The sequence below is a fragment of the Streptomyces sp. NPDC057438 genome, from assembly GCF_042802995.1.
GTDB lineage: Bacteria > Actinomycetota > Actinomycetes > Streptomycetales > Streptomycetaceae > Streptomyces.
Genome location: NZ_JBHVDD010000002.1, coordinates 240,922 through 285,122 on the forward strand (window position 1 = coordinate 240,922; position 44,201 = coordinate 285,122).

Here is a 44,201-nt window from a genome sequence, read left to right on the forward strand (position 1 = left end):
GGCGGATGTTGTCCAGTCTCTCGGGGGAGCAGTCCTTGCCACAGGCCAGAGAGGCGTAGTCGGAGGGCGCGGCGACGAAGAGGAAGAACGTGGCGGCGCCGATGAGGAACAAGGTGACGACGGCACCGGCCGTGCGCCGGAGGATGAACTGAAGCATGGCGGGGAGGCTGCTCTCTGCGGAGACGGTGGAGGGGTTTCACGGAACCGCGGGAGTGCGCTCCGCCTGGTGCGCACTCCCGCGTCAGCCGTAGAGAGTTACGACTTCAGGAACAGTCGGGTGACGTCGATGTAGCTGGACTCGGTGCTGTAGCGGGCACCGCCGATGTTCGAACCGTAGAGCTGGAACTGCTTCGTGTACCACAGCGGCGCGGAGGGGTTGACCTTCTCCAGGATGTAGTGGTGCGCCTCTTCCCAGGTCTTGGCGGCCTCGGTCGGCTCCTGGGTCAGAGCCTTGGCGATCAGCTCCTGGACCTTGGGGTCGTTGATGTGCGAGTAGTTCGGCGCACCGTCGGCGACCTGCTCACCGTCGTAGATCGGCGTGACGACCGTACCGGCGGACGGCCAGTCCTGGCCCCAGCCCGTGATGTACATGTCGTACGGGTTCTTGACCTTGCCGATCTGCTCGTAGTAGCTCGCGGCGTCGACCTCCTTGGAGACGACGTCGATGCCGACCTTGCCCAGGGCGTCCTCGATGGCGACCTTGCGCTTCTGGCCCTGCTCGGTGTTGCCGTAGGCGAAGACGAGCTTCTTCTCGGCGGCCGGGACGTCCTTCAGGAGCTCCTTGGCCTTCTCGATGTTGCCGGACGGCATCTTCAGACGGCCGTACGGGTCGTACTTGGCCTCGTAGCCCGGCAGGGTCGGGGCGAACAGGTTGGGGGCGACGTCACCACCGTACGCACCACCCTCACCGGCGATGAGCGACTTGGAGTTCACCGCGTAGGTGACCGCGTCACGGACCGCCTTGTTCTTCACCCGGTCCAGGTTGAAGGTCAGCGTCATGACGTAGGGCTGGTAGCCCTTGATCGTCCGCTTGTTGACGGCCGGGTCGCTGATGACGTCCTGGATCTGGGTGGACTCGACGCTGCCGGTGAACTGGATCGCGTTCTTCGAGGCGCCCTGGTCGGCGATCAGACGCTTGGTCTGCGTCGACTCGGTGACACCGAAGTCGAAGTTCCAGCCGTCCACGTACTGGTGGCGCACGGAGTCGGTCTTCGGGTCCCACTGGTCGTTCTTGACCAGCTTGAGGGTCTTGCCGACCTTGTACTCGGAGATCTTGTACGGGCCCAGGGAGACCGGAGCCTTGTCGTACTTCTCCTTCGTGTCCGTCTCCTCGGGAACGATGGAGTAGCCCGGCATCGCGAGCGTCTGCGGCAGGTCCGGACGCGGCTTGTCGAAGTGGAAGACGATGGTCTTGTCGTCCGGGGTCTCCAGGACCGAGTCCGGCAGGTGCTTCTTGCCGAAGCCGCCGTCCGGCAGGGCCTTACGGTACTTCGGACCGCTCAGCCAGGTCTGGAGGTAGTTCGGGCCGTCGAAGATGAACTCGGCGTACATGCGCTCGACGGTGTGGCGGACGTCGGCCGAGGTGATCTCGTTGCCGTTCTGGTCCTTGACGCCGTCCTTCAGCGTGTACGTCCAGGTCTTGCCGCCGTCGGAGGACTTGCCCGAGTCGGTGGCGATGTCGCCGACGACGGAGACGCCGCCCTTGCCGTCCTCGGAGAAGTTCGTCAGACCGCGGTAGATCAGGTTGGAGACCTGGCCACCGTCGGAGACGTAGATCTGACCCGAGTCCAGGTGGGAGAGGCCGGCCTCCTGGAAAACCTGGATCGTGCCGCCGCTCTTGGCGCCGGGCACCTCCTTGGCAGGGCCGGCGGAGGCGGTGGCGTCCGCGTAGGTCACGGCCGAGGACTGCTGGGCCGCTTCCTTCTGGTCCTTCTTGGAGTCCTTGCCCGAGTTACCGCCCTTGTTCTCCGAGCAGCCGGTGAGCGCGAGGGAGCCGGCCGCGATGGCGACCACTATGGCACGCGCTCTGCGCGAGGTGAGCGACTTCATGACGGTGTATGCACCTACCTGTCGGTTGTTATCCATGAGTACTGCCTGACGCGGCTGGTAGGCCGACGCGGGGGCGGCAGTCACCCCCCACCAATGGACGATTCAGCGCCCGGACTTGGGGTCGAACGCATCCCGTACGGAGTCTCCGAGGAGGTTGAAGCACAGGATGAAGATCACCAGCGCCGTTCCGGGGAAGAACATGAACGCCGGGTCCTGCTCGGCGTAGTCGGCGCCGGCGGCGAACAGCCGTCCCCAGTCCGGGGTGGGCTCGACGAACCCGACACCGGCGAAGGAGAGGAAGGCGATGGTGAGGATCGTGCTGGGCAGCTGATACGTGAACTGCACCAGGATCGGCGAGACCACGTTCGGCAGGATCTCCTTGCGGACGATCCGCCAGGGCGAGGCCCCGGAGACCTTGGCGGCCTCCACGAACTCCCGCTCCCGCAGTGACAGCACGGTGGAGCGGACCAGACGCGCCATACCCATCCAGCCCAGCACCCACAGCACGACGAGGATGGCCACGGCTCGCAGATAGGTCGGCGTCGCCTCCCGCGGGTCCACGAAGAACGCGGTCACCACGGGCATGAAGGCGATGAAGAACAACTGCGACGGGAAGGAGAGGAAGAAGTCGGTGACCCGACCGATCCAGTAGTCGGTCCTGCCGCCGAAGTAGCCACCGACGAGACCGATGACGACACCGGTGATCATCACCAGCACGGTCACGCCCACGGCCATGAACAGCGAGGTGCGCATCCCGTACACCAGCATGGCGAACAGGTCTCGACCGTACTGCGGTTCGACGCCGAACCAATGGTCTCCCGACACACCGCCGAACCAGCCGAGCGGCAGACCGAAGTCGTCCAGCACGGGGTTGACGTCGGCGTACTCGGGGTCCTGTCCGTACAGCGTGTACGGGTTCGTCCCGCTGATCGCGGTGAGCAGCGGCGCGGCCAGTGCGATGACGAAGAAGAAAATCACTACCCCGGCGCAGATCATGCCGGTACGGTCGCGCCGGAAGCGCTGCCACATCAGCTGGCCGGGGGAACGGCCTTCGAGCTTCTTGGGCTCGACCTTCTCGCTGGTCGATGCCAGCTCGGGGTCCAAGGCGACCGCGGACCCCGAGCCCTCGGCCTTGGTTGGACTGGTCATGTCTGTTCTTCCCCCGGGGGGTTGGAGAGTTGAGCGCAGCACAGATACCGGCAGGTTCTGTGGTTTGGGGGAACTTTCGCCAAACGGGTCAACGCGCGTCAAGGGCGGAAGGCATAGGGATCTCCCTACCGTCCATATTTTGAGCAAAAATTGCAAAGATTGACACCTGGTCGCGCTTGACAAGCGGTAAGAGAAACCGGCGAAGCGGACATTCGGGGTACGATTTTTGTTTACATGTCCGAAACTTGATCGCTGCAACACCGATATCCGAACAGCGGTTCACAGCTCTCAGACAGCTGATCGGACAGCGGGCGACACGTGGCCGGCCTCCCCCACGGGCCCCTCACGCGCTTCCCGGAAGCCCCGGTATCCCACGACACCTCCCCGCCGTGCGGGCAGGCCGGAAGCCCGGTTCTCCGGAAGGCGGAGAACCGGGGCTTCACAGACGGAAACTGACGGAACGTCAGCCGTGCTTGGCGCGGCTCGCGGCGCGGGCGCGCTCGCGGGCGTCCAGGTTGACCTTGCGGATGCGCACGGCCTCCGGGGTCACCTCGACGCACTCGTCGTCGCGGCAGAACTCCAGGGACTGCTCCAGGGAGAGCTTGCGCGGCGGCACGATGGCCTCGAACGAGTCGGCCGAGGAGGACCGCATGTTCGTGAGCTTCTTCTCCTTGGTGATGTTCACGTCCATGTCGTCGGAGCGCGAGTTCTCACCGACGATCATGCCCTCGTAGACCTCGGTGCCGGGGTCGGTGAAGAGCACACCGCGCTCCTGGAGGTTCGTCATCGCGAACGCGGTGACGGCACCGGCGCGGTCGGCGACCAGCGAGCCGTTGTTACGGGTCTGGAGCGCGCCGAACCAGGGCTCGTGGCCCTCGTGGATGGAGTGCCCGATGCCCGTGCCGCGCGTCTGCGTCAGGAACTCGGTCCGGAAGCCGATGAGGCCGCGGGACGGCACGACGAACTCCATGCGCACCCAGCCGGAGCCGTGGTTCGACATGTTGTCCATCCGGCCCTTGCGGACACCCATGAGCTGCGTGACCGCGCCCATGTGCTCCTCGGGCACGTCGATCGTCATGCGCTCGACGGGCTCGTAGACCTTGCCGTCGACCTCCTTGGTGACGACCTGGGGCTTGCCGATGGTCAGCTCGAAGCCCTCGCGGCGCATCTGCTCGACCAGGATGGCGAGCGCCAGCTCACCACGGCCCTGGACCTCCCAGGCGTCCGGGCGCTCGGTGTCGAGGACGCGCAGGGAGACGTTACCGACCAGCTCGCGGTCCAGGCGGTCCTTGACCTGGCGGGCGGTCACCTTGCGGTCCTTGACCGCGGCCTTGTTGTCGGCACCCTTGCCGGTGCCGCCGCGGCCGACCAGCGGCGAGGTGTTCGTGCCGATCGTCATGGAGATCGCCGGCTCGTCGACCGTGATCAGCGGCAGCGGGATCGGGTTCTCGGGGTCGGCGAGGGTCTCGCCGATCATGATGTCCGAGATACCGGCGACGGCACAGATGTCACCCGGGCCGGCCACCTCGGCCGGCTTGCGGGTGAGCGCCTCGGTCATCAGCAGCTCGGTGATGCGCACGTTGGACATGGAGCCGTCGCGCTTGATCCACGTGACGGTCTGGCCCTTGCGCAGCTCGCCCTGCTCGACGCGGAGCAGCGCGATACGGCCGAGGAAGTTGTCGGCGTCCAGGTTGGTGACGTGCGCCTGGAGCGGGGCCTCCTCGTCGTACGACGGGGCCGGGACGTGCGACAGGATCGTGGAGAAGAACGGCTCCAGGCTGTTGCTGTCGGCCGGGACGGTGCCGTCCTCCGGCTTGGTCAGCGAGGCGACACCGTCACGCGCACACGCGTAGACGATGGGGAACTCGATCTGGTCCTCGTCGGCGTCGAGGTCGAGGAAGAGGTCGTAGGTCTCGTTGACGACCTCGTCGATGCGCGAGTCCGCGCGGTCCGTCTTGTTGATGCACAGGATGACGGGCAGGCGCTGCTGGAGCGCCTTGCGGAGCACGAAGCGCGTCTGCGGCAGCGGGCCCTCGGAGGCGTCGACGAGCAGGACCACCGCGTCGACCATCGACAGACCGCGCTCGACCTCGCCGCCGAAGTCGGCGTGGCCGGGGGTGTCGATGATGTTGATGGTGATGACGTCGCCGCCATCCTTCGGGTGGTACTTCACCGCCGTGTTCTTGGCGAGGATCGTGATGCCCTTCTCACGCTCCAGGTCGTTCGAGTCCATCATGCGGTCGTCGAGCGACTCGGCGGCGTGCGCGGCGAAGGCACCGGCCTGCTTGAGCATGGCGTCGACCAGAGTGGTCTTGCCGTGGTCGACGTGGGCGACGATGGCGACGTTGCGGATGTCGTGGCGCGTGGCCATAGTGAGGCGCTTCTCCCGGAGTGTGAGGACGGCCTGCGCTGACATCTGTGTCGCGCGGACCCTGCCGGGCTGGACACGCCACGGCCTCACCCCATGGTACGGGGCCGCGGGCACCGAGGCTCCCCGGGCCGCTCCGGCCCAGCTCAGACCGACTCCGCCCCAGCTCAGGGGCGCTGCGCCGGCGCCCAAGCCGCCTTCGCCGCCCGCGAACCCGCCGGGCACGCCTCCTTGGCGGCGGCCCGCCCGGCCGCCCCGTCCGGCGGGGTGTCGCAGGACAGGAATCCCGAGCCGACCGTCTCCCAGGTGTGGACGTGGCCCCGGGCCGGATCGGCGTCACCGCAGGTGTAGGTGAAGCGGGCGTCGACGAACCCGATCTGCTTCCAGAGGTAGTACGGGCCGTCGAGCCGCCCGGCGTGCCGGCCGAAGGCCGTCTCCTCGGGCGGCTCCTCCTCGGACGGGTCCGCGAGCGGCTCCTCCGCCTTCAGATGCGCGCCCAGTGCCTAGGAGTCCGTCCCCTTGGCGAAGGTGACCGGCTCACCGAGTGCCGTCAGCTCCGTGCGGTGTCGTACGCCGGACCAGGTGTACGTGCCGTCCGTGCAGGTCACGGCGTGCGCCCGGCCTCGCCGCGGGCGGCCCCGTGATCCGGGTCACCCGTGCAGTCCGCCGCCCCCACCGTGAGGATCGCCACAACGGCCAGGACCGCGCGGGCGGTCCCGACGGCAGGGCTGTGCCGTACCTCGTCGCGCATCGCCCTCCCCCTCCCCGTGCCCGTACCCCGGCCGCCGCCCGCGTCCGTACGGGGGCGGCGGCCGGGGTCCGCGGAGCGATGATCTCCTACGAGGCCGTGGGCCGCGCCGGGCCCTTCGCCCCCTTCTTCAGGAAGCCCATGTCCTCGTAGACGGGGGTCTGGAAGCCGAAGGCGCCCGCGTTCGCGAGGGTGGTGCGGGCGGCGACGAGCTGGGGGCGCTGGTAGAGGGGGATGGACCCGGCGGCGGCCCAGATGCGGGCGTCCGCCTTGCGGATCAGCGAGCGGGTTTTGGACTCGTCGAGCGTGGACACGGCCTGATCGAACAACTGGTCGACCCGGTCCGTGCCGACGCGGGTGTAGTTCTGCTCGACGTTCAGCGAACCGTCGGCCGCCGGCACCGGCTTGGCGTAGATCGGCCGGGCGTCGGTGGCGGGGTACGCGGAGGTCGGCCAGGAGTACAGCGCGAGGTCGTACTGTCCGTTCGCGATGTGGTCCTTGAAGTAGCTCTCGTCGGCGACCTTCGTGATCTCCGTGCGGATCCCGACGCGCTCCAGCATCACCGCGATCCGCTCACCCACGGTCCGCAGCGACTCCGTCCCCGGTCCGGACGGCAGCACGAAGCGCAGCGTCAGCAGCTTGCCGTTCTTGGCGAGCGGCCCGCGCGCGGCCGTGGCGGGCGCCCGCGTCCCCTGGGGGGCGTACGCGCCGGGCGCGCCGCCCGGCTTGAACTGCTTGCCGTCCTGGGCGAGGGTCTCGTCGGCGTCGTACGGCTTGTCGTCCCCGCCGACGATGTACGTGCTCTCGTCCTCGGCGGAGCCGGACTTCCCGGAATCCTTCTTGCCGGAATCCTTCTTGCCGGAATCCCTCTCGTCGGAATCCTTCTCGTCCGATTCCTGGCCGGGCTCGTCGGGGCGGGAGCCCGGCTTGTCGGAGCCGGAGGCGTCCTTCGTGCCGGTCTTCTCCCCCTCCGCGCCGGCCGCCTTCTTGCTCTCCTGAAGGGGCTCGCGGGGTTCGAGGGGGCCGCCCTGTTCCCAGCCGGCGTCGGCGAGGAGGGCCCGTGCCTCGTCGGCGTCCTGGCCGCCGAGGGCGCCGCTGTTGTCGGCGTAGGCGGCCTGGCCGGCGAGGGCGAGGTGGCTGCCGACGGGTTCGGCGGGCAGACCGAGCGGTTCCAGGACGAGGGCGGCGAGCTTCTCGCGGTCGATCGCGCGGGCCACGGCGCGCCGGACGCGCTCGTCGGCGAGGGGGCCGTCGGAGCCGTTCAGCGCGAGCTGGGTGAAGGCGGGTTCCAGGGACCGGCGGACGGCGAAGCCGCGCAGGGCGGACTGCTGGGCGGTGTACTCGGCGAGCGCCGCGCGCCGCTTCTTCCGGGCGCTGATCTCGTCGTCCGCGGCCTTCTCGTCCGAGCCGTGCGCGACGGCCCAGGACCGCAGCGACCTCGCGGGGGTCAGGCCGGACTCGGGGCCGTGAGCGCTCTGTCGGCCGAGGGCGCCGCTCTGCGAGAGCGGCGGACCGGCACCCTGCGCCGTCTTCTTCCGGTCCCGGGAGGCGAGCATGATCCGCTCGGCCTGCGCGGAGTCGATCTCGGCGATGTCGACCTTGTCCTCGGCCAGCGCCTCGGCCCGTTCGGCGCGCGGTACGGCGCGCAGGACCAGCTCGGAGAGTTTGGCGGTCCGTCCCCACCAGCGGGGGTTGCGGACGAGCGTGACCTCGCCGCCCTTGCGGTCGACCTCCTTCAGCGCGAACGGCCCGGCGGTGACCTTGAGCTTCTTGCGGGCGCCGTCGTTGAAGGAGTCGGGGGTGCCCATCACCTGCTTCGGGTACAGCGGCGAGAACAGGGACTTCCAGTCGGCGTACGGGCGGGCGAAGGTGACGCGGACCTCCAGGTCGTTGTCCCCGCGTTCGATCTTCTCGATCCGCTCGTAGCCGGCGTTCCTGGCGGTCCAGTAGGCGGCGTCCTTGCCGGACAGGGCCCGCCACTGGGCGGCGAAGTCGGCGGCGCCGATCTCCCGGCCGTCGCTCCACACCGCCTCCTGGTGGAGCTTGTAGAGGACGACCTGCCGTGGTTCGCGTTCGACGATCCTCGCGGACTCCAGGTAGTCGGTGTTGAGCTGGGGGCGGCCGCTGGCGTCGAGTCGGTACATCGACGGCAGGACGGCGCCGGCGACGCGAGCCGTGGTCGGGTCGGCGTCCGACTGGAAGGTGTTCAGGGTCTCCGGCACGGCGTCCACGGCCCAGCGCAGGGTGCCGCCGTCGGCGACGAGGTCACGTGCGGCGGGCGCGATGTCCTGTCCGGCGACGGGTCTGCCCGCCGGGTCCTCCTCGCTGCAGCCGCTCAAGCCGGGCACCGTGAGCACGCCCGCGGCCAGGAACGCCAGGGTGCGGCGCCGGGCGCGCGGTCGAACGCGGTCGTGGGGAATCGGCATCACTGCGACCTCCTCGCTCCGCGGTGGGAGAACGGGGACGGGGGCGGCTCTGATCACGTTCGGCGGTATATGGAGCTGATCAGACGGATGCGGCCCACTGAAGAGGACGGGGTTCTCGCGGGGGTGGCGACACGACGAGGGGCGCCGCGTAACCCACCCGTTTGGGCGCCATGAAGTCGGTTCGGGCGCGTCGCGGGGAGGGGGTTCTGTTGTTCGGAGGGGCGGGTGAGTGGGGCCGGCCGCGCCCCTGAAGAACATGGGCTGAGCCCCTGCCTTTCAGGCCCGGCACCGGCCGCCTTGCAAGGCCGCGGGGTCCTGGGCTGTCAGGGGCGCGGGGAACTGCGCGAGAAGCCCCGCCGGGCCGCACCCTCCGGACAACCGCACCCTCCGAACTCTCCCGCCGCAAAAGAACACCGCACACGGCTTCCCACCACACCGTGTGACGCGCGACACTCGCAGGCGCATGAACATTGCCGCCTTGGGGTCACCACCCCCTGAAAGCGAGGGCAAGTCATGTCCGTGCAAGACGACTTGACGGCAGTACGGCGCTGCCTGGACGAACTGACCAGGTCCGTACGCCGCCTGGAACAGCAACTCGGCGGCAGCGGCCTGGAGATACGCCGCGTCCGGACCGACGCCGACCACCTGCGCGAGAGCGTCGCGCTGCTCGGCGAGACAGCCCCGGCCCTGGCGAAGCCGCGCCGCCCCGACCTGCTCTCCATCCCCGACACCCCGTACGACAGCTCGCTGTGGACGGACTCGGACGACGAGGGCCTGGGCGCCCGCGACCGCCGCGCCCCCTGACCGCCGTGACCGACCACCCCTGAATCCCCGCCCCAGCCCCCTGGACGCCAAGAACCCGACCGGGAGTCCCCCGTTGGCCACTGGTACGGAACCACCGGCAACAGAACCCCATCCCCGACGCGGCGGCGTACGGACCCGTACGCGCGCCGCGATCTCCGCCCCGCACCTGCGCACCGACCGCTGGTGGCTGGCCCCCGCCGCCACGGCCGCCGGACTGCTGGCCTTCATCGTGTACTCGACATGGCGGGCCTTCGCCGACGCGCACTACTACGCGGCCCCGTACGTCTCGCCGTTCTACTCGCCCTGTCTGGCGGAACGCTGCGCGCCCATGCGCGGCGGCCCCAACTGGGAGCTCCTCGGCGGCTGGTGGGGCATCTCACCGGCGATCATCATCCTGATCTTCCCGCTCGGCTTCCGCCTGACCTGCTACTACTACCGCAAGGCCTACTACCGGGGCTTCTGGGCGTCCCCGCCCGCCTGCGCCGTGGCCGAGCCGCACCGGAAGTACTCGGGCGAGACCCGGTTCCCGCTGATCCTGCAGAACCTCCACCGGTACTTCTTCTACGCGGCCCTGCTGGTCGCCGGCATCCTCACCTACGACACGGTCCTGGCCTTCCGCAACGAGCACTACGAGTGGGGCCACATGGGCCTCGGCACCCTCGTGTTCCTCGTCAACATCGTGCTGATCTGGGCCTACACGCTCTCCTGCCACTCGTGCCGGCACATCGTCGGCGGCAAGCTCAAGCACTTCTCCAAGCATCCCGTGCGCTACCGGATGTGGCAGTGGGTGGGGAAGCTCAACGCCCGCCACATGCAGCTGGCCTGGGCGTCGCTGGTGAGTGTGGCGCTCGCCGATTTCTACGTGTACCTGGTCGCGTCCGGCGTCTTCGACGATCCGGTCCTCTTCTAACAGACAAAAGGTGCTTCTGATGTCCGTGGTCGAACGACAGGAGTGGGACGTCGTCGTGATCGGCGCCGGCGGGGCCGGGCTGCGCGCCGCGATCGAGGCCCGCGAGCGGGGCGCCCGTACGGCTGTGATCTGCAAGTCCCTGTTCGGCAAGGCGCACACGGTGATGGCGGAGGGCGGCATCGCGGCCGCCATGGGCAACGTCAACTCCGGTGACAACTGGCAGGTCCACTTCCGCGACACCATGCGCGGCGGCAAGTTCCTCAACCAGTGGCGGATGGCCGAGCTGCACGCGCGCGAGGCTCCCGACCGGGTGTGGGAGCTGGAGACCTGGGGCGCCCTCTTCGACCGTACGAAGGACGGCCGGATCTCCCAGCGCAACTTCGGCGGCCACGAGTACCCACGCCTGGCCCACGTCGGCGACCGTACGGGGCTGGAGCTGATCCGCACGCTCCAGCAGAAGATCGTCGCGCTCCAGCAGGAGGACCACCAGGAGACCGGCGACTACGAGTCCCGGCTGAAGGTCTTCCAGGAGTGCACGGTCACCCGGGTGCTGAAGGACGGGGGCCGTGTCTCCGGGGTCTTCGGTTACGAGCGCGAATCCGGGCGCTTCTTCGTCCTCGAGGCGCCGGCCGTCGTCATCGCCACCGGGGGTATCGGCAAGTCGTTCAAGGTGACGTCGAACTCGTGGGAGTACACGGGCGACGGTCACGCGCTGGCGCTGCTCGCGGGGGCGCCGCTGCTGAACATGGAGTTCGTGCAGTTCCATCCGACGGGCATGGTCTGGCCGCCGTCGGTGAAGGGCATCCTCGTCACGGAGTCGGTGCGCGGGGACGGCGGCGTCCTGCGCAACTCCGAGGGCAAGCGGTTCATGTTCGACTACGTCCCGGACGTGTTCAAGGAGAAGTACGCGGAGTCCGAGGAGGAGGGCGACCGCTGGTACGAGGACCCGGACCACAACCGGCGCCCGCCCGAACTGCTGCCGCGCGACGAGGTGGCGCGGGCCATCAACGCCGAGGTGAAGGCGGGCCGGGGATCGCCGCACGGCGGGGTCTTCCTGGACGTGTCCACCCGGATGCCGGCGGAGACCATCCGCCGGCGGCTGCCGTCGATGTACCACCAGTTCAAGGAGCTGGCGGACGTCGACATCACGGCGGAGGCGATGGAGGTCGGGCCCACCTGCCACTACGTGATGGGCGGGATCGCGGTCGAGTCGGACACGGCGGCGGCACGCGGGGTGCCGGGCCTGTTCGCGGCCGGTGAGGTGGCCGGCGGGATGCACGGCTCCAACCGGCTGGGCGGCAACTCCCTGTCCGACCTGCTGGTGTTCGGCCGCCGGGCGGGAGAGCACGCCGCCGGATACACGGCGGGCCTGACCGGCGCCCGTCCCCCGGTGGACGACACCGAGGTCGACACGGCCGCCGCCGAGGCCCTGCGGCCGTTCTCCGCCGAGGGTCCGGAGCCCGGCCTGGAGGCCGGCCGGCCGCCGGAGAACCCGTACACGCTCCACCAGGAACTGCAGCAGGCCATGAACGACCTGGTCGGCATCATCCGCCGCGAGGGCGAGATGGAGCAGGCGCTGGAGAAGCTGGCCGACCTGCGGGTGCGGGCGCGCCGGGCGGGTGTGGAGGGGCACCGGCAGTTCAACCCGGGCTGGCACCTCGCCCTCGACCTGCGGAACATGCTGCTGGTCAGCGAGTGTGTCGCGCGGGCCGCGCTGGAGCGTACCGAGTCGCGTGGCGGCCACACCCGTGAGGACCGTCCGACGATGGACCGCGGCTGGCGCCGGATCAACCTGCTGTGCCGGCTCGCGGATCCGACCGGCGGTCCGGAGACCTGGGACCCCGTCGTCGGCCAGATCGCCCTCACCCGGGAGACCACCGAAGCCATCCGTCCCGACCTGCTCGCCCTCTTCGACAAGGAGGAGCTGGTCAAGTACCTCGCCGAAGAGGAGCTGTACGAATGAGCGGCTACGCGGCCCACTTCAAGGTGTGGCGGGGTGACGTCGAGGGCGGCGGCCTGGAGGACTTCGAGGTCGACGTCAACGACGGCGAGGTGGTGCTGGACATCATCCACCGTCTCCAGGCGACCCAGGCGCCCGATCTCGCGGTCCGCTGGAACTGCAAGGCGGGCAAGTGCGGTTCGTGTTCCGCCGAGATCAACGGCCGCCCTCGGCTGCTGTGCATGACACGGATGTCGGTGTTCACCCGGGAAGAGACGATCACCGTCACTCCGCTGCGGGCCTTCCCGGTGGTCCGGGACCTGGTCACGGACGTGGGGTTCAACTACCAGAAGGCGCGCGAGGTCCCGGCGTTCGTACCTCCAGAGGGTGTCGGCCCGGGCGAGTACCGCATGATGCAGGAGGACGTCGACCGTCCGCAGGAGTTCCGGAAGTGCATCGAGTGCTTCCTGTGCCAGGACACCTGCCATGTCGTGCGCGACCACGAGGAGAACAAGCCGGCGTTCGCGGGCCCGCGGTTCCTCATGCGTGTCGCGGAACTGGACATGCACCCGCTGGACGCGGCGGAGGACACCGGCCTGGACCGCAAGAGGACGGCCCAGGACGAACACGGTCTCGGCTACTGCAACATCACCAAGTGCTGCACCGAGGTCTGCCCCGAGGGCATCAAGATCACGGACAACGCGCTGATCCCACTGAAGGAACGTGCCGTGGACCGCAAGTACGACCCGCTGGTGTGGCTGGGGTCGAAGATCAGGAGACGGTCCTCGACGGGGTGAGGGAGCGCGCCGCCCCCCGATCATCATGGCCGCCGCGTCGCCGCCGGATCCTCCGCGGCATCGGCGGCGTCGCCGACGTCAGCGGGTGGTGGCGCGGGCGGGGCGGGTCGCGAGGTACGACAGCGCCGCGTTGACGATGACCAGGGTCAGGCCCGCGAGGCCGAACACCTCCGCGCGCCCGGCCGTCATGCCGACGCACCACAGGCACAGTCCCGCGCTCCCGGCGAGCGTGGCCCAGCCCCACAGCACCGGCCGCGGTGTGCCGCGCCGCAGCCAGGGCAGCAGCCACTGCGTGCGGATCGCGACGACCCCGAACGCGGCCGAGGCCACCGCGGCCGCCACGAGTGCCCCGATCCCGATGGTCGTCAGCATGGTCCGCCGTCCCCTCCTCACGCAGGAGGCGATCATGGCATGCCCTCGCCACCCCGCAGCGACCGCCGCCTCCCCCGCTCCGCCGCCTCCCACTCGCGACGGCGCGAGGAGGGCCATACGCTCCCAAATGTGACGTCGCGTCTGAGAAGGAACCGACCGCGGGGCGCCACGTCGCACATAGCCGTGCGCCTGGCACACACCGCCTTCGGAGGGCTCGCAGCCATGGCCTGGCTCCTGCTGCCCACGGCAACGGAGCCCGCCGAAGGGCAGCCCACGGGCCGCCACGCCGACATGGCCCCCTCCCGCGGGAGCACCGTGGGCACACCACGGGTGCCTCCGGCCGGCGGCGAACTGTTCAGGGTGCCGTCCGGGAGCGGGACGGCCGTGGGCCCCGCGGCTGACAGGGGCCCCGCCACCCCGGCCGAGCCACCGGACGCGGACGGCACGGCCCAGTCACCGGACGCGGACGGCACGGCCGTCGGGCCCGCCGCGGGCGGGCAACCCACCACCCCGGGCCGCGACGAGCCGTCCAGGTCGTCCGCGCGTGGCGTGACGACCGGAGGGCCGAGGCCCCCCGTACGTCCGGCCGGTCCCGCCTGGTCCCCGGCCCCGCACCCCGACGGGCACCCCAGGGGCCCGGACGACGACGGCCGGCCCGGTGACCCGGCCGCCGCAGCGCCACTCGCACCGCCGGCCGTCGGCGCGCACTTCCCGGCACCCTTCGCCGGCGCGGCGGCGCCGGTGGACGACGAGGCGTCCGGGGCGGATCTGATCCTGCCGGTGGCCGCCGCGGGCGCGGCCGTCGTCGTGGCCGCGTACTCACTCGTACGACGCCGTCGCCGTGCCCGGCTGCGCACGACACCGACCGGCCTCTTCGAACCGCCGACCAGCCCGCTGCCCGACCTCCACCTCCGGGCCCGCCGGCTCATCGTGGAGACCGACGACAGCGTCCGCACCAGCGCCGAGGAACTCCGTTTCGCGGCGGCCCGCCCGGGTCACGTCACCGCCGGGCCGTCCCCGGAGCGGCCCGGGGGCGAGGACGCCACCGAGCCCCACCCGGACGGTCCGGTGAGCCCCGCCGACGAGGGCGAGCCCCGTCCCCGGCAGCCGCACGAAGGGGAGCGCCCCGACGCGGACGCCGTCCCGTCGGCCGACGACATCTCCGCGACCGGCTCCGCGACCGACCCGCACCCCGAAGACCCTGCGGCAGCAGAGTCCTCCCAGCCCCCTTCGGAGCCCGCGATCGCGCTCGACCCGGCCCTGGCCTTCGCCGAGACGCCTGCGGGGCGGGACGCGGTGCAGCCGTTCGTGGAGGCGTTGGCGGACGCGCGACGGGAGCTGGTAGGGGCCTGCCGGGCGGGTCTGCGGCTGGAGGAGGAGCGCGGGGCGCTACCGCCCGACGAGGAGCGTGCGCTGGTGGAGGAGGTCCTCACCCGCTGCACGACCGCACAGCGGCGGCTCGACACGGCGACTCCCGCCTTCGACCAACTCCGCTCCCTGGAGTGGGACATCACCCCCGCCCTGGAGTGCGCGGAGACCCGCTTCCGCGAGCTGGCCGCGCGTACGGCGGCAGCGGCCACCACCCTCACCGGGTTGCGCGAGACATACGTCCCGGCCGCCTCCCTCCCCGTCGTCGGCCATGTCGAACAGGCCAAGGACCGCCTGGTCTTCGCCACCACCGAGCTGAACCGGGCCCGCCAGGCCGCCTATCCGGGCGACCTGCGGATCGCGGCCGTCCACCTGCGGGCCGCCGAGGGCGCCATCGACCAGGCGGACCTGTTCGTGACCGGGGTGGAGCGGCTCGCCGCCGAACTGGCGCACGCCACGGTGACCGCCGCGCGGGGCGCCCGCGACGCCGGCCCGTACGACGACCCCTTCGACGTCCTCCGGGGCCAGGACCGCTGGTTCCTCCCGGCCCACAGCGCGGTCGCCGCCGCGGCCGACTTCATCACCACGCACCGGGCGGCGGTGGGGGCGCCCGCCCGGATCAGGCTGTCGGAGGCGGAACGGCATCTGACGGGGGCGGCGCCGACGGATCCCGCCGGGCCGGACGGGAGCGCCGACACCACCGAGGGCTCCCGGCGGGCCCACACCCTCGCCCAGGAGGCCCGGCACCTCGCCGAGCAGGACGTCCGGGCGTACGGCAACCCGTACGGCGGCCCGGTGGGTGACGGCCTGGCGGGCGCGCTGCTGGGCGGCATCGTCCTCGGCGAGCCCCCCGACGGGGACGGCCGGGCGGATCTGCGGGGCCCCGCCTGCTACGGCGGAACGGCGACCCGTGCCCGCAGAACGTCGGGCGGCCAGTTCTGACCGGCACGAGCCGCCCCCGCATCCGCCCTAGAACAGGCTCAGCAACGCCTCCGCCGGATCGGTCAGCCCGTGCTCCCCGCCCGGCAGCGGCAGTTCGAACCACACGGTCTTGCCGCGGGGCGTACGGCGGGACCCCCACGCGGCGGACAGCAGGCCGACGAGCTGCAGCCCGCGGCCGCCCTCGTCGGTGTCCCGGGCCCGGCGCCGGCGGGGCTGCACGAGACCCGCGTCCCACACCTCGCAGACCAGCGTCCTGTCGAGGAGGAGCCGCAGCCGAATCTCCCCTTCGCCGTACCGCAGCGCGTTGGTGACCAGCTCGCTGACCAGCAGTTCCGCCGTGTCCACGAGGGGTTCCAGGTCCCATGCCTGCAACCGGCCGCGGGCGTACTCGCGGGCGCGGCCCACGCTGCGCGGCTCCCGCGGCAGGGTCCAGTCGCCGACGGAGTCCTCCGGCAACCCCTGGACACGGGCCATCAGCAGCGCGATGTCGTCCTCGCCGTGGTGGGTGTCGAGGGTGTTGAGGACGTGGTCGCAGACGTCCTCCAGCGACCGGGGCGTGTCGGCGCGCAGCGAGGTGGGCGGCTGGTCGGGGTCCGTGAGCGCGCCGACGAACGCCTGGAGGCCCTCGTCGAGGGGATGGTGACGGGATTCGACCAGTCCATCCGTGTAGAGCGCCAACAGCGCGCCTTCGGGTAGTTCGACCTCCACCTCCTCGAACGGCTCGCCTCCGACGCCGAGCGGCATGCCGGGCGGCACGTCGAGCATCAGCGCGCTCTCGCCGGGCTCGACCAGCACCGGCGGCAGATGGCCCGCGTTGGCGAAGGTGCAGCGGCGGGTCACCGAGTCGTAGACGGCGTAGACGCAGGTGGCGAGGTAGACCTCGGAGAGGTCCTTGTCGCGGGGGCGGCTGGCGGAGGTACGGGAGGCCGACTGGCCGCCGCCGGGGGTGCCGAGGCCGCGGGCGATCTCGTCGAGCGCCGACAGGACCTCGGCGGGTTCGAGGTCCAGCAGGGCCAACGTGCGAACAGCCGTGCGAAGTTCACCCATCGCCACCGCGGCCCGCAGTCCGCGGCCCATGACGTCGCCGACGACGAGGGCCGTGCGGTGTCCGGGGAGTTCGATGACGTCGAACCAGTCGCCGCCGACCTCGGTGGCCGCGTTGCCGGGGAGATAACGGCAGGCGATGTCGAGCCCGGAGGCCTCGGGGTCGCCCGGCGGCAGCAGGGAGCGCTGCAGGATGAGGGCGCGCTCGTGCTCACGGCGGTAGAGGCGCGCGTTGTCGATGCAGACGGCGGCACGTGCGGCCAGCTCGACGGCCAGACCACGGTCGCGTTCGCCGAACGGCTCGCTGCCCTTGGTACGGGAGAACTGCACGAGTCCGACGACGGTGTCGTGCGCCACCATCGGCACGGCGAGCGTCGACTGGATGAGGTTGCCCTCCTCCGGCACCTCCTGCGGGCGGGCGGTGCGCAGGGCGTCCGCGCAGGGCGAGTTGAACGGGTAGTGGTGGACCGCGCCGACCCGTACGGGTGCGGGACCGCCGACGAAGGGCGCGTCGGAGACGGCGCTGGCGAAGGCGACCCGGCGCAGTTCGGCGCTGCCGTCGGCGAGTCCGGGCGGGGTCTCGTCGCCCACCAGCAGGCCCTGGTAGAGGTCGACGGCGGCCAGGTCACAGAAGCCGGGGACGACGACGTCGAGGAGTTCGCGGGCGGTCGTCTCCAGGTCGAGGGAGTTGCCGATGCGTGAGCCCGCCTCGTTGAGGAGGGCGAGGTTGCGCCGGGCGGCGGCGGCCTCACGGGCGGCGGAGCGCCGGGCCGTGATGTCCGTGCCGAGCCAGGCGATGCCGATGGGGCGGCCGGTGCCGCTGTGCACGCGGTAGAGGTTGATGGACCAGTGGCGCCGCTCCTCGGAGCCGGGCACGAAGCCCGTGATGTGCATGTCGGTGATCGAGTCGCCGGTCTCCAGGACGCGGCGCAGGGTGGCCTCGACCCGCTCGGCCTCCGGGGACTGCAGATAGTCGCGGACGCCCCGGCCGCGGTGGTCGTCGACGTCGCCGCCGTAGATGGAGGCGAACCGCTGGTTGGCGCGCCGCACCTGAAGGTCGGTGTCTATCAGCAGGAAACCGAACGGGGATTGGCCGAAAATCGCCTGCGAAGCGGCAAGATCGGTCTCTATCCGTCGCAGGGTCCGGACGTCCACGACGATGCACACGGCGGCCCGTTCGCCGCCCTCCACCGTGGTGGGCATCACGTAGACCTCAGCGAGCCCTTCCGTCCCGTCGGGACCCGGCACCCGGAAGGGGACCACACCGGTCCACTCCCGGCCGTCGAGGACCTCGGCCATCTTCCGCTGGCCCTCTTCACGCCGGTCGGGGTCGATGAACGCCTCGATGGGGTCCATCCCCACGGCCTGCTCGGCGGAGATGTCGAACAACTGCTCGGCGCGCAGGCTCCACTGGTCGACGAGACCGTCAGGACCGATCGAGAACGAGGCGACCTTGATGTAGTCGTAGATGGAGCCCGGCGGGCTGGTCTGCCACATCGAGTCCCCGGTGCCGTGACCACCCATGACACTCGCGCCGCCCTCGGCCCCACCGGACCCGCCGGTGTCACCGGTACGCGCGCCGGACGGTCGCCCCGCACCCGTCCGCTCCCCGGACGGCGGCCTTTCCGGCCCGCGGTTCCCGGACACGCGGCCCGGGTGACCGTCGCCCGTTCTGTCGCGTGCGGGCCCGCAGTCGCGCGAGGCTCCGCCCAGGCCGGAATCGTCTGCGGCCTCGGGCCTCGCGCGGTCCGACGGATTCCGGGAACCCGTGGACTTCGTGGCCTTCGCTGGTATCTCGCTCACGCGAACCGTCCCCTCCAGCTCACCGCGTCCGGCTTCGGTCACCAGGGGCGGCTGCCCGCAGTATCCAGCACTACGGCGCCGCGCAACACGGTGTTCACGATCACAGCACGGTCCCGATCATTTTTGGACCGGCCGGAACATAGTCCCAAGTCTTCTAACCAGGCGGTGCCCTCTCGAATCAAAGACTCCAGCCAGCCCTACTGGCTGGAACCAGTCGGTCGCACGCGCGCCCCGGGGAGCCGCCCCTCCCCCGGACCGTACGCCGTGGACTCCCGTCGTGCACCGGGTTCTTCACTCCGTACACCGATGTACACCGACGCACACCGACCGAATCGCTCAGCCGGGAACCGCCAGTTCGAACCAGACCGTCTTGCCCGCCTCCCCAGGGCGGGTACCCCAGGCCCGCGAGGAGCAGGCCACCAACTGCAGGCCACGGCCGCTCTCGTCGTCGACATGGGCCGCGCGTTCGCGGGGCGGATCGGGCAGGGGGTCGGAAACCTCGACCAGGAGTGCGCCCGAGGGGCCGGAGGGACGCACGAGCCGTACCCCGATGGGTCCCGTCGCGTGCCGCAGCGCGTTGGTCACCAGCTCGCTCACCAGCAGGACGGTGATGTCGCCGAGTGCGTCGAGACCCCACTCGCGCAACTGCCTCCGCACCACCGCGCGAGCGTCGCGCACCGCCCCCGGCTCCGCGGGAAAGGTCCACTCGGCGCAGCCGTCTTCGCTGTCGATCACGCCGATCACTTCCCAGTCCAGAAGCGGGCCCTGTCCGGTTTCATGGGGTTAAGGGGCACATACCCGATATCCCTCCCGAAGTACCGCGCACGAGGGCGCACTGTGGCACGAACGGCGTAGGGAACACACCCACGACGGGCCCGCGAGAAGCACCGAGAACCGCACGACCAGTCACACCGGGCCCGCAGCCACGATACTCACCGACGGGCAGAGCCCCCAGGGCGAAGCGACAGCATCCCTGGAACGGAGAACGGGGACGGCCGGAGCAGGACAGGACGGACCGCCACGGAGGAGGAGGACGGAGGCCCGCACGACGGACGGCAAGGGCGCGAGGTCCGCACGACGGGCGGGGAAGACAGGAGGCCGCACGACGGACGACGAGAGCACGAGGCCCGCACGCCTCAAGTGTGGTGCCGCGCCCGGGCCGCCGGCGGATGCCCGACCCCGACCCCCGACGTCGATGCCACACTCGACAGGGCCCGCCCGGCCGGATCGGTCAGCCCCCGTCACCCCAGGCCACTCGCGCCACCTCCATCACGGCCGACACGTCCTGGTCCAGCCAGTCGACGTCCCACACCTCGTCCAGGGTCAGCCACCGCAGTTCGTCGTGGTCCTCCAGCGGCCGGGGCTCGCCGGACAGCAGATGCGCGATCCATACCCGCAGCACATACCCCGGCCGTACCGTCCACTCGCCGGGCACCCGCTCCGCGGACTTCGCCTCCACGCCCAGTTCCTCACGCAGCTCACGCACGAGCGCCTGCTCGGGTGACTCTCCGGGCTCCACCTTGCCACCCGGCAGTTCCCAGCGTCCGGCCAGCTCAGGCGGTGCGCTGCGGCGCGCGGCGAGCAGTCGCCCATCGCTCAGCAGAGCGGCTCCCACCACCACGATCGGTTCGGTCATGCGCGGAGCCTACGGGAGCGGACACGGACGCCGGGCAGGGTGAATCAGTTACTCCCGCCATGCCCGTTCTGGCCGTTCTGCCCGATGCGTTCGACCCAGTAGAGCTGCTTGTGGCCCCGGCTGTCGAGGCTGTCCGCGATCTGCTGGGCCTCGGCGCGCGTGGCGTACCTGCCCACCCGGTAGCGATTGCCGTTGTCGTCCTGCCGTACGACGAGCCAGGGAAGCGTGATCGTGCCGTCGTTCATCGACCCCCACCGCTCCTTCCCGCCCCGGCCCGCCCAGGTCCCGCCCCCGGATGCCGCCGCGCCCCGTCACCTAAGGAAACCGCAATCCGCATATGCCCGAGCGTACGCCTAACCTTCACGCAGCGAATCTGTGTTTTCACAAAGAGGTACGCAACCAGCCAAGGCAAGGCGGCCGCACCCCGTCGAACGCGCCGTCGATCACCCCTCGCGCGCCCCCCTGCGCTCCGACGAGCAGCACCCCCGTGCCGTTCGCGGCAAACGGGCAGCTACCGGGCGCCATCGGGACCCGGCGGCAAGAACGACCGAATTCGAACTACGTTCGGACTGTGCCCCCGAGGCTCCCGCACGTCCAACTTCCCACTGGCACCGGCTACTTGAGCCATGCCCGCGTCACCGTCCCGTACACGCGGAATGAACGGGTTTCCCGGACAGGCGTCCGCCCGCCCTCACTTCACCGGCAGGTGATACGCCACCTGGTACCGGTCCGCCGGGACCACCACGTCCGCCGTCTCCACCGGGCGGCCGGAGGCGAAGTAGGTGCGCTGGACGACCAGGACGACGTGCCCGGGCACGCCCCCGAGGGCGAGCAGTTCCTCGGCGAGGCCGGGGCGGGCGCCGACCTCCTCGGTGACGTTGTCGACGACGACGTCGATCGCCGCCATGCGCTCGACGACTCCCATGCCCCCGAGGGGGCCCTCCTCGGGCAGCATCACGGGGGTGCGGCCCGTGAGGGCGAGGGGCTCCCAGGATGTGGAGAGCATCATGGCCTCCCCGGCGTCCCGGAACGTGTACCGCGTGCACATCACGCGGTCGCCGGCCTGGATCGCGAGTCGCTCGGCGATCGTCCGGCCCGCCTCGACCTGCTCGCTGCGCGACTCCCAGGTGCCACGCGCCGCGTGGTCGGCCTGCTCCTGCCGGAAGGGTGTGGCGCCGCCCGCGGGCCGGAACCCGGAGCGGGCGACCCGGCGCGGCACCGGGCGCTCGCGCACATACGTCCCCGAGCCGGAGCGGCCCTCCACCAGCCCCTCGGCCATGAGCACCTTGCGGGCCTCCAGCGCCACCGTGTCCGACACGCCGTACTCCTCGCGGATACGGGCCTGAGAGGGAAGGCGGGTGTGCGGCGGCAGCGATCCGTTCACGATCTTCCTCCGGAGATCACCCGCGACACGCAAATAGGCCGGCTGCTCACCGAAAGTCACTGGCCACTCCCATCAGGTTGTACAGACAGCAACAGCGTGGCAACCGTGGGTTCGACCATGCAAGCAAAGGCCAGAGAATCACTCGATGTGATGACATGCGTGCCGCGAGGGCCCTGCGCAGGCACTTTCTCCCCACTATGGGGACCGTCACACCTCTGCTTCGGCCCTGCCTCCGTCACCGCCCCCGCCGGCGCCCTCACCGTCGGACGCCGGTGACTCGGTGGCCAGCCCCAGAGCCTCGCGGGCGGTGACCACCTTCGGGCCGTCGGTCAGCCGGTACGCCTTGTCCCAGTGGTCGGTGAAGTCGTCGGCGTCTTTTGCCTCCTCCGCCGCCTCCCACTCCCCGCGTGCGCGGTCGAGGGCCTCGACGTAGCCGGTGACCGCCTGCTCGGCGGCCGGCTCCCAGTCGTGGGCGCGCAGGGCCGTCGTCTGCCGCTTCATGGCCCGGACCACCTGTGCCGCCCACGCCTTGTGCCCGGCCAGGTCGTCCTCGACGTACTCCGTGTCCGGCACCCCGTCGAAGGCGTCCTGCAGCATCGCGCCGGCCTTCAGGAAGGCGAGCTGGTCGTCGTCGAGGGTCGTCTCGTCCTGCCGCAGCGAGCCGGTCAGACTGCCCTCGGGGTCCGTGTTGCCGAACATGCAGGTGATCTCACGGTCGCCGTACCGCCAGCTCTGCCGGGTCGGCGTGAAGTAGTAGACGTCGACGTCGGCCGGGAGCGCCCAGGGGTCCATCACATAGGACTCGGAGCGCGCGTAGCAACGGTCGTCGGCGGCTTCCGTGACCGCGCCGTCGCCCGGATAGGGACCGTCCGACATCGAGAAGCCGGCGAACACCTCGGCGTCGTGCTCTCCGGCGCACGGCACGATGTCGACGTCGGCCGTGTAGCCCTCCAGCGAGCCGGTCGGCGTGTCGAAACACTCGCCCGTGGCCACCGAGAAGGTGCCGCCGAAACCGCTCGCCGCGTCGCGCAGGCCCTCCCACGCGTCCCGCGCGCCGCCCGTGGTGAACGCGAGCGTCATCAGCAGCGCACCGATCGTCGAGAGCACGGATCCGGCCACGGCCATGCCCTTGCCGCGCTCCCCCTTCTTCCGGATCTGCGCCAGCGCGGCGACCCCCAGGAGCAGCCCCACGCCCGGCAGGAAGCACAGCACCCCGAGCACGAGCGAGGCGATCGCGAGCCCGTTGAGGGGCGGGGCGGGCGGCGGCGCCGGGTAAGCCCGCCCCCAGGCCTGACCCCACACCTGCGCCGGGACCTGGGGAGGCACCTGGTACGGGTACGGCTGCCCCGGTGGCGGGAACGGGCCGGCGCCCTGAGGTGGCTGGGGCCCGAGGGGCGGAGGTGTGGCCACGGGTACAGATGCTCCTTGCGCCGAGCGAGTGGGAACTGACGTACGACTTGGCGCATGGTAAGCGGCCGACTCGGGCGGGCGGTACGGAGGGCGGGGGCGGTACGGGGAAGGAACGGGGGCCGCGCCGCGCGGCCCCGCCCGGCGATGGGGATCAGCCGGCGGGACCACGCCGCAGGTCCCGCACCACCAGGGCGCACCACCATGGCGTGCTGCCGTGGCGCGCCACCGTGAGGCACCGCATGACACACCACATGACGCACCGTCACCGATCGTCCCGGCCACCCCGGCCGACGCCACTACCCTTCGCCCATGACCCCTCTGCCGGATCGCTTCTGCCCGACGGACGGCACGCGCGTCCCCGCCGCCTCCCTCGCCTGGTGCTGCCCGGCCTGCCGCGGCCCCCTGGATCTGGACTTCGCACCCACCCCCGCACCGCTCAAGTCCCTGGCCGGCCGCGTGAACTCGCTCTGGCGCTACGCGGAATGTCTCCCCCTGGCCTCGCCCACGGTCTCCCTCGGCGAGGGCCGGACCCCGCTCGTCGAGCTGAAGGACGGCATCCGGGCCAAGCTCGACTTCCTGATGCCGACGCTCTCCTTCAAGGACCGGGGCGCGGTGCTCCTCGCCGAGCTGGCGCTGCGGCTCGGCCCTCGGCGGGTGATCGCCGACAGCAGCGGCAACGCGGGCACGGCGGTCGCCGCGTACTGCGCCCGGGCCGCCCTGCCCTGCACGGTCTACGTCCCGGCCGGCACATCGGACAAGAAGCTGGAGCAGATCGGGGCGCACGGGGCGCAGCTCCACATCGTCGACGGCGGCCGCGAGGCCGCGGCCCGTGCGGCCCGGGAGGCGGCGGACGCGGACGGCGTCTTCTACGCCTCGCACGTCTACAACCCGTACTTCCTGCACGGCACCAAGACCTACGTCCACGAGCTGTGGGAGGACCTCGGCGGCAGGCTCCCCGAGGTGATCGTCGTCCCCGTCGGCAACGGCACGCTGCTGCTGGGCGCGGCCCTCGCCGTCGCCGAACTGCACGCGGCTGGCCTCATCGACCGCCGCCCGGCCCTCTGCGCCGTCCAGTCGGCCGCCGTCGCGCCGCTGGCCCACGCGTGGACCGAGGGCGCCGACGACCTGGTCGGGAACACCGCCACGGCTCCCACCCTGGCCGAGGGCATCGCCATCCCCCGCCCGCCCCGGGCCCGCCAGATCCTCCGCGCGGTCCGCGACTCCGGCGGCACCTTCCTCACCGTGACCGAGGACCAGCTCCGCCACGCCCAACGCGACCTGGCCTCCCGGGGCCTGTACGTCGAGTCCACGGGCGTGGCCTGTTGGGCGGCCGTACGGGAGGGGGCGCTGGGGGCGCGCACGGCAGTGGTGCCGTTGTGCGGCGCCGGGTTGAAGACCGGGCTGGCGGAGAGTTGAGGAGCCGGGACCACACCGGGGCCCCTGGCCAGGGGCCGGGCGTCAGTAGGCCGCGTACAGCATCAGCGCGAGGAACCCCGCGCCGACCGCCGTCAGCAGCATGTTGCTCCGCTTGTGGCCGACCCACAGCAGGAGCGCCCCGGCGGCGACCGCCAGCACACGGAACTCCCCGTTGAACACCACGAGCACGCCGAGTATCGCCAGTGCCACCCACATGGGATCCCCCTCCCAGCCCGATGCGGCTGCCTGAGAAAGGACTGCCCGCACCGGGAGATCGACACCCCCCTGCCCCGGCCCGGCGTCGCCGCGCCCGGACAAGAGGGTCTGACTCGGAAGAGTCAGACCCTCTTGACCTGCCCGTTCGGCAACGCCGACGAGGCGGAGGTGCGGCTAGACGTTGAAGCGGAACTCGACGACGTCCCCGTCCTGCATCACGTAGTCCTTGCCCTCCATGCGGGCCTTGCCCTTGGCGCGGGCCTCGGCGACCGAGCCCGTTTCGACCAGGTCGGCGAAGGAGATGACCTCGGCCTTGATGAAGCCCTTCTGGAAGTCGGTGTGGATCACACCGGCGGCCTCGGGGGCCGTCGCGCCCTTCTTGATGGTCCAGGCGCGGGATTCCTTGGGGCCGGCCGTGAGGTAGGTCTGCAGGCCCAGGGTGTCGAAGCCGACGCGGGCGAGGGTGGCCAGGCCCGGCTCCTCGGCCCCGACCGACTCCAGCAGCTCCATCGCGTCCGCCTCGTCCAGCTCGGCGAGGTCCTGCTCCAGCTTGGCGTTGAGGAAGATCGCCTCGGCGGGGGCGACCAGCGCGCGCTGCTCGTTCTTGAAGTCCTCGTCGGTCAGCTCGTCCTCGTCGACGTTGAAGACGTACAGGAACGGCTTGGTGGTGAGCAGGTGCAGGTCGTGGAGGAGCTCCTCGTTGCCGGAGCCCTGCACGATGCCCTGGGAGAAGAGGGTGTCGCCCTTCTCCAGGATCTCCTTGGCGGCCTCGACGGCGGCGACCTTCGGCGCGATGTCCTTCTTGATGCGCGACTCCTTCTGGAGGCGCGCCAGGACCTTCTCGATGGTCTGCAGGTCGGCGAGGATCAGCTCGGTGTTGATCGTCTCGATGTCGTCCTTGGGCGAGACCTTGCCGTCGACGTGCACGACGTTCTCGTCCTGGAAGGCGCGGATGACCTGGCAGATCGCGTCCGACTCGCGGATGTTCGCGAGGAACTTGTTGCCGAGGCCCTCGCCCTCGCTGGCGCCGCGCACGATGCCCGCGATGTCGACGAAGTCGACGGTCGCCGGGAGGACGCGCTGCGAGCTGAAGATCTCGGCCAGCTTGGTCAGGCGCTCGTCCGGGACGCCCACCACGCCGACGTTCGGCTCGATCGTGGCGAACGGGTAGTTGGCCGCCAGCACGTCGTTCTTGGTCAGGGCGTTGAACAGGGTCGACTTGCCGACGTTGGGCAGACCGACGATTCCGATCGTGAGCGACACGTTTGCGACTTCCCGTACGTAGGAGGGCCAGGCGGCCGGGGGCTGGAGCGGCGGGGCCTGGGGCCTGAGGCCAGTCCGGTGGATCGTGCCCCAGCGGCCGGAGGGCCGGCCGGTCCCCCAGTTTACGGCGTGCCGACACCCGGTCCGGCGAGGTATCGAACGCTTGGCCAAGGTCCGCTCAACGGCGTGTCTGTGAACCCATTCGGCACATTAACCGACCTAAGTTGGACGAGTGGAGCAGCAGCAGAGGACGCAGTCCCCGCACACCCCTCGGACCGGGCCGCGGCTGGGCGTCCCACCCCTTCCCCCGCAGGCGGGGAGAGCGGGCCGGGTACCCGGCGTGGGCGCGCCGGCTCGTGCTCCGGTCGCGCGCGGGCCCGTACCACCTCCGCTCCAAGCCGTGCGGGGCGTCGTGCGGGCCGTGCGCCGGATGCCGAATCCACGCCTCACCGACCTGGGCTGCGGGCTGTTCTGCGGGCTGGCGATGTTCGTGCTCGCCTGCCTCGACCGGCTGCTGTTCGGCGCGTCCGCGGTCCTGTACGGGGTGCTGTTCCTGCTGGTCAGCGCGTTGACGGCGGTGTGGGTGCGGCGCGGTGACCTGGCGAGCGCCCCCGTCGTCGTACCGATCGCCTTCGCGGCCGGTCTGCCGCTGCTGGCCGAGGGCGAGGGCGGCCTCGGCGGGCATCTGATGGCCCTGGTCACCTCCCTCGCCATGCAGGCGGGCTGGCTGTACGGCGGCACGCTGGTCGCCGGGGTCATCGTGACGGTGCGCAAGCTGCGACTGATGGCCCGGCGGGCCGCCGAGCGGGAAAAGGAGCGGGGGCACGAGCGGGACGGCCGGGAGGTCCGGGGCCGGGCGCGGGTCGGGGGGCAGGGCGGGCAGGTCCGGGACGGGGACGCGCGGGGCCGGCCGGCCGGTGTCCGGCCCGGGACCTCGTACGACCGTCGGCCGGCCGGGCCGCGGGCACCGAGGCCACCTGTACAGCCGCGCGGCTCCGTCCCCCGGGGGCGCTGACCGTCGCGGCCGGCGGCGGACGGGAGCCCCGTTCGCCGGTGGGTGCCCGCTGCCGGCTCGGCCGCCTGCGCGCCGTCGCCCTAGAGGTCGCGCGGATAGGTGTGGGTCCACGACTCGGCCCTTGCCCTACGGGCTGGGGGGTTGCATCGCCGAGCGGGCGAGGCGGATGAGGCCGGCTCGGATCCGTTGTTCGCCGAGTTCCGGAAGGAGCGCGGCCACGTGTTCGGCGGCCAGCGCGGCGAGCAGGGCATGAGCGGTGTGTTCGGGGTCGGGTGTGGTGACCAGCAGGATCGCTGTGTGGCGGTGCCAGAACCGGTAGGCCCCGATCCGGTACCGGGCGCCGACCGCGGCGGTCTCCGAGGTACGGATGAGAGCCAGATTCTCCAGCAGGTAGTCGACATAGGCGTCGACGAACGCGGTGAGCCGCTCCTCGGCGGCGGCTCCAGGGCCAAGCGGTGGCGGTCCATACAGGATCGCCTCTTGCAGTACGCGTTCTCGGGCGTCAAGGAGTGCGACGGCCAGCCCGGACTTGTCGCCGAAGCGGCGGTACAGGGTGCCCTTGCCGACACCGGCGGCCTCGGCCACCTGGTCCATGGAGACCGCTTCCACCCCGTGCTCGGCGAACAGCCGCGCGGCCGCCTCCAGTACGGCGGCACGGTTGCGTGCCGAGCGTGCTTGCTCTTTGGGCGGCGGGGTGCGCAGGAGTTCCAGCAGCATTGCGGAATCGGACTGCGGTCCGTTATTGTCGTGAGCCACAGCCGGACTATAGTCCGATTCTTGAAAGGCAGGGGCATGACCGCACTCATCACACGAGACGAGCTGAAGGCAGCCATGGACGCGGGCAGCGTGACCGTCGTCGACACTCTGGGCGGCGAGTACTACGCCAAGCAGCACCTTCCTGGCGCACTCGAACTGGTCCTTGCCGACGTGGAGGCCCAGGCGTCCGCCCTGCTCCCCGACCGCGACGCAGCGATCGTCGCCTACTGCTCCAACCCGGCGTGCCCCAACAGTAGGCAGGTCGCCGACCGGCTCACCGCTCTCGGATACACCAATGTCCGCAAGTACCGTGAGGGCATCCAGGACTGGGTGGAGGCGGGTCTTCCCACCGAATCCGCCTGACCCCACCCTGGGGGAGGGCAGCCCGAGAACCCCTGCCCTTCCCCGGGGCAGTCACACATTCATGCACCATGCCGGGTCGACGAGCCGCCGAGCACCCCCGTGAGGCACAGACAGCGTGGACGGCATGGGCCGAGTTCGACGCAGCCTGTCAACGGCCTCAATCAAGAGGCTGACATACCTTGATCACTTGGAAGGTTCGTGCCCGTACCGCCGGCATGGCTGACCCAACCCCTGTGGGACCAGATCGCCGTCGACGGCGCCATCACCAAAGCCCCCGGCGGCGGCGAGGTGGCCGGGCGTTCCCCGGTCGACCGCGGCAAGCATGGCCTGAAGCGCTCGGACATGACGGATGGTTACGGCATTCCGCTGGGCCGCGTCCTGTCCGGGGGCTAACCGACATGACTCCCCGCTGCTCGCCCCGACCCTGGACCGCCTGAACGACCTCGGACCGCTACCCGCCGACATCACCGTCCACCTGGACGCCGGCTACGACTCCGACAAGCCCCGCGCCCTGCTCGGCGAACGCGGCCTGCACGGCCGGATCGCGCGCCAAGGCGACAAGGCGCCGATCCAGGCGAGCCAGAGGTGGCACGTGGAGCGCACGCACTCCTGGCAGAACGCCTTCCACCGCCTCGCCCGCTGCTACGAGCGCCGGGCCACCGTCATCGACGCCTTCTTCGACCCCGCCGACACGATCATCACCGTGCGTAGCCTCATCCGACAGTCATGGACGACTCACCGCTGGGACGAACGCCCGCACCGCCGTCCATGAGCACAGCACATGCCTCTCTGCGCGACCTCCTAGTCGGCCTTGGCCGCCCGCATCGCCGCGCCCACGATGCCCGCGTTGTTCTGCAGCTGGGCCGGGACGATCTCGGCCCTGATGCCCTCGATGAGGTGCAGGAACTTCGCCGACTTCCGGCTGACGCCGCCGCCGATGATGAACAGCTCGGGCGAGAACAGCATCTCGACGTGGGCGAGGTACTTGGTGACCCGCTTGGCCCAGTGTTCCCAGGTCAGTTCGTGGTCCTCCTTGGCCTTGGTGGAGGCGCGGGTCTCGGCGTCGTGGCCGTGCAGCTCCAGGTGGCCCAGCTCCGTGTTCGCGAGGAGGACGCCGTCGGAGAAGACGGCGCTGCCGATGCCCGTGCCGAAGGTGAGCAGGATGACCGTGCCCTGACGGTCGCGCCCGGCGCCGAACTGGATCTCGGCGACGCCGGCCGCGTCCGCGTCGTTCACCACGGTCACCGGCAGGCCGCCGATCCGCTCGCTGAGCAGGGCGCGCGCGTCGACGTCGATCCAGCTCTTGTCGACGTTCGCCGCCGTGCGGATCGTGGCGCCGCCCGTGACCACGCCGGGGAAGGTGATGCCGACCGGGCCGGTCCAGCCGAAGTGGTCGACGACCTCCTTGACGCCGTCGGCGACCGCGTCGGGCGTCGCCGGGTGCGGGGTCAGCACCTTGTGTCGCTCGTCCGCCAGGTCGCCCAGGTCCAGGTCCACGGGAGCGCCCTTGATCCCGGAACCGCCGATGTCCACGCCGAAGATGTGCATGGCCCTACGTTACGTCGTACGACTGACAGTCACGTTCCCGAGGTACCCGGGCGGCCGCCGGGCGCCGGATCCTCACGTCCTGGCACGCGTACGGCCCCGGAACCTTCACGTTCCGGGGCCGTACGGCGGGTGTCCCGACGGTCAGGCGCCCTGTCCGGTGCGCTCGGCGACCAGGGCCGCGGCCTCCTCGCGCAGGTCGCGGCGGAGTTCCTTCGGCAGGGAGAAGGTGATCGACTCCTCGGCCGCCTTGACCAGCTCGACGTCGCCGTAGCCGCGCTCGGAGAGCCATTCGAGGACCTCCTCGACGAGGACCTCCGGTACGGAGGCACCCGAGGTGACGCCGACGGTCTGAACGCCCTCCAGCCAGGCCTCGTCGATCTCGCTCGCGAAGTCCACGAGGTACGCCTCACGAGAGCCGGCGAGCTTGGCGACCTCGACGAGGCGGACCGAGTTGGAGGAGTTGCGGGAGCCGACCACGATGACCAGCTCCGCCTCGGCGCCCATCTGCTTCACGGCGAGCTGACGGTTCTGCGTGGCGTAGCAGATGTCGTCGCTGGGCGGCGAGACGAGCAGCGGGAACTTCTCCTTGAGCGCGCCGACCGTCTCCATCGTCTCGTCGACGGAGAGGGTGGTCTGGGAGAGCCAGACGATCTTCGACGGGTCGCGGACCTCGACCTTGGCGACGTCCTCGGGGCCGTCGACCAGCTGGATGTGGTCCGGTGCCTCACCCGACGTGCCGATGACCTCCTCGTGGCCCTCGTGCCCGATCAGGAGGATGTCGAAGTCGTCCTGGGCGTACCGGATCGCTTCCTTGTGGACCTTGGTGACCAGCGGGCAGGTGGCGTCGATGGTGGCGAGCTTGCCGCGCGCGGCCTCGTCGTGGACGGTCGGGGCGACGCCGTGCGCCGAGAACATGACGATGTTCCCCTCGGGGACCTCCTCCGTCTGCTCGACGAAGACGGCGCCCTTCCGCTCCAGCGTCTGCACGACGTACTTGTTGTGGACGATCTCGTGGCGGACGTAGATCGGGGCCCCGTACTGCTCCAGGGCCTTCTCGACGGCGATCACCGCGCGGTCGACACCCGCGCAGTAGCCGCGCGGGGCGGCGAGGAGGACACGGCGGCGGCCAGGCGAAGCGGTCATGTCCTCCATCGTAGGGGGTTCCCCGGCGGGGCCTCGGCCGATGGGGGGGCGCGGGAGGGGTGGGCGTGCCTGAGCCTCGGCGGGTGCAGGTCCGGTGGGGCTCCTCGCGATCACGAACCACCCGCAGCCGCCGACGCACCCGAACCCCCGAGCTGTCAGGCCGTCTTGTCCGTACCCCCCGCTACCCTCGGCGCATGGCACTCAACACGTCCGCCGAGTCCCCCCTCCCCGTCGGCGAGGTCTCCCGCCTCATCGGCGGCTGGATCGACCGGCTCGGCGCGGTGTGGGTCGAGGGGCAGATCACGCAGCTGTCGCGGCGTCCGGGCGCGGGCGTCGTGTTCCTCACGCTGCGGGACCCGTCGCACGACATCTCCGTGGGCGTGACCTGCTACCGCCAGGTGTTCGACACGGTGGCCGACGTGGTCGGCGAGGGCGCCCGGGTCGTCGTCCTGGCGAAGCCGGAGTGGTACGCGCCGCGTGGCCAGCTGTCGCTGCGGGCCACGGAGATAAAGCCGGTCGGGGTCGGTGAACTGCTGGCCCGGCTGGAACAGCTGAAGAAGTCGCTGGCCTCGGAGGGGCTGTTCGCGCCGGAGCGGAAGAAGGCGCTGCCCTTCCTGCCACAGCTGATCGGGCTGGTGTGCGGCCGGGCCTCGGCGGCCGAGCGGGACGTCCTGGAGAACGCCCGGCGGCGCTGGCCGGCCGTCCGCTTCGAGGTGCGCAACGTCGCCGTGCAGGGGGTGCACGCGGTGCCCCAGGTCGTGCGGGCGGTGAAGGAGCTGGACACGCTGGACGGCGTGGACGTGATCGTCGTGGCGCGCGGCGGCGGCAGCGTGGAGGACCTCCTGCCGTTCTCCGACGAGCAGCTCGTACGGGCGGTCGCGTCCTGTCGTACGCCGGTGGTGTCGGCGATCGGGCACGAGCCGGACACTCCGCTGCTGGACTATGTGGCGGACCTGCGCGCGTCCACGCCGACCGACGCGGCCAAGAAGATCGTGCCGGACGTGGGCGAGGAGTACGAGCGGGTGCGGTGGCTGCGGGACCGGGCGCGCCGGTGCGTGGAAGCGTTCGTGGAGCGGGAGGAGCGGGGGCTCGCGCACGCTCTCGCGCGCCCCTCGATGGAGGACCCGCACCGCATGATCGACGAGCGCGCCGACCACGTGGCCTCGCTGCTCGACCGGGGCCGCCGCTGCCTCGGGCACCATCTGGACCGTGCCGCCTCGGAGTTGACGCACACGCACGCGCGCGTGGTGGCCCTGTCCCCGGCGGCGACGCTCCAGCGCGGGTACGCGGTCCTGCAGAAGGCCGACGGCCATGTGGTCCGCGCGCCGGGCGAGGCCGGGCCGGACGAGCTGTTGCGGGCGCGGGTGGCCGAGGGTGAGTTCGTCGTCCGGGTCGACGGAGCAGGGACCGCCGTCGACGGAACCGGGACTGTCGGAGGGGACGCATAGGGTGGGCCGCATGACCAGCAACGTGAGCGAGGCCGGCGGGACGACCGGGGTGGCCGGGGCTTCGGAGACCGACCGCGCCCTGGGGTACGAGCAGGCCCGGGACGAGCTGATCGACGTCGTCCGCCGGCTGGAGGCGGGCGGTACGTCGCTGGAGGAGTCCCTCGCCCTCTGGGAGCGTGGCGAGGAGCTGGCCAAGGTCTGCCGCCGCTGGCTGGACGGGGCGCGGGAGCGGCTGGACGCGGCGCTGGCGGAGGACGACGGGGGCGACACGGAGTCCGGCGGCCGGGCCGGGTGACTCCGGCCCGTGCAGCACGGGCCTCGTTCGAGGAGGAGTTGTGAAGCGGATCACCACACCCCCGCTTTCGTTGAACTTTGAACTTCCTTCGCGTAGGGTCGACGTCGTACACCCCACATCGCACGAAGGTTGGCTGATGTCCCTCGTTCTCGACCCCGCCGCCCAGGACCTGCTGTTCCGTGAGGCCCACACCGCGAACACGTTCACCGACGAGCCGGTGACCGAGGAGCAGGTGCAGGCGATCTACGACCTGGTCAAGTACGGTCCGACCGCGTTCAACCAGACCCCGCTGCGCATCGTCCTGGTCCGCTCCGCCGAGGCCCGTGAGCGTCTCGTGCCGCACATGTCCGAGGGCAACCAGGCCAAGACGGCCACCGCCCCGCTGGTCGCCATCCTCGCCGCGGACAACGAGTTCCACGAGGAACTGCCGACCCTGTTCCCCGCGTTCCCGCAGGCCAAGGACCTCTTCTTCGCCGAGCGTGCGGCCCGCGAGTCGGCCGCCGGCATGAACGCCGCCCTCCAGGCCGCGTACTTCATCATCGGCGTCCGCGCCGCCGGACTGGCCGCCGGCCCGATGACCGGCTTCGACTTCGCCGGTGTCCAGAAGGAGTTCCTGGACGACGACCACACCCCGCTGATGGTGGTCAACATCGGCCGGCCCGGCGAGGGCGCGTCCTACCCGCGCTCCCCGCGCCTCGACTTCGACCACGTCGTCACCACGGTCTGAGTCACCGGCACAGTTATGTGACGGCGAAGGGCCCCGGCAAGATCGCCGGGGCCCTTCGCCGTGTTCACCTCCGCCCCACGCACGGCGGGGTCACCACCCGCGGCACTCAGAGCCGTGCATCGCCCGCAGCGCTCAGGCCCGTGCACCGCCCGCGACGCTCACAGCCGTGCACCGCCCGCGGTGTCACTCCGTCCGGAGCGCCTCGGCCATCTTCGTCAGCCGGTCGAACGACGCGGAGCCGGTCACCACAGTGGTGGAACCCTCGCCGCGCAGGACGAGGGCGTCGTAGCGCTCGCCCTCGTACCGGGTCCAGGTCCGGTCGCCGATCTCCTGCGTGGTCCCGGTCTTCCTCGCGCCCTGGGTGGCATCCTCGATGAATCGGGACGGCTTCTCGGCGGACTGTTCGACCGCCACGTAGTCGCCGTCGGGGTCGTGGAAGCCGAGGTGCCAGTGGTCCGACTCGTCGCCCCGGAAGCGGACGGACGTCGCCTTCCAGGTCTGCGGCAGCCCCTCGGGCGCGGCCACCGGATAGGAGGCCGCGCGACGCGCCGTCAGCAGTTCGACGCGGTAGTCGACACGCTTCTGTTCCCGCTCGGTCTCGTCGTGCGGGATGAAGAGATAGATGACCCATGCCGCCAGCACGATGAGCCCCAGGGAGAGGACCATGTCGCGGACGGTCTGCTTGCCTTTCGTACCTGCCACGCCCTCATCGTCGCAGGTGCACCGGCCCGCTCATCCGTGGGGTCCCCTGCTCATTTTGTCGGACTGACGATAGAGTCGGGCGGAACCCTCATCCGGCCGTCGTCGTATCAGAAAGGTGCGCTCCGATGACCGAGAATCATCAGCTGCCGTCCGAACTGGAAGTCCCCTCCGAGGCTCCCGACCGCAACCTCGCCCTGGAACTGGTCCGGGTGACGGAGGCGGCCGCGATGGCGGCGGGCCGCTGGGTCGGCCGCGGAGACAAGAACGGGGCGGACGGAGCCGCCGTGCGCGCCATGCGCACCCTCGTCTCCACCGTGTCCATGAACGGCGTCGTCGTGATCGGGGAGGGCGAGAAGGACGAGGCCCCGATGCTCTTCAACGGCGAGCGCGTCGGTGACGGCACCGGCCCGGAGTGCGACATCGCCGTCGACCCGATCGACGGGACGACGCTCACGGCCAAGGGCATGACCAACGCGATCGCCGTGCTCGCGGCCGCCGACCGGGGCACGATGTTCGACCCCTCGGCCGTCTTCTACATGGACAAGCTGGTCACCGGGCCCGAGGCGGCCGACTTCGTCGACATCGACGCGCCGATCTCCGTGAACATCAGGCGGGTCGCCAAGGCCAAGCGGTCGGCGCCCGACGACGTGACCGTGGTCATCCTGGACCGGCCCCGGCACGAAGGGATCATCAAGGAGATCCGCGAGGCCGGTGCGCGGATCAAGCTGATCTCCGACGGTGACGTCGCGGGTTCGATCCTGGCGCTGCGGGAGGGCACCGGTGTCGACCTGCTGCTCGGGGTGGGCGGTACGCCCGAGGGCATCATCTCCGCCTGTGCGGTGAAGTGCCTCGGCGGCACGATCCAGGGCAAGTTGTGGCCGAAGGACGACGCGGAGCGGCAGCGGGCGATCGACGCGGGCCATGACCTCGACCGGGTGCTGACGACCGACGACCTGGTGTCCGGCGAGAACGTCTTCTTCGTGGCGACCGGCATCACGGACGGGGAGCTGCTGCGGGGGGTGCGGTACCGGTCGGAGACGGCGACGACCGACTCGATCGTGATGCGGTCGAAGTCGGGGACGGTACGGCGGATCGATTCGACGCACCGCCTGAGCAAGCTGCGGGCCTACAGCTCGATCGACTTCGAGAAGGCCAAGTAGCTCCGCCGGCCCAGCAGGGGGAGCCGGGGGCTGCGGTCGGTTGTGGGCTGCGGGTTCGTCGTGGCTGGTCGCGGAGTTCCCCGCGCCCCTGACGGGGCTCTGCCCCTCGGCACCCACAGGGCGCCCTCTTGTGCGGAGAGGGCGCCCTTGCTGCACGTATGTACGGGTGTCAGCCCGCCGCGGCTATCGCCCCGTTCGCCCTCGCCGCCTTCTGCAGCTCCACGTCCCGGCGGCGCCTGCGGGCCAGGACGACCCGGCGCTCGGCCGCGGTCAGGCCGCCCCAGACTCCGTAGGGCTCGGGTTGCAGGAGTGCGTGCTCCCGGCACTCGACCATGACGGGGCAGCGGGCGCAGACGCGCTTGGCGGCTTCCTCGCGGGAGAGCCGGGACGCGGTGGGTTCCTTGGAGGGGGCGAAGAACAGCCCGGCCTCGTCACGCCGGCACACGGCCTCCGTGTGCCACGGGGCGTCCTGGTCCCTGTCTCGCACTGGCACCCGCTGGGGCGGAACAGCAGCGACCTGCAGGGACGAATGCGGCGGATGCAGCACGGTCTACTCCTGACGACGGCTTCGCGAGCGAGAGACGATGCAGCAAGGCCTACCCGCTGTGCGCGGGCCTATGCACTGAGTCCCGATCCGCTGGAATTCGCCGCCCACACCGCACGGCCACAACCGGACCCGGCCCCTCGGGCCGTGTCCGGGCGCGGTCGAATTCACACCCGTCAACGGTCCTGATGCCTGCGCAAATGATCGTCCACCCGGCGGGCGACATGGTCGGTGACCCGGCCGAGGAGGTCGGCGATCACCTTCCCCCGCTTCGGTCTCGCCTCGATGTTCCCGAGGACGGCCAGGCCGTCCACATAGACCACCGGGGCGTCGGTCTCTCCCGAATCCAGTGCGTGCACCTCGAAGTTGCCGAGGATGCCGCCGCCGCTGCCGCGCAGCGACACGTTCTCCGGGACGCGGACCTCGACGCTGCCGAAGACCGAGATCGCCTTGATCATCACCTGCCGGTGCTCGAATATCGCCTCGCTGAGGTCGATCTCGACGCTGCCGAATATCGCGTACGCGTGGATGCGCCGCCCGGCCCGGAAGCGGCCCTTGCGCATCGAGGCGCTGAAGACGGCCATCAGCCGGTCGTCGGGGTCGAGGGGGATGGCGCCGGGCGTCGGGCGGTTGGGCACGGAGGAGACCGGCGGCACATACGGCGGTCCCGGCCTGCGGGCCGCCTGGCCGGCGGGCAGGTCCCGCACGAAGACGTCCAGCTCACCCACCGTCCTGGCGGCGAGCACGCCCTCGACCCGCTCGGCGTGCTCGTCGGCGGTGAGGCGGCCCTCGGCGAGGGCGTCGCGCAGGAGGTCGGCGATCCGGTCGCGGTCGGCGTCGGAGGCACGCAGCTCGGCGGACGGCAACGGCGGTTGCTGGGTGGGGCGCTTCTGAAGGTCCACGACAGCAGATTACCCACTCGCGATAGATCGCGACCAGGGGTGTGGACAACTCCGGGCCGGCGAACTGAGCCTTACCTCACAAGCCCGCCCTCCCGGCCAGGTCCTACGCTGGTGGACGCTGCCAACGGAGGTCAGCCGCGCTGTTTTGTCGAGTGAGGAATGGGCGACATGCCTGAGTTCGAGTACACCGATCTGCTCCCCATGGGAGAGGACACCACCCCGTACCGGCTGGTGACCTCCGAGGGTGTCTCCACCTTCGAGGCCGACGGGCGCACGTTCCTCAAGGTGGAGCCGGAGGCGCTGCGCAAGCTGGCCGCCGAGGCGATCCACGACATCCAGCACTATCTGCGGCCGGCTCACCTCGCGCAGCTCCGCCGGATCATCGACGACCCCGAGGCGTCCGGCAACGACAAGTTCGTCGCGCTCGACCTGCTGAAGAACGCGAACATCGCGGCCGCGGGTGTGCTGCCCATGTGCCAGGACACGGGCACGGCGATCGTGATGGGCAAGCGCGGGCAGAACGTGCTCACCGAGGGCGGGGACGAGAGGGCCCTGTCCCAGGGCATCTACGACGCCTACCTGAACCTGAACCTGCGCTACTCGCAGATGGCTCCGCTCACCATGTGGGAGGAGAAGAACACCGGGTCGAACCTGCCGGCGCAGATCGAGCTGTACGCCACCGACGGCGGCGCGTACAAGTTCCTGTTCATGGCCAAGGGCGGCGGATCGGCCAACAAGTCGTTCCTCTACCAGGAGACGAAGGCCGTCCTCAACGAGGCCTCCATGATGAAGTTCCTGGAGGAGAAGATCCGTTCGCTGGGCACGGCCGCTTGCCCGCCGTACCACCTGGCGATCGTGGTGGGCGGCACGAGCGCCGAGTACGCGCTCAAGACCGCGAAGTACGCCTCCGCGCACTACCTGGACGAGATCCCGGCCGAGGGGTCGCCGCTCGGGCACGGGTTCCGGGACAAGGAGCTGGAGGAGAAGGTCTTCGAGCTGACTCAGAAGATCGGGATCGGCGCGCAGTTCGGCGGCAAGTACTTCTGCCACGACGTGCGCGTGGTCCGGCTGCCGCGGCACGGTGCCTCGTGCCCCGTCGCGATCGCCGTGTCCTGCTCGGCCGACCGGCAGGCCGTCGCGAAGATCACCGCCGAGGGTGTGTTCCTGGAGCAGCTGGAGACGGACCCGGCGCGGTTCCTCCCCGAGACGACGGACGAGCACCTGGACGACTCGTCGGACGTCGTGCGGATCGATCTCAACCAGCCGATGGACGCCGTCCTCGCCGAGCTGACCAAGTACCCGGTGAAGACGCGGCTGTCGCTCTCCGGGCCGCTGGTCGTGGCGCGGGACATCGCCCACGCCAAGATCAAGGAGCGGCTGGACGCGGGTGAGGAGATGCCGCAGTACCTGAAGGACCACCCGGTGTACTACGCCGGCCCGGCGAAGACCCCCGAGGGGTACGCCTCCGGTTCCTTCGGTCCGACGACGGCCGGGCGCATGGACTCCTACGTGGAGCAGTTCCAGGCGGCGGGCGGCTCCAAGGTGATGCTGGCCAAGGGCAACCGCTCGCAGCAGGTCACGGACGCGTGCGGCTCGCACGGCGGCTTCTACCTGGGCTCCATCGGCGGCCCGGCGGCCCGCCTCGCCCAGGACTGCATCAAGAAGGTCGAGGTCGTCGAGTACGAGGAGCTCGGCATGGAGGCCGTCTGGAAGATCGAGGTCGAGGACTTCCCGGCGTTCATCGTCGTCGACGACAAGGGCAACGACTTCTTCAAGGACCCGGCCCCGGCCCCGACGTTCACGACGATTCCGGTGCGGGGGCCCGGGCTGGCGTAGTGAAGGCCGGTGGCGAGTCGGGGCGCCCGGGGGCGGATTTCTCGCCCCCGGGCGCCCTTGCGCGCTGCCCGCTGCCGGCTGCCGGCTAAGCCAGCTTCTTCACCTGCGCCTCCACGACCTCCGTCGGGAACTCGAAGTCCTTGCCCGTGGCGGCCGAGGCCAGGTTGAGGGCGGTGACGTAGCCGACGGTTCCGCCCTCGCGGAAGACGACCACCTTCATCGGGACCTTCGAGCCCTCCGCCTCGCTGAGGAAGGTGAGGGCGATCGCCTCGTCGGCTCCCTCGGGCGCGGGGTCCGTGGAGACCTTGGTGACCTCCTGGGAGGTGCCGTCGGCCGTGACCTCGAAGCCGTCCGCGCAGTCCTTGGCCGAGGCGGCCAGGGACTTCATCACGGCCTGGGCGGCCGCGCTGTCGTAGCCGGACAGGCGGAGCAGGGTGCGGGTGGCGTCGAGGCCCGAGAGGTCACCGCTCTTGGCGGCCTTTGCGGGGTCCACCTTCTTCTGCGTCTCGCGCTGCACGGTCGCGGCCGGTTCGTCGACCACGGAGCCGAGCATGGCGTACGCGACGGGCGCGCACGCGTCGCTGCCGGGCTTGATGTCCTTGCGGTCCACCGTGCCCGTGGGCTCGCTGACCTTGTGGCCCTCGACGTCCCCGTCCTCGATGATCACCTTCTTCAGGTCCGCGGCGGAGAGGGCCGGTGTCCCGCCGCCCGACTCGCCCTCTCCTCCGCTCCCGCCGGAGTCCGAGCACGCGGCAAGCAGGGTCAGGGACAGGGCGGCGACGCCGGCCACGCAGGACCGGCGTATGACAGCGCTTCTCAATGCTTGTTCTTTCTGCGAGATTTCATCCGACACGGCATCTGACGTTGTGTCCGGCAGTGTGACCGTCCGGCGTTGCATTCGACATCGCGTTCGACGATCGATTCGTCTCGCCGACCGTACTGCACGCCACCGGCATCGGCGTGCGGAATTCCCCTCACCCTCACGGGGTACGGCCGGGAACACCACGACCGGTCCGGACGCTGTACCCGGCATGAGTGACTACCGCGTCGAACACGACTCCATGGGCGAGGTCCGCGTACCGGCCGAGGCCAAGTGGCGGGCCCAGACACAGCGGGCGGTCGAGAACTTCCCGGTCTCGGGGCAGCGCATCGAGCGCGCCCACATCGAGGCCCTGGCCCGGATCAAGGGGGCCGCCGCGACGGTCAACGCCGAACTGGGCGTGCTCGACAAGGACATCGCCGAGGCCGTCCGGGAAGCGGCGCGGGAGGTCGCCGAGGGGCGCTGGGACGACCACTTCCCGGTGGACGTGTTCCAGACCGGGTCCGGGACCTCGTCGAACATGAACACCAACGAGGTCATCGCCACACTGGCGAGCGAGCGGCTCGGCCGGGACGTGCACCCGAACGACCACGTGAACGCCTCGCAGTCCTCCAACGACGTCTTCCCCTCCTCGATCCACATCGCCGCCACGGCCGCCGTCACCCGGGACCTGATCCCGGCCCTGGAGCACCTGGCCGACGCCCTCACCCGCAAGTCCGTGGAGTTCGCCGACGTGGTGAAGTCCGGTCGTACGCACCTCATGGACGCGACGCCGGTGACGCTCGGCCAGGAGTTCGGCGGATACGCGGCCCAGGTGCGGTACGGCGTCGAGCGGCTGGAGGCCTCGCTGCCCCGGCTCGCCGAACTCCCGCTGGGCGGCACGGCCGTGGGGACCGGCATCAACACGCCGCCCGGTTTCTCCGCCGCCGTCATCGCGGAGGTCGCCCGGGACACCGGGCTGCCGCTCACCGAGGCGCGGGACCACTTCGAGGCACAGGGGGCGCGGGACGGGCTCGTCGAGACCTCCGGACAGCTCCGTACGGTCGCGGTGTCCCTCACCAAGATCGCCAACGACCTGCGGTGGATGGCGTCGGGGCCGAGGACCGGTCTCGCGGAGATCTCCCTGCCCGATCTCCAGCCCGGGTCCTCGATCATGCCCGGCAAGGTCAACCCCGTGATCCCGGAGGCGGTGCTCATGGTCGCCGCGCAGGTCACGGGCAACGACGTCACGGTCACCACGGCGGGCGCGTCCGGCAACTTCGAGCTCAACGTCATGCTGCCGGTGATCGCCAAGAACGTGCTGGAGTCCGTCCGGCTGCTGGCCAACGTCTCCCGGCTGCTCGCCGACCGGACCGTGGACGGGATCGTCGCGCACCGGGAACGGGCCCGCGAGTACGCCGAGTCGTCCCCGTCCGTGGTCACCCCGCTCAACAAGTACATCGGGTACGAGGAGGCCGCGAAGGTCGCCAAGAGGGCGCTCGCGGAACGGAAGACCATCCGGGAGGCCGTCCTGGAGGGCGGGTACGTGGAGCGGGGCGACCTGACCCGGGAACAGCTCGACGAGGCGCTGGATGTCCTGCGGATGACACGGCCGTGACCGTACGGCGAGTTCCGGCCGTCCCGGGTGTCTCCCGGGTAACCGATTCCCGCCAAGGCGTGAACCGTGGGCGGTACCGCAGCGTCATATGCGCATGACACCTAATATCTGCGCATGGGAGACGACGGAGTGGTGAGACGAGTGGAAGCGGGCGGGGCGGCGGCGTTCTGGGAGCCGGGAAGTCAGATCCTCTGGCGTTACCGGGAGAACGGCGGCGAACGCTTCCATATCGCGCGCCCCGTGACGGTCGTACGCGACGACGCCGAGCTGCTGGCCGTGTGGCTGGCGCCGGGCACCGAGTGCGTACGGCCCGTGCTGGCGGACGGCACCTCACCGAACTCCGAACCGCTCGCGTCCCGTTACAAGAAGCCGCGCAGCGTACGGCTCGGCCGCTGGTCAGGCACCGGCGTGCTGAAGCTGGCGCGGCCGGGCGAGCCGTGGTCGGTGTGGCTTTTCTGGGAGCAGGGTTGGCGTTTCAAGAACTGGTACGTCAACCTGGAGACGCCGCAGGCCCGTTGGGGCGGCGGTGTGGACTCCGAGGACCACTTCCTGGACATCTGCGTCTACCCTGACCGGTCCTGGACCTGGCTCGACGAGGACGAGTTCGCGCAGGCCCAGCAGGACGGTCTGATGGACGCGTCGGCGGCCGAGCGGGTGCGGGAGGCGGGCCGGGCGGCGGTGGAGGTGATCCGCGCGTGGGGCCCTCCGTTCGCGGACGGCTGGCAGCACTGGCGCCCGAATCCGGCATGGGGAGTACCGTCTCTCCCGGACGACTGGGACCGTACGCCCGCGCACTTGTCCTCATGAGACCCTTGTTACGCCCCGGGTCCGCAACCGTAGGATCGTCCTCCGCAAGAGTTCACAGGGGCAACTCCCGCAGTTCGGGCAGGGCTTGACCGTACGTCACCGAGGGGCGGCAAGACGTGATCAAGGGGTACGAGGGTTACACCGGGACGAGCCGGAGACGGCCCGGCGGACGGGCTGTACTGTCGTACGTCGTGCCCGCCGGTACCGTGTGTGGCACAGGAACTGCCTCTGACCACGCGGGAATTCCGTTCCCAGGACACGTAATCCGGGTATCGGCCTTTCTGCGGGACGAAGGATCGGGTTTGCGGGACGCACTGCGCACACGACGCGCAGTCCCGGACGGATGGATTCGACACGCGTGACGGAGCACCCCACCTCCCACGAGCGCCCTCAGGGCGGCGCCGGCCCCACGGACCCCCGCGGGGCGCTTCTGCGTACCCAGGAGCCGATGCGTACCGCACCCGCCGCGGCTTTACCCGCTCAGGCACGCATGGGTGACGCGCCGGCCGAGCCGGGCACCGCGGCCCCTTGCGCGAAGGGCGGACAGGCCCCCTCGGAGCACGCCCAGCCGGCGCTCTCCGAGCATTCCCAGCCCGCGGCCACCGAGCCCGACCCGCACCGCCCGCGGCCCGCGCCGGAGACCATCCCGGCGCAGCCCGGCGGTGAGCCGGAACGGTCCGGCGCGACCGTCGGCGGCCTGGAACGGCGCAGCGGGCAGGGGGTGCCGCCGGGCGCCCCCATGCCCATGCGGCGGGACGGCGACCGGCTGCGGTTCGTCGGCGCCGCGACCCGGCGGATCGCCCGGGGCATAGACCTGGACGAGATCGTGATGGGTCTGTGCCGGGCCACCGTGCCGACGTTCTCGGACGCGATCCTCGTGTATCTGCGCGAGCCGCTGCCGGTCGGTGACGAGCGGCCCACCGGGCCCATGGTGCTGCGGCTGCGCCGCACCGACCGGATCCCCGAGGAGCGGGACACCGAGGGCGGCTTCATGCCCTCCTCGCTCCAGCCGGAGCAGCCCGTCGACCTGGCCGTCGTCACCGCCGAGCAGTGCGAGGTACGGCCCGGCGGGGCGCTGGCCGAAGTGCTGCGGGGGGTGCGGCCGGTCTTCGCGGACGCGCCGGCCGCGCACGACGCGCTGCCCGAACTGCTGGGCCCGGACGCCGAGCTGACGGTGCCGACCGGTCAGCGGGCGATCCTCGCCCCGCTGCGGGGCCGGCGGCGGGTGATCGGCGCGGCGGTGTTCCTGCGCCGCCCCGAGCGGATGGCCTTCGAGCAGGACGACCTGCTGGTCGCCGCCCAGCTCGCCACGCACAGCGCGCTCGGCATCGACAAGGCCGTTCTGTACGGCCGTGAGGCGTACATCGCGGACGAACTGCAGCGCACGATGCTGCCGGAGGCGCTCCCGAAGTGCACCGGCGTACGGCTCGCGCACCGGTATCTGCCGGCCGCCGAGACCGCGCGGGTGGGCGGCGACTGGTACGACGCGATTCCCCTGCCGGGGAGCCGGGTCGCGCTGGTCGTGGGCGATGTGATGGGTCATTCGATGACCTCGGCCGCGATCATGGGGCAGCTGAGGACGACCGCGCAGACCCTGGCGGGGCTGGACCTTCCGCCCCAGGAAGTGCTGCACCACCTCGACGAGCAGGCGCAGCGGCTCGGCACGGACCGCATGGCGACCTGTCTGTACGCGGTGTACGACCCGGTCTCGCACCGGATCACGATCGCCAACGCGGGGCATCCGCCGCCGGTGCTGCTGCACCTGGGCGGGCGCGCCGAGGTGCTGCGGGTGCCGCCGGGCGCGCCGATCGGTGTGGGCGGCGTGGACTTCGAGGCCGTCGAGCTGGACGCGCCGGCCGGTGGCACGCTGCTGCTGTACACCGACGGGCTCGTGGAGTCCCGGCTGCGGGACGTGTGGACCGGGATAGAGCAGTTGCGGGAGAAACTGGCCGCGACCGCGCAGCTGACCGGGCCGGACCATCCGCCGCCCCTGGAGGCGCTCTGCGACGAGGTGCTCGACATGCTCGGCCCGGGGGACCGGGACGACGACATCGCGCTGCTCGCCGCACGGTTCGATGGGATCGCTCCCAGCGATGTCGCGTACTGGTTCCTGGAGCCGGAGGAGATGGCTCCGGGGCGGGCGCGCCGGCTGGCCCGGCACGCGTTGTCCCGCTGGGGGCTGGAGGAGCTGACCGATTCCGTCGAGCTGCTCATCAGCGAGGTCGTGACCAACGCGGTGCGCTACGCGACGCGGCCCGTCACCCTGCGGCTGCTGCGGACCGACGTACTGCGGTGCGAGGTGACCGACGACGTGCCGCAGCTGCCCCGGCTGCGGCAGGCTCGGGCGACGGACGAGGGGGGCCGCGGGCTCTACCTGGTCAACCGGCTGGCGAAGCGCTGGGGAGCCACACGGCTGAGTGCGGGGAAGGTCGTCTGGTTCGAGCTCAACCCCGCCTGACGCGTACGACGGAGGGGGCGCCCGGTGATCACCGGG

38 protein-coding genes and 1 pseudogene (1 of these 39 running past the window's edge) are annotated in these 44,201 nt (G+C 71.0%); 17 read left to right on the plus strand and 22 right to left on the minus strand.

Annotation, left to right across the window (positions count from 1 at the left end; all coding sequences use genetic code 11):
* The 6 genes from ACFU5F_RS02825 to ACFU5F_RS02850 all read right to left on the minus strand — a co-directional run.
* Positions 1 to 157 carry the 5' end (the start) of an ABC transporter permease gene (locus ACFU5F_RS02825; RefSeq protein WP_383880916.1) on the minus strand. The gene continues 821 nt to the left of window position 1, outside the view, so the window shows 157 of its 978 coding nt (coding positions 1–157); it begins with the start codon at positions 155 to 157; the stop codon falls past the left edge of the window.
* A 98-nt stretch (positions 158 to 255) separates the two neighbouring features.
* Positions 256 to 2,049, minus strand: a complete 1,794-nt coding sequence (locus ACFU5F_RS02830) for an ABC transporter substrate-binding protein (protein WP_383880919.1) — start codon at positions 2,047 to 2,049, stop codon at positions 256 to 258.
* Positions 2,050 to 2,151: 102 nt separating this feature from the next.
* Positions 2,152 to 3,198 (minus strand): ABC transporter permease, encoded by a 1,047-nt coding sequence (locus tag ACFU5F_RS02835; protein WP_383880922.1) that lies wholly within the window; start codon positions 3,196 to 3,198, stop codon positions 2,152 to 2,154.
* Positions 3,199 to 3,661: 463 nt separating this feature from the next.
* Positions 3,662 to 5,569, minus strand: coding sequence for a translational GTPase TypA (gene typA / locus ACFU5F_RS02840; RefSeq protein ID WP_319362698.1), 1,908 nt, complete (start codon positions 5,567 to 5,569; stop codon positions 3,662 to 3,664).
* A gap of 601 nt (positions 5,570 to 6,170) precedes the next feature.
* A complete protein-coding gene (locus tag ACFU5F_RS02845) occupies positions 6,171 to 6,317 on the minus strand; it encodes a hypothetical protein (protein WP_383880925.1) in 147 nt (48 codons plus the stop codon).
* Between the two features lie 86 nt (positions 6,318 to 6,403).
* Complete coding sequence (locus tag ACFU5F_RS02850; protein ID WP_383880927.1) at positions 6,404 to 8,740, minus strand: ABC transporter family substrate-binding protein; 2,337 nt, start codon at positions 8,738 to 8,740, stop codon at positions 6,404 to 6,406.
* A gap of 513 nt (positions 8,741 to 9,253) precedes the next feature.
* Between ACFU5F_RS02850 and ACFU5F_RS02855 the strand changes: the two genes are divergently transcribed.
* From ACFU5F_RS02855 to ACFU5F_RS02870, 4 genes are all read left to right on the plus strand, one after another.
* Positions 9,254 to 9,544, plus strand: coding sequence for a hypothetical protein (locus tag ACFU5F_RS02855; RefSeq protein WP_383880930.1), 291 nt, complete (start codon positions 9,254 to 9,256; stop codon positions 9,542 to 9,544).
* Positions 9,545 to 9,617: 73 nt separating this feature from the next.
* Complete coding sequence (locus tag ACFU5F_RS02860; RefSeq protein ID WP_383880933.1) at positions 9,618 to 10,454, plus strand: hypothetical protein; 837 nt, start codon at positions 9,618 to 9,620, stop codon at positions 10,452 to 10,454.
* Positions 10,455 to 10,473: 19 nt separating this feature from the next.
* Positions 10,474 to 12,417, plus strand: coding sequence for a fumarate reductase/succinate dehydrogenase flavoprotein subunit (locus tag ACFU5F_RS02865; RefSeq protein WP_383880936.1), 1,944 nt, complete (start codon positions 10,474 to 10,476; stop codon positions 12,415 to 12,417).
* Positions 12,414 to 13,190, plus strand: a complete 777-nt coding sequence (locus ACFU5F_RS02870) for a succinate dehydrogenase/fumarate reductase iron-sulfur subunit (RefSeq protein WP_383880939.1) — start codon at positions 12,414 to 12,416, stop codon at positions 13,188 to 13,190. Before ACFU5F_RS02865 ends, ACFU5F_RS02870 begins: the two co-directional genes overlap by 4 nt.
* 78 nt (positions 13,191 to 13,268) lie before the next feature.
* On the opposite strand, the gene ACFU5F_RS02875 is transcribed toward ACFU5F_RS02870, so the two are convergent.
* Positions 13,269 to 13,562, minus strand: a complete 294-nt coding sequence (locus tag ACFU5F_RS02875) for a hypothetical protein (protein WP_383880942.1) — start codon at positions 13,560 to 13,562, stop codon at positions 13,269 to 13,271.
* Positions 13,563 to 13,745: 183 nt separating this feature from the next.
* On the opposite strand from ACFU5F_RS02875, the gene ACFU5F_RS02880 reads away from it, so the two are divergent.
* Complete coding sequence (locus ACFU5F_RS02880; RefSeq protein WP_383880945.1) at positions 13,746 to 15,872, plus strand: hypothetical protein; 2,127 nt, start codon at positions 13,746 to 13,748, stop codon at positions 15,870 to 15,872.
* Between the two features lie 27 nt (positions 15,873 to 15,899).
* Here the strand turns inward: ACFU5F_RS02880 and ACFU5F_RS02885 are convergent, their stop codons facing one another.
* The 6 genes from ACFU5F_RS02885 to ACFU5F_RS02910 form a co-directional block, all read right to left on the minus strand.
* Complete coding sequence (locus ACFU5F_RS02885; RefSeq protein WP_383880947.1) at positions 15,900 to 18,761, minus strand: SpoIIE family protein phosphatase; 2,862 nt, start codon at positions 18,759 to 18,761, stop codon at positions 15,900 to 15,902.
* Positions 18,762 to 19,055: 294 nt separating this feature from the next.
* Entirely contained in the window at positions 19,056 to 19,463 is a 408-nt protein-coding gene (locus ACFU5F_RS02890) for an ATP-binding protein (protein WP_383880949.1), read from the minus strand.
* A gap of 487 nt (positions 19,464 to 19,950) precedes the next feature.
* Positions 19,951 to 20,355 carry a (deoxy)nucleoside triphosphate pyrophosphohydrolase gene (locus ACFU5F_RS02895; protein ID WP_383880952.1) on the minus strand — a complete coding sequence of 135 codons (405 nt, stop codon included), beginning with the start codon at positions 20,353 to 20,355 and terminating at the stop codon, positions 19,951 to 19,953.
* Between the two features lie 44 nt (positions 20,356 to 20,399).
* Positions 20,400 to 20,600, minus strand: a complete 201-nt coding sequence (locus ACFU5F_RS02900; protein WP_383880955.1) for an SPOR domain-containing protein — start codon at positions 20,598 to 20,600, stop codon at positions 20,400 to 20,402.
* 446 nt (positions 20,601 to 21,046) lie between these two features.
* Positions 21,047 to 21,799 carry a GntR family transcriptional regulator gene (locus ACFU5F_RS02905; RefSeq protein WP_383880957.1) on the minus strand — a complete coding sequence of 251 codons (753 nt, stop codon included), beginning with the start codon at positions 21,797 to 21,799 and terminating at the stop codon, positions 21,047 to 21,049.
* Between the two features lie 147 nt (positions 21,800 to 21,946).
* Positions 21,947 to 23,149, minus strand: a complete 1,203-nt coding sequence (locus tag ACFU5F_RS02910; RefSeq protein WP_383880960.1) for a DUF4190 domain-containing protein — start codon at positions 23,147 to 23,149, stop codon at positions 21,947 to 21,949.
* Between the two features lie 309 nt (positions 23,150 to 23,458).
* On the opposite strand from ACFU5F_RS02910, the gene ACFU5F_RS02915 reads away from it, so the two are divergent.
* Complete coding sequence (locus ACFU5F_RS02915) at positions 23,459 to 24,565, plus strand: pyridoxal-phosphate dependent enzyme (RefSeq protein ID WP_383880962.1); 1,107 nt, start codon at positions 23,459 to 23,461, stop codon at positions 24,563 to 24,565.
* A 42-nt stretch (positions 24,566 to 24,607) separates the two neighbouring features.
* On the opposite strand, the gene ACFU5F_RS02920 is transcribed toward ACFU5F_RS02915, so the two are convergent.
* Both ACFU5F_RS02920 and ychF read right to left on the minus strand, forming a co-directional pair.
* A complete protein-coding gene (locus ACFU5F_RS02920) occupies positions 24,608 to 24,781 on the minus strand; it encodes a hypothetical protein (RefSeq protein ID WP_199845390.1) in 174 nt (57 codons plus the stop codon).
* A gap of 174 nt (positions 24,782 to 24,955) precedes the next feature.
* Positions 24,956 to 26,044 carry a redox-regulated ATPase YchF gene (gene ychF, locus ACFU5F_RS02925; RefSeq protein WP_383880965.1) on the minus strand — a complete coding sequence of 363 codons (1,089 nt, stop codon included), beginning with the start codon at positions 26,042 to 26,044 and terminating at the stop codon, positions 24,956 to 24,958.
* Between the two features lie 430 nt (positions 26,045 to 26,474).
* On the opposite strand from ychF, the gene ACFU5F_RS02930 reads away from it, so the two are divergent.
* The gene (locus ACFU5F_RS02930; protein WP_383880967.1) at positions 26,475 to 27,059 is read left to right on the plus strand and encodes a DUF6542 domain-containing protein; all 585 of its coding nucleotides are present in this window, start codon (positions 26,475 to 26,477) and stop codon (positions 27,057 to 27,059) included.
* A 126-nt stretch (positions 27,060 to 27,185) separates the two neighbouring features.
* Here the strand turns inward: ACFU5F_RS02930 and ACFU5F_RS02935 are convergent, their stop codons facing one another.
* The gene (locus ACFU5F_RS02935; protein ID WP_383880969.1) at positions 27,186 to 27,815 is read right to left on the minus strand and encodes a TetR/AcrR family transcriptional regulator; all 630 of its coding nucleotides are present in this window, start codon (positions 27,813 to 27,815) and stop codon (positions 27,186 to 27,188) included.
* A 36-nt stretch (positions 27,816 to 27,851) separates the two neighbouring features.
* Here ACFU5F_RS02935 and ACFU5F_RS02940 point away from each other — a divergent pair, with 36 nt between their 5' ends.
* Entirely contained in the window at positions 27,852 to 28,178 is a 327-nt protein-coding gene (locus tag ACFU5F_RS02940; RefSeq protein ID WP_383880972.1) for a rhodanese-like domain-containing protein, read from the plus strand.
* Positions 28,179 to 28,415: 237 nt separating this feature from the next.
* Positions 28,416 to 28,950: pseudogene (locus tag ACFU5F_RS02945) on the plus strand (transposase); the annotation flags it as partial.
* Positions 28,951 to 28,979: 29 nt separating this feature from the next.
* On the opposite strand, the gene ppgK reads toward ACFU5F_RS02945, so the two are convergent.
* Together ppgK and ACFU5F_RS02955 are read right to left on the minus strand one after the other, a co-directional pair.
* Positions 28,980 to 29,726 (minus strand): polyphosphate--glucose phosphotransferase, encoded by a 747-nt coding sequence (gene ppgK / locus ACFU5F_RS02950; RefSeq protein WP_383880974.1) that lies wholly within the window; start codon positions 29,724 to 29,726, stop codon positions 28,980 to 28,982.
* A gap of 141 nt (positions 29,727 to 29,867) precedes the next feature.
* Positions 29,868 to 30,869 carry a 4-hydroxy-3-methylbut-2-enyl diphosphate reductase gene (locus ACFU5F_RS02955; RefSeq protein WP_383880980.1) on the minus strand — a complete coding sequence of 334 codons (1,002 nt, stop codon included), beginning with the start codon at positions 30,867 to 30,869 and terminating at the stop codon, positions 29,868 to 29,870.
* A 194-nt stretch (positions 30,870 to 31,063) separates the two neighbouring features.
* On the opposite strand from ACFU5F_RS02955, the gene xseA reads away from it, so the two are divergent.
* From xseA to ACFU5F_RS02970, 3 genes are all read left to right on the plus strand, one after another.
* Positions 31,064 to 32,317, plus strand: a complete 1,254-nt coding sequence (xseA, locus tag ACFU5F_RS02960; protein ID WP_383880983.1) for an exodeoxyribonuclease VII large subunit — start codon at positions 31,064 to 31,066, stop codon at positions 32,315 to 32,317.
* A gap of 10 nt (positions 32,318 to 32,327) precedes the next feature.
* A complete protein-coding gene (locus tag ACFU5F_RS02965; RefSeq protein ID WP_383880986.1) occupies positions 32,328 to 32,612 on the plus strand; it encodes an exodeoxyribonuclease VII small subunit in 285 nt (94 codons plus the stop codon).
* A 136-nt stretch (positions 32,613 to 32,748) separates the two neighbouring features.
* Positions 32,749 to 33,339, plus strand: coding sequence for a malonic semialdehyde reductase (locus ACFU5F_RS02970; RefSeq protein WP_383880989.1), 591 nt, complete (start codon positions 32,749 to 32,751; stop codon positions 33,337 to 33,339).
* A 183-nt stretch (positions 33,340 to 33,522) separates the two neighbouring features.
* Here the strand turns inward: ACFU5F_RS02970 and ACFU5F_RS02975 are convergent, their stop codons facing one another.
* A complete protein-coding gene (locus ACFU5F_RS02975) occupies positions 33,523 to 34,041 on the minus strand; it encodes a DUF4245 domain-containing protein (protein WP_383880992.1) in 519 nt (172 codons plus the stop codon).
* 125 nt (positions 34,042 to 34,166) lie between these two features.
* Between ACFU5F_RS02975 and glpX the strand changes: the two genes are divergently transcribed.
* Entirely contained in the window at positions 34,167 to 35,201 is a 1,035-nt protein-coding gene (gene glpX, locus ACFU5F_RS02980) for a class II fructose-bisphosphatase (protein ID WP_005480703.1), read from the plus strand.
* A gap of 169 nt (positions 35,202 to 35,370) precedes the next feature.
* Here the strand turns inward: glpX and ACFU5F_RS02985 are convergent, their stop codons facing one another.
* Both ACFU5F_RS02985 and ACFU5F_RS02990 read right to left on the minus strand, forming a co-directional pair.
* Positions 35,371 to 35,748 (minus strand): WhiB family transcriptional regulator, encoded by a 378-nt coding sequence (locus ACFU5F_RS02985; protein ID WP_383880994.1) that lies wholly within the window; start codon positions 35,746 to 35,748, stop codon positions 35,371 to 35,373.
* A gap of 173 nt (positions 35,749 to 35,921) precedes the next feature.
* On the minus strand, positions 35,922 to 36,647 hold the full coding sequence (locus ACFU5F_RS02990) for a DUF1707 domain-containing protein (protein WP_383880998.1): 726 nt from the start codon (positions 36,645 to 36,647) through the stop codon (positions 35,922 to 35,924).
* Positions 36,648 to 36,815: 168 nt separating this feature from the next.
* Between ACFU5F_RS02990 and ACFU5F_RS02995 the strand changes: the two genes are divergently transcribed.
* Entirely contained in the window at positions 36,816 to 38,483 is a 1,668-nt protein-coding gene (locus ACFU5F_RS02995; protein ID WP_383881001.1) for a fumarate hydratase, read from the plus strand.
* Between the two features lie 85 nt (positions 38,484 to 38,568).
* Here ACFU5F_RS02995 and ACFU5F_RS03000 read toward each other — a convergent pair whose 3' ends face one another.
* On the minus strand, positions 38,569 to 39,273 hold the full coding sequence (locus ACFU5F_RS03000) for a hypothetical protein (RefSeq protein WP_383881003.1): 705 nt from the start codon (positions 39,271 to 39,273) through the stop codon (positions 38,569 to 38,571).
* A 241-nt stretch (positions 39,274 to 39,514) separates the two neighbouring features.
* Here ACFU5F_RS03000 and ACFU5F_RS03005 point away from each other — a divergent pair, with 241 nt between their 5' ends.
* The 3 genes from ACFU5F_RS03005 to ACFU5F_RS03015 all read left to right on the plus strand — a co-directional run bounded on the left by ACFU5F_RS03005 (position 39,515) and on the right by ACFU5F_RS03015 (position 44,165).
* Positions 39,515 to 40,900, plus strand: coding sequence for a class II fumarate hydratase (locus ACFU5F_RS03005; RefSeq protein ID WP_383881007.1), 1,386 nt, complete (start codon positions 39,515 to 39,517; stop codon positions 40,898 to 40,900).
* Positions 40,901 to 41,014: 114 nt separating this feature from the next.
* Positions 41,015 to 41,707 carry a DUF402 domain-containing protein gene (locus ACFU5F_RS03010; protein ID WP_383881009.1) on the plus strand — a complete coding sequence of 231 codons (693 nt, stop codon included), beginning with the start codon at positions 41,015 to 41,017 and terminating at the stop codon, positions 41,705 to 41,707.
* Positions 41,708 to 42,050: 343 nt separating this feature from the next.
* On the plus strand, positions 42,051 to 44,165 hold the full coding sequence (locus ACFU5F_RS03015; protein ID WP_383881012.1) for a SpoIIE family protein phosphatase: 2,115 nt from the start codon (positions 42,051 to 42,053) through the stop codon (positions 44,163 to 44,165).
* Positions 44,166 to 44,201: the final 36 nt, after the last annotated feature.

What these genes read in the sequence shown, in the direction of transcription:
- ACFU5F_RS02830 (WP_383880919.1), bottom strand. Translation starts at nt 2,049, where the DNA reads ATGAAGTCGCTCACCTCGCGCAGAGCGCGTGCCATAGTGGTCGCCATC.
- ACFU5F_RS02835 (WP_383880922.1), bottom strand. Translation starts at nt 3,198, where the DNA reads ATGACCAGTCCAACCAAGGCCGAGGGCTCGGGGTCCGCGGTCGCCTTG.
- typA (WP_319362698.1), bottom strand. Translation starts at nt 5,569, where the DNA reads ATGGCCACGCGCCACGACATCCGCAACGTCGCCATCGTCGCCCACGTC.
- ACFU5F_RS02845 (WP_383880925.1), bottom strand. Translation starts at nt 6,317, where the DNA reads ATGCGCGACGAGGTACGGCACAGCCCTGCCGTCGGGACCGCCCGCGCG.
- ACFU5F_RS02850 (WP_383880927.1), bottom strand. Translation starts at nt 8,740, where the DNA reads ATGCCGATTCCCCACGACCGCGTTCGACCGCGCGCCCGGCGCCGCACC.
- ACFU5F_RS02855 (WP_383880930.1), top strand. Translation starts at nt 9,254, where the DNA reads ATGTCCGTGCAAGACGACTTGACGGCAGTACGGCGCTGCCTGGACGAA.
- ACFU5F_RS02865 (WP_383880936.1), top strand. Translation starts at nt 10,474, where the DNA reads ATGTCCGTGGTCGAACGACAGGAGTGGGACGTCGTCGTGATCGGCGCC.
- ACFU5F_RS02870 (WP_383880939.1), top strand. Translation starts at nt 12,414, where the DNA reads ATGAGCGGCTACGCGGCCCACTTCAAGGTGTGGCGGGGTGACGTCGAG.
- ACFU5F_RS02875 (WP_383880942.1), bottom strand. Translation starts at nt 13,562, where the DNA reads ATGCTGACGACCATCGGGATCGGGGCACTCGTGGCGGCCGCGGTGGCC.
- ACFU5F_RS02895 (WP_383880952.1), bottom strand. Translation starts at nt 20,355, where the DNA reads ATGACCGAACCGATCGTGGTGGTGGGAGCCGCTCTGCTGAGCGATGGG.
- ACFU5F_RS02900 (WP_383880955.1), bottom strand. Translation starts at nt 20,600, where the DNA reads ATGAACGACGGCACGATCACGCTTCCCTGGCTCGTCGTACGGCAGGAC.
- ACFU5F_RS02915 (WP_383880962.1), top strand. Translation starts at nt 23,459, where the DNA reads ATGACCCCTCTGCCGGATCGCTTCTGCCCGACGGACGGCACGCGCGTC.
- ACFU5F_RS02920 (WP_199845390.1), bottom strand. Translation starts at nt 24,781, where the DNA reads ATGTGGGTGGCACTGGCGATACTCGGCGTGCTCGTGGTGTTCAACGGG.
- ACFU5F_RS02930 (WP_383880967.1), top strand. Translation starts at nt 26,475, where the DNA reads ATGCCGAATCCACGCCTCACCGACCTGGGCTGCGGGCTGTTCTGCGGG.
- ACFU5F_RS02940 (WP_383880972.1), top strand. Translation starts at nt 27,852, where the DNA reads ATGACCGCACTCATCACACGAGACGAGCTGAAGGCAGCCATGGACGCG.
- ppgK (WP_383880974.1), bottom strand. Translation starts at nt 29,726, where the DNA reads ATGCACATCTTCGGCGTGGACATCGGCGGTTCCGGGATCAAGGGCGCT.
- ACFU5F_RS02955 (WP_383880980.1), bottom strand. Translation starts at nt 30,869, where the DNA reads ATGACCGCTTCGCCTGGCCGCCGCCGTGTCCTCCTCGCCGCCCCGCGC.
- xseA (WP_383880983.1), top strand. Translation starts at nt 31,064, where the DNA reads ATGGCACTCAACACGTCCGCCGAGTCCCCCCTCCCCGTCGGCGAGGTC.
- ACFU5F_RS02965 (WP_383880986.1), top strand. Translation starts at nt 32,328, where the DNA reads ATGACCAGCAACGTGAGCGAGGCCGGCGGGACGACCGGGGTGGCCGGG.
- ACFU5F_RS02970 (WP_383880989.1), top strand. Translation starts at nt 32,749, where the DNA reads ATGTCCCTCGTTCTCGACCCCGCCGCCCAGGACCTGCTGTTCCGTGAG.
- glpX (WP_005480703.1), top strand. Translation starts at nt 34,167, where the DNA reads ATGACCGAGAATCATCAGCTGCCGTCCGAACTGGAAGTCCCCTCCGAG.
- ACFU5F_RS02995 (WP_383881001.1), top strand. Translation starts at nt 36,816, where the DNA reads ATGCCTGAGTTCGAGTACACCGATCTGCTCCCCATGGGAGAGGACACC.
- ACFU5F_RS03005 (WP_383881007.1), top strand. Translation starts at nt 39,515, where the DNA reads ATGAGTGACTACCGCGTCGAACACGACTCCATGGGCGAGGTCCGCGTA.
- ACFU5F_RS03010 (WP_383881009.1), top strand. Translation starts at nt 41,015, where the DNA reads ATGGGAGACGACGGAGTGGTGAGACGAGTGGAAGCGGGCGGGGCGGCG.
- ACFU5F_RS03015 (WP_383881012.1), top strand. Translation starts at nt 42,051, where the DNA reads ATGGATTCGACACGCGTGACGGAGCACCCCACCTCCCACGAGCGCCCT.